The sequence below is a fragment of the Nissabacter archeti genome, from assembly GCF_018257325.1.
GTDB lineage: Bacteria > Pseudomonadota > Gammaproteobacteria > Enterobacterales > Enterobacteriaceae > Chimaeribacter > Chimaeribacter arupi.
Map to the genome: position 1 here is coordinate 228085 of NZ_JAERKB010000009.1, position 40899 is coordinate 268983.

A 40899-nucleotide genomic window follows, 5' to 3' on the forward strand; every position below is an offset into this window, starting at 1 on the left:
CCGCAACGGCCTGCTGTGGGATAAAAACCTCAACGTCGACGGCCTGAAAACCGGCCACACCGAAAGCGCCGGGTTTAACATCATCGCCTCCGCGACCGAAGGCCAGCGCCGCCTGATCGCCGTGGTAATGGGCGGCAAAAGCCCGAAAGGGCGTGAGGAGCAGGCGCGCAAACTGCTGACCTGGGGCTTCCGTGAGTTCGCCACCCTGCCGGTGTTCAAAGCGGGGCAGAACATCGCCAGCGAAAAGGTCTGGTACGGTGACACCGACAAAGTGAAACTGGGCAGCGCCGACGCAGTGTTCCTCAGCGTCCCGGCCGGTGACAGCGACAAGATCAAAGCGCAATATGTGCTGAACAGCCCGCAACTGGAAGCACCGCTGCAAAAAGGGCAGGCCGTCGGCAAGATCAACATTGTCGATCAGGGCAAAGTGCTCAAATCGATCCCGCTGGTGGTGCTGGAGCCGGTGAAACAGGGCAGCCTGTTCAGCCGCGCGGTGGATTACGTCAAACTGAAGATCTAGTCCGCCAGACTAAAACGAGCCGGCCGCTGCGCCGGCTTTTTTCTCTCTGCCGTTCCGGTTTTGGCAGCTAAAATAAAGGTAAGACACCGGGGTGCCATTCTGCGGCCCCCCCTAAGCCTGAGGAGGCGCAGTATGAATCAAGGGCCATTGACTGAAGATGAGCTGGAGTGGCTGGACGAGGTGCTGCTGAAGTACGGCAATGATGATTCGGTGCTGGATGTCTCGGAACTGGATGGCCTGCTGACGGCGATCCTCTCCGGGCCGACGGTGATTGAGCCGGCGCAGTGGCTGACGGCACTGTGGGGCGGGGAGGATCAGATCCCGCGCTGGTCATCGGAGCAGGAGATGAACCGCTTTATGGATCTCACCTTCCAGCATATGAACGACATCGACCAGCGGCTCAATGACGCGCCTGACCAGTTTGACCCGATGTTCGGCTACCTCGAGGAAGGGGATGAGGAGCAGGTGATTGTGGACGAATGGTGCTTCGGCTACCTGCGCGGCGTGGCGCTGGGTGACTGGCCGCCGCTGCCGGAGAGCCTGGAACCGGCGCTGGGGGCGATTGCCCTGCACGGGCAGGAGGAGAACGCACCGCTGCTGGAGCAGATGACGCCGGAAGCTTACGTGCAGAGCCTGGCGGACATCGGCGACGCAGCCCTGCAACTGCACGCCTACTGGCGCGAACAGCGCGCGCCGCAGTTACATTAAGCGCCGTTTACCCGGCACCCCACGCCGCCTTCCCAGGCGGCGTTTTTATTTCTGCCGTTCACGCAGCCAGTGCTGGGCGGCATCGAAGAAGTGCTGGGCGAGCGGGGTGGCGCGGCCGGTTTCGGCGACCACCAGCGCGGCGTGGCGGCTCATCGGTGCAATCGCCAGCGGGCGGTGGTTTAGTGCCGGGGTCATGGCGTCAATCAAATGGCCGTGCGGCACCAGCCCGCAGCCCAGCCCGACATACACCCCCTGCATCAGCTGGAAAATCGAGCTGCTGTCGAGGATCGGGCGCAGCACCAGCCCGGCCAGGCTGAACTGGTTGTCCAGGTAGCGGCGGAAATAGCGGCTCGGGTCGGAGAGGCAGAGCGGCAGCACCGCGGCCTCCGCCAGCGTCAGCGGCGCGTCACCGTTGAGTTGCGGGAAATGGTCCGGGTGGTAGAGCACGTCCACGCCGCTGTCTTCCAGCGGCTGCATCTGGAAACGCAGCTCGTTCAGCGTCGTCATCTCAAAGAACCCGATGCCCACGTCCACCGCATGGCTGTTCAGCGCGTCCAGCAGCTGATCGGCACTCAGCTCGGCCACCCGGTAGTCAAGACGCGGGTTGTCCGCCTGCACACCCTTCAGCATTTCAGCCAGCGACAGGCTGCATTGCGGCATCACGCCGATGCGCAGTGTACCGGTCAGCCCATGCTTCAGGGAGTCCACCTCCAGCTTCAGCCCCTGATAGACCGCGACAATCTCGCGCGCCCAGTTCAGCACCCGCTGCCCTTCGGCAGTGAACCCCTCGAAGTTGTTTCCCCGGTTGATCAGGTTCAGGCCCAGCTCTTTTTCCAGGTTTTTTAACCGCATGGAGAGCGTCGGCTGGCTGACGAAACTGGCTTCGGCGGCGCGGCCGAAATGGCGCTCCCGCTCCAGGTTGCAGAGGTAGATAAGTTGTTTGATGTCCATAAATAGGGCAGGTGATCCGCTCAGCGATGTGATAAAGGCCAGTATACCACTCCCGCTGCCGGGTAATCCGCTGTGAAAGGGCTGCCGGGGCCGCCCATTCAGCGGATTGGTGACGATCAGGGCGCGGCGTCGCCGGTGACGGTGACCGGGGCCAGGTGCACCTCCACCGCGGCGGCCGCCAGCCGGGCAGCCAGCGGCGGCGGCGGGGCGCTGTCGGTAAACAGGGCGCTTATCTCACTGACCTGCGCCAGTTCCACGGCAGCCGAGGCGCGGAACTTGGTGTGATCCGCCGCCACCAGCACATTGCGGCTGTGGGCCATCATCGCCCGCGCCATCGCCGCCTCGTTGACGTCAAACTCCAGCAGCGTGCCGTCCGCCTCCAGTGCGCCGGTGCTGGTGAGGGTGTAATCCGCGCGGAACCCGGCGACAAACTGGATGGCGCTCGGCCCGATGATGCCGCCGTTGTGGGCGCGCAGCGTGCCGCCCGGCACCAGCACCTCAAAATCTTTCTGCTTATAGAGGATCTGCGCCACCCGCAGGCTGTTGGTGATGATGCGCAACTGGCTGTGGGAGAGCAACGCCCTGGCGATATGCTCAACGGTGGTGCCGATGGTCATAAACAGCGTGCAGCGGTCGGGCAACTGCGCGGCCAGCGCCTCGGCAATCGCCCGTTTTTCCTCGGTGCAGGCCAGCTCGCGCTGTTCGAAGGCGGTATTCACCAGGCTGGAGGCGCGCCCGGCACCGCCGTGGTGGCGGGTGATAAACCCTTCCTGGCTCAGCTTGCGGATGTCGCGGCGCACCGTCTGGGTGGACACCGCCAGCAACTGGGCCAGCGCCTCAATGCTCATGTAGCCCCGTTCGGCAATCAGCGCGATCAGCTGGTCATGCCGGGGGTTGCCCGTCAAATCCGTCACACTCATGGCGGCTCCTTATCCTTATCTCCGTGTCCGGTTCCGGGCCAGTTTATACATAATGTGACAAAAATGCGCTGAGTTGATCACAGTCCGCGATGCCGGCGCGTCCGCCCGGTTGGGTGCATTTGAGCGCCGCCGCCGCACTGGCCCAGCGCACCGCCTCTGCCGGGGTCGCCCGGCGGGCAATGGCCCACGCCAGCGCGCCGTGGAACACATCCCCGGCACCGGTGGTGTCTTTCACTTCCACCTCAAACGCCGGCTGGTGGCGGCAGTGCGCCCCTTCCAGCCACAGACAGCCCTCACGGCCGAGCGTGACGTAAACGGTGCCCGGCGTCATCGTGGCCGCCCGGCGCAGCGCGGCCTCCGGCGGCAGATCCCCGGCCAGCCGTTGCAGGGCGGGCCAGGAGAAGGCCGCGTGGTCTGCCAGTGCCAGCAGCGGGGCGATCGGCTGCGGCGTGAGGTCGGCGTCCAGCACGGTCGGGATGCCTGCCGCCCGCGCCTGCGTCATCGCCTGTTGCGCCCCTTCCGGCCAGCGCACATCGGCCAGCACCGCGTCATAACGCCGGAAATCGATCTCCGCCAGCCACGCGGCGTCCGCGGCCAGCGCCCGGCCGGGAAAATTGATGATCATCCGCTCGCCGTGGCGGTCCACCACAATCGCCGACTGGCCGGAGGCCGCGCCCGCTACCCGGCGGCAGTACCGGACTGACACGCCCTCTGCCGCCAGCCCGGCACACAGTGATGCCCCGCAGGCATCCTGCCCGACCCGGCCGATAAAATCGACCTGCGCCCCCAGCCGCGCGGCCGCCACTGCCGCGGTGGCCGCCGGGCCGCCGCCCGCTTCCTGGTAATCCCCGGCCACATATTTGCCGCCGCCCAGGGGCAGCGCATCCAGATAGTACAACCGGTCTTCTACGGTAATCCCCACACAGGCCAATGTGGTCATGGCGCTCTCCTTAACAATCCTGTTGGTCATGGGTGTCCATTTTATCGGCGGAAATTGTTGGAAAAGTGATTGGTGTCTGATTTTTTACTCAAAACAACAAATATGATCAAAAAAGAACACGAAATGACAGTTCAGATGTCATTTTGTCTTAGAGGTGACCAACAGGGAGAACGCAGTATGGCGAAAGTGGCATTTATCGGACTGGGGCAGATGGGCGCGCCGATGGCGCGGAACCTGTTGCGCCACGGGCACGGGTTACAGGTGTATGACCTCAACCCGCAGGCGGTGGCCTCGCTGGCGGCCGACGGGGCGCAGGCCGCCGCCAGCCCGGCAGACGCGGCGCGCGGCATGGAGGTGGTGATCACCATGCTGCCGGACGGGCAACGGGTGCGGGAGGTGTTGCTGGGGGCGCAGGGCGTGGCAGGCACCCTGGCGCCCGGTGCGCTGGTGGTGGAGATGTCCACCATTCACCCGCTGGAAAGCGACGCCCTGGCGCAGGCGATGGCAGAGCGGGGCTTCAGCTTTATGGATGCGCCGGTCGGGCGCACCTCGGAACACGCGGTGGCGGGCACGCTGCTAATCCTGGCGGGCGGGACGCCGGAGCAGGTGAGCCGCGCCGCGCCGTTGCTGCGCTGCATGGGGGACACGCTGGTGGAGGCGGGCGGGCCGGGGCGCGGTATCCGCATCAAGATCGTCAACAACTACATGAGCATCGCGCTCAATGCGCTCTCGGCTGAGGCGGCGGTGCTGTGCGAGGCGCTCGGCCTGCCGCTCGCGACTGCACTGGAGGTGATGGGCAAGACCTCCGCCGGGCGCGGGCATTTCACCACCAGCTGGCCGGAAAAGGTGCTGAAAGGTGACCTCAGCCCGGCCTTTATGATCGATCTGGCCCATAAGGATCTGGGGCTGGCGCTGGACATCGGCGGCCAGTTGCGCGTGCCGCTGCCGCTGGGCGCCGCCGCGCGGGAGCTGTACAGCCAGGCCCGGGCGCAAGGGCGCGGGCGGCAGGACTGGAGCGCCTTGCTGGAACAGGTACGGGCCGCCGCAGGGCGGGATCATCACGGCGTCTGACACGCACGACATCTGACACATCACGATATCTGATACATCACGACAGAGGAGTGAACTATGCCCTATATCGCGGGAGATACCCTGATTCGCCATGCCTGGCAGCAGGGTTATGCCATCGGCGCGTTCAGCGCCCATAACGCCGAAACCGTGCTGGCGATCCTGGAGGCGGCCGAAGCGGAGCAGTCCCCGGTGATGATCCAAATCGGCCAGAAGGTGATTAACACGCTGGGGATGCGGCCGATGAAAGCGCTGGTGGATGCCTGGCTCGATCGCGTCACCGTGCCGGTCTGCGTGCACCTCGACCACAGCCGCAGCTTTGAGCAGACCATGGAGGCGGTGCGCTGTGGCTTCCAGTCGGTGATGTTTGACGGCTCGCACCTGCCGTTTGACGAAAACGTGCGCATTACCCACGCGGTGGCGGAGGTCGCCCACGCGCTGCACATCGGCTGCGAAGGGGAGATCGGCAAAATCGGCGGCGTGGAGGATGAGATCGACGTGGCGGAAGAGGATGCGCTGATCACCGGCTGCGACGAGGCGCTGGCCTTTGTACAGGCCACCGGGGTGGATTATCTGGCGGTTTCCATCGGCACCGCCCACGGGTTGTACAAAAAAACGCCCCGGCTGGCGTTTGACCGGCTGGCTGAGATCCGCGAAGTCGTGCAGCGGCCGGTGGTGCTGCATGGCGGCTCCGGCGTGCCGGACGATCAGGTGCGCCGTGCCATCCGCCTCGGGGTCGCCAAGGTCAATGTGGATACCGAGTTGCGCCAGGCGTTTACCGAAGGCATGGCAGCGGTGCTGGCCGATGACCCGCAGGAGTACGCGCTGGCGGTGTCGCTGGGCGGCGGGCGTGAGGCGATGCGGCGCAAAGTGCAGGAGAAGATCCGGCTGTTCGGCAGTCAGGGGCAGGCGGGCCATTTTACAGGAGAGTGAGATGACGCAGGTAACAGAAACCCCGTTTGGGGAACACCAGGGGCAGGCGGTCAGCCTGTTTACCCTGACCAATGCACAGGGCATCAGGTTAGCAGTCACTAACTACGGTTGCATCGTGACCCAGCTGTGGCTGCCTGACCGGCACGGCAGGCTGGCGGACGTGGTGCTGGGCTTTGACACGCTGGCGGAGTACCAGGCCGGCCACCCGTTTTTCGGGGCGATCGCCGGGCGCTGTGCCAACCGCATCGGCGGTGGCCGGTTCCGCCTCGGCGATGAGGCCATGACGCTCGCCTGCAACGAGGCGGCCACCGGCCAGCACCTGCACGGCGGGGTGCGCGGCTTTGATAAATATGTCTGGCAGGCAGAGGCCGGCGCGGACGGCGTGCGCTTCCACCGCGTCTCGCCGGACGGCGAAGAGGGGTACCCCGGCACGCTGTCGGTGACGCACCGCCTGCGCCTCACCGAGGACAACGTGCTGCATTTCGAGTATGAGGCGGTGACGGACCGGGCGACGCCGGTCAACCTCACCAACCACAGCTACTACAATCTGTCAGCGCAGGCGTCAGACATACGCGGGCACCAGTTGCAGATAGCGGCCGATCTCTACACCCCGGTTGACCCGGAAACGATGCTGCCGACCGGCGAAATCCACGCGGTGGCGGGCACGCCGCTTGATTTCCGCCAACCGGTGGCGCTGGGTATCGCGATGGCGCAGCAACCGGCCATCGACATCAACTACGTGTTGCGGGCGCAGGCCGCAGGCCACGGCCTGCACCCGGCGGCCACGCTGGCCGACCCGGACTCCGGGCGCGAAATGCGGGTGTTCACCGACCAGCCCGGCCTGCAATGCTATAACGGCGCGAAACTCAGCAACCGGCCGTGGAGAGGCAAGGGCGGCGTGCACTACGGCGCGTTTGCCGGGCTGTGCCTGGAGACGCAGGCCTTCCCGGACAGCGTCAACCAGCCGCATTTTCCCGGCGTTGTCCTGCAACCGGGCGGCACCTATCGCCACCACACGGCGCACCATTTCAGCCTGATCGGGGAGGAGTAAGCGATGAACGATAACACTGCCCGGCCGCTGACCCTCGGCGTCCTCGCCCTGGGGCGCGCCACCTTTGATGTGCCCTATGCGCAAGAGATGCTGGCGCAGGCATGGCAGACGCTGCGCGGCCTCGGCTACCGGCTGGCGGGGGAGCCGGTGCTCTGCCTGGAGGCGGACGCCGTGCACGCCGCCACCGCCGCACTGCGTGAGGCGCAGCCCGACCTGCTGGTGATTTTACAGGTGACCTTTACCGACGCGGCGCTGACCACTGAACTGCTGCGGGCGTGGTCAATCCCCACGCTGCTATGGTCATTCCCGGAAGCGCGTACCGGCGGCCGGTTGCGGCTGAACGCCTTTTGCGGCGTGAACCTCGCCTGCCACGCCCTGAGCCGCCACGGCCTGAGCGTGCAGACGCTGCACGCCGCGCCGGACAGCGCCCACGCCGCCACGGAGCTGCGCCTGCTGGCGCAGGCCGCCGGGATTGTCGGCAAACTGCGGCAGGCGAAGGTGCTGGTGGTGGGCGACCACCCGCAGGGTTTTGATGCCTGCAACTATGACCGTGACCAACTGGTGCACCGTTTCGGCACCCACAGTGAGCGTATACCGGTGCATGAGCTGATCGCGCAGGCGGCGGCACTGCCGGAGAGCGTCACCGAGGTGCCGTGGCAGCGGCGCAGCCGCGATTTCAGCAACCTCAGCGAGATGCCGGAAACCCCGACCCGCAAAACGCTGAAAGTTTACGCCGCGCTGCAACAGCAGGCGAAAACCCACGGCTATGACGGCATCGCCGTGCGCTGCTGGCCCGATTTCTTCACCGAGTATGGTTGTGCCGCCTGCGGCGCGCTGGCGCTGATGAATGAAGACCAGATCCCGTGCGGCTGCGAGGCGGACATGTTCGGCGTGATCTCCTCGCTGCTGTTGCAGTGGGCATCCGGCCAGGGGGCATTCAACACCGATCTGGTGGACATCGACCCGGATCAGGACAGTGTGGTGTTCTGGCACTGCGGGCAGGCCCCGATTGAGATGGCCGACCGCGATGCCCCGGTGCGTGCCGCGCTGCACTCCAACCGCAAACTGCCGCTGCTGTCGGAATTTGCCCTGAAACCGGGGCGTATCACCCTCTGCCGCATTTCGCAGGGGCAGGGCAAGCTGCGGCTGATGCTGGCGGGCGGCGAGATGCTGAAAGCGCCGCTGGCCTTCTCCGGCACCGCCGGGGTGGCGCGGCTGGATGTGCACGCCGACCTCTACCGGCAGCGGCTGCTGGCGGCCGGGATGGAGCACCATACCTCGCTGGCCTACGGCGACCACCGCCCACTGCTGCGCAAAGTCGCGCAACTGCTGGATCTGGAATTGCTTGAGCTGGCCTGATGCCGGCTCGCACACAGGGAGCATATCACCATGACAAGCACTACCCCCCAGGGCGGCCTCCGGTTCAGCCCAACCCAGGATGGCTTTACCCTGCACCTGGACGGCCGCCTGTTACTGCAACACAGCGCGCAATACCCCTGCCTGAGCGTCGGGCAGGGCGAGGCGGACATCGAGATGTTCCGCGGCAATTTCAGCATCAAAGACAAGCTGCAGGAGAAACTGGCGCTGACTGACTGCGCCATCACCGACACGGCGCACGGGCTGTGCGTGACCCTGTCACGCGGGGCGGTCGCGTCCGCCACGCTGACCCTCGCACAGGATGACGCAGGCCGCCTGCGGCTGTCGATCGCCAACAGCAGCCCGCGCCATAACCGGCTGTGGCTGAACCTGGCGGCGGAGCCGGACGAGCGTGTTTACGGCTGTGGCGAGCAGTTCTCCTACTTCAACCTGCGCGGCCGCCCGTTCCCGCTCTGGACCAGTGAACAGGGCGTCGGGCGCAACAAAAAAACGCTGGTCACCTGGCAGGCGGACTGCCAGGAAAACGCCGGCGGCGACTACTACTGGACGTTCTTCCCGCAGCCGACTTTTGTCTCCAGCCGCCGCTATTTCTGCCATATCAGCAACAGCAGCTACATGTGTTTTGACTTCTCCGCGCCCCATCACCATGAGCTGGCGATCTGGGAGCCGCAGGCCGAGCTCTGCTTTGACACCGCCCCGAGCCAGCTGGCACTGGTCAGCAAACTCTCGGCGATGCTCGGCCGCCAGCCGGAACTGCCGGACTGGGTGTATGACGGCATCATCCTCGGCATTCAGGGCGGCACCGACATCTGCCAGCAGAAGCTGGATCGCGCCCGTGAGATGGGCGTCAGCGTGGCGGGCATCTGGGCGCAGGACTGGGAAGGGCGGCGCATCACCTCATTCGGCAAACGGCTGATGTGGAACTGGCGCTGGGACGAGGAACTCTACCCGCAGCTTGACCGACGCATCCCGCAGTGGAAACAGGAGGGCGTGCGTTTCCTCGGCTACATCAACCCCTATGTGGCGGTGGAGAAAGAGCTGTATGCCGAGGCGGCGGCCCACGGCTACCTGACGCGTGACGCCGACGGCCGCGATTATCAGGTGGAGTTCGGCGAGTTCTACGCAGGCGTGGTGGACCTCACCAACCCCGCGGCGTATGGCTGGTACAAAGAGGTGATCAAACGCAACCTGATCGGCTTCGGCCTCGACGGCTGGATGGCCGATTTCGGCGAATACCTGCCGACCGACACCTTCCTGCACAACGGCGTCAGCGCGGAAATTATGCATAACCGCTGGCCGGCGCTCTGGGCGCAGTGCAACTACGAGGCGCTGGCCGAAACCGGCAAACTGGGCGAGGTGCTGTTCTTTATGCGCGCCGGCTACACCGGCAGCCAGAAATATTCGCTGATGATGTGGGCCGGGGATCAGAACGTGGACTGGAGCCTGGATGACGGGCTGGCGTCGGTTATCCCGGCGGCGCTGTCGCTGGCGATGACCGGCCACGGCCTGCACCACAGTGACCTCGGCGGCTACACCACGCTGTTCGGCATGAAACGCAGCAAAGAGCTGCTGCTGCGCTGGTGTGATTTCGCCGCCTTCACCCCGATGATGCGCAGCCACGAGGGCAACCGCCCGGACGACAACTGGCAGTTCGACAGTGACGACGACACCCTGCGCCACCTGGCGCGCATGACCGGCATCTTCCGCCGCCTGAAACCCTACCTGAAACAGGCGGTGGCCGAGAACAGCCGCGAGGGCATCCCGGTGATGCGCCCGCTGCTGCTGCACTACGAGGATGACCCGCAGACGCACGATCTCGCCTACCAGTACCTGCTGGGGCGGGATCTGCTGGTGGCACCGGTGCACCAGCCCGATTGCCGGGACTGGACGCTCTATTTGCCGCGCGACCACTGGGTCAACCTCTGGACCGGCGAGCCGGACAGCGGCGGCCATGAGGTGACCGTCGCCGCGCCGCTGGGGCAACCGCCGGTGTTCTACCGCCGTGACAGTGCGTGGGCGGCGCTGTTCGCCTCCCTGCGTAACGCCTGACCGGCACCCGCTTATTCCATGTGCGCACCGCCAGGCGGTGCGCCTCTCAGGAGATTAACCATGACCCTCTCCGTCGACGCACCGCCGCGCGCTGTGCTCTCTACGTTGCCGCTGCGCGAAAAAGTCGCCTATGGCCTCGGCGATGTCGGTTCCAACCTGCTGCTGGATATCGGCACGCTCTACCTGCTCAAGTTCTACACCGATGTGCTCGGCCTGCCGGGCGCGTGGGGCGGCCTGATTTTTCTGGTGGCGAAATTCTTTACCGCCTTCACCGACATGGGCACCGGCGTGATGCTGGATGCCCGCCGCCACGTCGGGCCGCGCGGCAAGTTCCGGCCGTTTATCCTGTTTGCCGCCTTCCCGGTGGCACTGCTGGCGGTGTTCAACTTCATCGGCACCCCGTTCTCACCGGGCGTCAAGGCGCTGGTGGCGACCGTGCTGTTTATGCTTTACGGCCTGTTCTTCAGCATGATGAACTGCGCCTATGGCGCAATGGTGCCGGCGATGACCAAAAACCCCGACGACCGCGCGCAGCTTGCTGCCTGGCGACAGGGCGGGGCCACGCTCGGGCTGCTGCTCTGCACCGTGGGCTTTGTGCCGATCCTCGACCGCTTTGCGCAGAACCCGCAGCAGGGGTATCTGGTGGCGTCCAGCCTGTTTGCGCTGCTGGGCCTCGGCTGCATGTGGCTCTGTTACCGCGGCGTCACCGAGCGCCACCTCAGCACCGCGCCCACCGGCGCACGGCCGGGGCTGCTCGCCTCGTTCCGCGCCATCGCCGGCAACCGGCCGCTGTTTATCCTCTGCCTCGCCAACCTCTGCACGCTGGCGGCGTTTAACGTCAAGCTGGCGATCCAGATCTACTACACCCAGTACGTGCTGCATGACCTCTCGCTGATGGCCTGGATGGGCTTCTTCAGCATGGGCTGTATTTTCCTCGGCGTGTTCCTGGTGCCGGCGATGGTGCGCCGCTTCGGCAAAAAGCCGGTGTACCTCGGCGGGCTGCTGATCTGGGCGGCGGGCGACCTGCTGAACTACACGGCCGGCAGCAGTTCGCTGCTGTTTGTGCTGTTCTCCTGCCTGGCCTTTTTCGGCTCGGCGTTTGTCAACAGCCTCAACTGGGCGCTGGTGTCAGACACCGTGGAGTTCGGCGAATGGCGCACCGGCGTGCGCGCTGAGGGCACGGTGTACACCGGCTTCACCTTCTTCCGCAAGGTGTCGCAGGCGCTGGCCGGATTCTTCCCCGGCCTGATGCTGACGCAGATTGGCTACGTGCCGAACGTGGTGCAGTCCGCCGCCACACAGGAGGGGCTGCGCCAGCTGATTTTTGTCTGGCCCTGCGTGCTGGCGCTGGCCACGGCCGCCATTATGGGGCTGTTTTACAGCCTGAATGAGAAGACCTACGTGAAGATCGTCAGTGAACTGGAGGCGCGCCGGCACCCCGCCGGGAACGCCTGATCCACACACACCACGACCGCCGGCCGTTCAGGTGAGGAGAAAAACATCATGATGCACCATTCCACAACCCTGGCGGCCGCACAGCCCGCCGGGCGCGAGCAGGCGCAACCGTTGCTGACGCTGCGCGAGAAGCTGGCCTACGGGCTGGGTGACGTCGGCAACGGCTTTATGTTTGACCTGGGGCAGATCTATCTGCTGAAGTTCTACACCGACACCCTGGGCCTGCCGCCCGCCGCGGCCGGTGGGGTGTTTTTCTTCACCAAGCTGTTTGACGCGCTGGCGGATTTCAGCGTCGGCACCTGGGTAGACCGGCGGCGCAACATCGGCCCACGCGGCAAATTCCGGCCGTTTATCCTGTTCGGGGCGATCCCGCTCGGGCTGGCGACGCTGGCGAGTTTCTGGCAGCCGGGCTTCAGCCCGGACGGCACGCTGCTGTGGGCCTATTTCAGCTATATGCTGTTCGGGCTGATTTACAGCATCGTGAATATCCCTTACGGCTCGATGATCGCGGCGATGACGCAAGACCCGGTGGAGCGCGCCCAACTGGCCGCCTGGCGGCAGGGCGGCTCAAACCTGGCGCTGCTTATCACCACGGTCTGTTTTGTGCCGCTGCTGGCCTGGGTGCCCACCAGCCAACAGGGCGCGCTGTGGGTGGTGGGGGGCTTTGCGCTGGTGGGCGTGCTGTTGCAGCTGTTCTGCTATGCCAACATCCATGAGCGCATCGGCCAGCCGGTGGCCGTGCACCGTGCACCGCCGTTTCCGCTGATGGCCGGGGTGCGTGCCATCGGCCGCAACGGGCCGCTGCTGCTGCTCTGCCTGGTGAATTTGCTGACCTTTTCCGCCTTTAACGTGAAACTGGTGGCACAGGTTTACTACTGCCAGTATGTGCTGCGTGACATCGGCATCCTGCCCTATATGGGCTTTTTCAGCATGGGCTGCGTGTTCCTGGGCGTGGCCTGTGTGCCGTGGCTCAGCAAGCACCACGGCAAAAAAGTGACCTTTGTGCTGGGCTGCGCCATCTGGGCACTGGGCGATCTCTGCAACTATTTCTGGCCCACGCCCGGTGCGCTGCCGTTTATCCTGTTCTCCTGCCTGGCGTTTTTCGGCAGCGCGCTGGTGAACAGCCTCTACTGGGCCTTCGCCTCCGACGCCGTGGAGTATGGCGAGTGGAAAACCGGGCTGCGTACCGAAGGCATGGTGTACTCGTTTTTCACCTTCAGCCGCAAGCTGTCGCAGGCGATTGCCGGTTCCCTGCCGGGTGTGGTGCTGGCGTGGGTCGGCTACCGGCCCAACAGTATCCAGACGCCCACCGCCGAGCACGGCATCACGCTGCTGATGTTTATCTACCCCGGCCTGCTGGCACTGCTGACGCTGGTGCTCTGGTGGTGCCTCTACCGGCTGGATGAGGTGCGCTACGAGGCGATCCTGCTGGCGTTGCAGCAACGCAAACAGCCACCCAGCGCCAACGATTATCGCGCCTGACGGCAGCGTTTTCCCCTGTTATCCTGCCTTAAGCCGGATAAGCCGCTGAATTCACCCCTTCAGCGGCAAACTCAGACTGATCTGGTTGAGGCGGCCTGCGCGGCTGCCTAAGGTTGCAGCCTGATTTTGGCATCATTTTTGTTCATTTTTCTCAATGAGGGCAGGACATGGGTAAATTTTCATCACGCTGGCTGGTTGCGCTGGCACTGGGCGGTACCTTACTCAGCGGCGCGGCGCAAGCCGACTGGGCCGGTACGCTGAAAAGCGCCAGTGACGCGCTGAACAGCAATAACAGCAACACTGCCGCCGGCGGCAGCAACACCGCGGCCACCGGCAGCGGCGGGTTGTCGCTTGGCACCCTGACCGGGCTGCTCAACGGCGGCGACAACGGCCTGAAAGCCGAAAGCGCCACCAACGCCGCCGGCGTGCTGGAGTACTGCGTCAAAAACAACGTGCTCTCCACCACCAATGCCGCCAGTGTGAAAGATCAATTGCTGAGCAAGCTCGGCATCCAGAGCGCGTCCGGCGCGCAGAGTGAAGATTACCAGGACGGCCTCGGCGGCATCCTGCACACCGGGCAGGGCAACGACCTGAACCTGAGCAACATCGGCGTCGGCACTGCCCAGCTGAAGCAGAAGCTGAAAACCAAAGCCTGCGACGTGGTACTGAAACAGTCGAAAAAACTGCTGTAACCGCCCGGCAGAACAACGCCGCTGCAATAAAAACAGGGAGTGCCGCAAGGTGCTCCTTTTTTGTCAGCGGGGAACGCGTTTGCCTCGCCGTATTATCCCGTCATTTCTCTGGCGAATTGCGCCGCTCTCCCGGAAAACGCCCGCTATTGCGGTCGCAACAGGCGATCACACCGCAATAATGTGGCTGACCAGCGCCCCATCAGCAAAGCGATAGAGCATCAGCGAGGGGGGATCGTCAGCCGGGGGCACGGTGTCTGATCCAAACCACACCGGGTTAGCGGGGCAGATGGAGCCGCAGATATAAGCGGGGATCCCTGCCAGATTGCCCGCCATTGGCCGGTGGACATGCCCGGTAGCGATAGCGATGGGCCGCCGCGGATGCCGCCTTAACAGCGCCCCCAGTTTCTCCGCGTCACGGCACATGATCTGATCCAGGGTAGGAATGCCGCTATGGAATACATGATGGTGCAGAAATAGTATTGAGGGTGTCACGCCGCCGGTGTGCAGGGTATGTTCCAGCCACCGAAGATGTTCAGACACACTGCCTGCCGGCGATCCCGGGAGCGTTGAGTCAAGCCCGATAAGGCGTATCCCGCTGAGCTCCGCCACAAAATGCAGCGCATCATCTGCTGTGGCCGGAGACCCGACATGGCGCGTATTCCTGTGCTATCGTCAGCATTACCGGGCAGAACAAAGGTTGGCCAGGTTCTGTTATGCACGCAAGCCGATACTTTTTCGTAGCCTTCTGACCAATTGTTATCAATCACGTCGCCGGTAAGTACCAGGGCATCTGGCTTAATGAAATCCAGCCAGGAGAGGGCACGCGCGAGCCGGGAGAGATTGTCATTATCAGGTGCTGCATGAATGTCTGATACCTGGGCAATGATCATGAAAGCCTCCTGTTTTAGTGAGACGGCCTGAATGCCTGGATTTGCGGCCAACGTTTTCCGCACCTACCCAATGATATGCAGAAGTGGTGGGGCATAAAAATCATTTCCGAGTGGAGCCGCAGGGCCGGGCAATATTTACCCTCTACTTTTTCCTTACATACTCAACGATATGCAGAGGTGGCGGGGGCGTAAAAATCATTGCCGAGTGGAGACGAAGGGCCGGGCGAACGGGCAGGATACCCAAAAATCCCCACCTACCATTTCCTTACATACCCAAAGATAGGCAGCCTGGTAGGGGCGTAAAAATCATTGCCGAGTGGAGACGCAGGGCCGGGCGAGCACACATGGATGTGTGCGAGAGTCGCAGCCACGCTGGGAGCGTGTCTGCGGCGGTCCGATTAGCCCGGAGGCGGAGTGAGGGTACACGCGAGAGCGTGCAATGATTCAGCCAACCCACCGAACGTGCGCGGGTGCAGGGCGAGCGCACCGGCGCGCCCTGCTCGGTTGAGGCGCAGCGGGCCAGGTAGACAACCACACATAAACAACCGAAACCTTCCTCAACTCACATGAGCAACCGAAACCTTCCCCAACTCACATGAGCAACTAAAACCTTCCACTTAACCTCAACAGCAAATACTGGAATATAATGACAGCAACGTATTAATAACAATGAAGCCAGGCTTAATTTAATTATTAATAGAAATCTCTTTCCGGCGGTTATTACCGGGAAATAACCGCGCAGGAAAATAAATATTCACCCTTGTCGGGGCAGCGTGCTGATTTGTGATAATACTCGCACCGCGCCGGGGGCTTTTCACGTAGCCTGCGTCGTCCTGAATAATTTCAAGAGGCTACCGGTGGAAAATGTCCTGCGGGGCCTGTGTGCCGGAGAGGGCACCCCTATGGGAAAGTTAAAAATAAAGGAAATCTCATTACGCACCGGTTTGTCTTTCAGCACCGTATCACGGGTGCTGGCAGGTAAATCCAATACCAGCCAACAGGCGCGGGATAAAATACTCGCTTGCGCACGGGAAATAGGCGTGGCGGAAACGCTCTCCAACCGGTTGCTGATTAATCATATTATGCTGTTTGCGCCCAACCGGGCTTTTTATGCCCGGCGCGATCACTTTTATTACGAGGTGATCCAGGGCGTGCAGGAGGCGATTGCCCCGCACGATGTCCAGCTCCACAGTTGCGCACTGGAGGAGCAGCACGCGGACGTCCCGCTGTTTCTGGAAAAGATCACGGCATCGGGCGCGCAGGCGATCATCCTGCTCGGCATTGATGACCCGGTGGTGCACAAGCTGGCGGCCAGTGTCGGCCGGCCCTGCGTGCTGATTAACAGCCTTGACCACGAGATGGCGCTCGACAGCGTCTCGCCTGACCACCGGGCGATCGGCTTTCGCGGGGCGCATTACCTGCTGGAGCAGGGGCATCACCGCATTCTCTCGCTGCTCTGCCTGCGCCGTGAAACCCTGATGGCCCAGCTGGAGGGCATCAAGAGCGCTTTCCGCCATCACCACTGCCCGTTCGATGAGGAGCATCACTTGCTGGTGACGCAGAATTTCTGTGAAAAAGAGGCACAGGAGGCGGTGCGCGGCTATTTTGCCGCCTGCCCGCCGTCGCAGCGGCCCAGTGTGCTGCTGTGCGGCGGCAGCCAATTGGTAAACGGGGCGATGGCTGCCCTGAAGGCGTTGGGGTTGCGGGTGCCGCAGGATGTCTCGCTGCTCGGCAGCGGGGTATCGCACCCGCCGCTCACGGCGCTGGCCCCGTGGCTGACCACATTGCACGTGCCGTGCCGGGCGCTGGGGGTGGAGGCGGTAAACCTGCTGCAAAACCGCCTGACGCACCCGGACGCCCCGGTATTTAACCTGATGTTGCAGGGCAAACTGGGGCGGCACTACTCCGTGGCGCACCCCAGCCCGTTTCACGTCCCTGGGCTGGGGTGAGGGCGGAAAAGCGTTACTCGTACACCTTGTCTTTGTACTCGCAGAGATCCTCAATAATGCAGGAGCCGCAGCGCGGTTTACGGGCAATGCAGGTGTAACGGCCGTGCAGCAGCAGCCAGTGGTGCGCGTTCACCCGGAAGGCGGCCGGCACCACTTTCAGCAGTTTCTCTTCAACCTGATCAACGTTTTTGCCCGGCGCGAAATTCGTCCGGTTGCTGACGCGGAAGATATGGGTGTCAACGGCGATGGTCGGCCAGCCGAACGCGGTGTTCAGCACCACATTCGCGGTTTTACGCCCGACGCCCGGCAGCGCCTCCAGCGCGGCGCGGTCTTCCGGCACCTCGCCGCCGTGCCTTTCCAGCAACTGGCGGCAGGTCTTGATGACGTTCTCCGCCTTGCTGTTGTACAAGCCGATGGTTTTGATGTACTCCTTCAGGCCGTCCACACCGAGATCCAGAATCGCCTGCGGGGTATTCGCCACCGGGTAGAGTTTCGCGGTGGCCTTGTTGACGCCGACATCCGTGGCCTGCGCCGACAGCAGCACGGCAATCAGCAGCTCAAACGGGGTGCTGTACGCCAGCTCAGTGGTCGGGTGCGGGTTGTTGTCCCGCAACCGGCTCAGAATAGTCGTCCGTTTCTCCTGATTCATAACGCTTTTTCAGGCTCCCCCGGCTGGGCAACCGGCGTGGTGACGATCACCGCCGTGTTGCGCGCTTTCATCTTCTGGTCAATCAGGTATTTGATCGCCAGCAGCATCGCCAGGCCGATAAACGCCCCCGGCGGCAGCATCGCCAGCAGGAACGGCGAATCCAGGTGCGCCACTTCGATGCGCAGCACTTTCGCCCAGCTGCCGAGCAGCTGGTCTGCGCCGTCAAACAGCGTGCCGTTGCCCAGGATCTCGCGCATTGACCCGAGCACAAACATCGTCAGGGTACCGCCGAGGCCGGTCATCAGCCCGTCCAGCGCGGCGTAGCGCACCGGCGCTTTGGCGGCGTACGCCTCCGGGCGGCCAATCACGATGCAGTTGGTCACAATAAGCGGGATAAAAATCCCCAGTGACTGGTACAGGCCGAACGCGTAGGCGTTGATCAGCATCTGCACGCAGCTCACCACCGACGCGATGATCATCACGTAAATCGGGATGCGGATTTCGCTGGGGATCCAGCGGCGCATCATCGAGATCGAACTGTTGGTGCAGAACAACACCAGCGTGGTCGCCAGCCCCAGCCCGAGGGCGTTGGTGGCGGTTGAGGTCACGGCCAGCAGCGGGCACATGCCCAGCAACTGCACCAGCGCGGAGTTGTTTCTCCACAACCCGTCAAGGGTTACGCGTTTGGCTTCACTCATCAGAGGCTCCACAAGCAGGTAAAGAGGCAAGGCGCGGCGGCAACGTTTCCATATACAACGTGGTGCGGCGCACCGCATTCACCACCGCACGCGGGGTAATGGTCGCGCCGGTAAACTGGTCAAACATGCCGCCATCTTTCTTCACCGCCCAGCGGCGGTCGTCCGGCCCGTTAATTGTCTGTTGGGCGAAGTGCTTGATCCAGTCTGAGATCCGCACTTCAATTTTATCACCCAGCCCCGGCGTCTCATGGTGCTCCAGCACGCGGGTGCCGTACACCTTGCCGTGGAAGTCGGCCGCGACCAGGATCTGGATCGCCCCGGAGTAGCCGTCCGGCGCGGTGGTTTCCACCGCGGCCGCCACCGGCTCACCGCCTTTGCGCGCCAGGTAGAGGCGGTGCGGGGCGGCGCTGCCGAGCGCCGGGTCAGTGACCAGGTAACACTCGTTCTGCATCGCGTTGTCATAGACGCTGGCCGGGATCACCTGATCAAACAGCGCTTTCTGCTGCCGGGCCGCCTGATCGCTGATGGTGGGCTTGGTCAGGGTATAGACCACGGCAGTCAGGCCGGTGGTCAGGGCGGCGAACAGCGCCAGGGTCGTGCCGTGGCGTCGCATGGTATCAAACATCATAACTCCTCAGCGATGCCCGTAGACACGGGGTTGGGTGTAGTGGTCAATCAACGGCACGGTAATGTTGGCCAGCAGCACGGCAAAGGCCACGCCGTCCGGGTAGCCGCCATAGACACGGATCAGCCACACCAGCAGGCCAATCAGTGCGCCGAAAATCAGGCGGCCGCGCGGCGTGGTGGAGGCCGTTACCGGGTCGGTGGCGATAAAGAACGCGCCGAGCATCGTCGCACCGGAGAAGAGGTGGATCAGCGGCGAGGCGTTGAGCGCCGGGTTCACCAGCCACGCCAGCCCGCTGCAAAACGCCAGCATCAGCAGGAAGCTCACCGGGATATGCCAGTGGATCAGCCGGCGGCTGAGCAGCAGCAGGCCGCCCGCCAGGAAACCGAGGTTAATCCACTGCCAGCCCAGCCCGGCCAGGAAGCCGCTGTAGATCGGCTGGGCCAGCAACTGGGTATACTCATGCCCGGCACGCAGCCCGGTTTTGAAGCCGTCCAGCGGCGTGGCCTGGGTAACGCCGTCCACATTCATCTGTAACTGGTAGGCAGTGAGGCCCTCACTGCTGTGGCCGCTGAAGATGCTGAGCAGCGTGTCGTGCCAGCCCAGCGCGTGCGCCTGCAGGGTGTCCGGCGGCAGCCAGGTGGTCATCTGCACCGGGAAGGAGATCAGCAGCACCACGTACCCCACCATCGCCGGGTTGAACGGGTTCTGGCCGAGGCCGCCATACAGCCCCTTGGCGATCACGATGGCGAAGAAGGTGCCGAGCACAATCATCCACCACGGTGCCAGCGGCGGCAGGCTGATGCCGAGCAGCAGCGCGGTGAGCAGGGCGGAGTTATCACCCAGTTTTGCTTTCACGGACTGGCGGCGCAGCGCCACGATCGCCCCTTCAGCAATCAGCGCCGTGACCATGGCCAGCGCCACCTGCACCAGGTTGCCGGGGCCGAAAAAGTACCACTGCGCCGCCATGCCGGGGATGCAGGCCAGCATCACCCACAGCATGATGCTGCTGGTACGTTGCCGGTTATGGGTAAAAGGTGAACTTGCGATTCTGAAAGCCATTTATTCCTCGTTCGACATCGTTTCTTCGGCGGCCTTGCGCGCCTTAATCCGGGCAATCGCCGCAGCGACCGCCTCCTTGCGCGGGTCACTTTCTTGTTTTTCCGCCGCGCGGCCGGTGGGCTGTGTGCCGGCCTCCTGGCGCAACGGTTCAGGTGCGTGTTTGTTTAACGCACTGTTTTCGGTTACCGGGTTGTCTGACGCCTCCGCGGAGGCCGGTTCCGCTTGCGCGGCATCAACCGGTTCTGCCTGCGCGGCGCGTTTTGCCTTGGCACGGGCGACAGCGGCGGCCACCGCGGCTTTGCGTTTGTCGTCGGCGCTCAGCTCAGCTGAAGCGGCTTCTGCGGGTTCTGCCTCTGCCGGTGCAGCGTCAGCCGGTTCTGCCTGCGCGGCGCGTTTTGCCTTGGCACGGGCGACAGCGGCGGCCACCGCAGCTTTGCGTTTGTCGTCGTCGGTGGGCGTGGTCTGGCCGTCGGCATCCACCACCTCGGCGGTGCCGAAATCGGCATTTGCCTCGACCGCTTTTTTCGCTTTGGCACGGGCCACGGCCGCCGCGACTGCGGCTTTACGGGCATCATCCGCGCCGGTGTCCGGCGTGGCAGCCGCCGGGGCGGCGTCCGCTTCAGCGGCTTTACGGGCTTTAACGCGGGCGAGGGCGGCCGCGACGGCAGCTTTGCGCGGGTCGGCGTCATGGTGCTGTTCATCTTCAGACTGCGACGTCTGATCCACCGGGATCTCCGCCTCTATGGCGGCCCGGCGGGCGCGGCGCTCGGCACGTTCCGCCTCACGCACGGCCTCATCCAGCGGTTGCGCGGCTTTCTTCGCCGCGACCCGTGCCACTGCGGCCTGCACGTCATCATTCTGGCTGTCGTCGAGCCGCACGGCGGCCTGTTTATGACGTGCTTCACGGGCCAGTTTCTCCCGTTCCATCCGCGCCTGTTTGGCTTCGAAACGCGCTTTGGCGTCAGCCGCGCGCGCCGCTTCCTGATCCAGCTCGCGGATTTCCGCCTTCTCCTGCCGGTAGTACTGCACCAGCGGAATGTTGCTCGGGCAGACGTAGGCGCAGGCACCGCACTCAATGCAGTCAAACAGGTTGTAGTTGCGCGCCTTCTCATGCTCCTGGCCGCGGCTGAACCAGTAAAGCTGTTGCGGCAACAGACCGGCCGGGCAGGCATCAGCACACTGGCTGCACCGGATACAGGCCTCTTCCTCCTGCGGCTTGCCCATTTCGCTCTGCGACGGGGCCAGCAGACAGTTGGTGATTTTCACCGTCGGCACGTCGAGGTGCGGCAGGGTGAAGCCCATCAGCGGCCCGCCCATGATCACCAGTTGCTGATCGTGCGGGCGGAAACCGGCATCGTTCAGTAACAGCGACACCGGCGTGCCGATGCGCGCCCAGACGTTGCCGGGCTGGCCGACCGATTCACCGGTCAGCGTCACCACGCGCTCAATCAGCGGCTCACCGTGGACGATGGCACGGGTAATGGCGTACAGCGTGCCGACGTTCTGCATCAGCACACCGATCGACGAGGAGTGTTTGCCGTGCGGCACCTCCTGCCCGGTGAGGATGCGCGTCAGCTGTTTGGCACCGCCGGACGGGTATTTGGTCGGGATCACGCGCAGCTCAAGTTTCACGCCCGGCGTGGTGTCCTCTTTCAGCGCCCGCTTCAGCGCGGCAATCGCTTCCGGCTTGTTGTCCTCAATGCCGATGATCACCCGCTCCGGGCGCAGGATATGGCAGAGGATGCGGGTGCCGGTAATGATCGCCGGGGCGTGCTCCTGCATCAGCCGGTCATCGGCGGTGATGTAAGGTTCACATTCGGCAGCGTTGACGATCAGCGTTTTCACGCCGTGCCGGCCGCCCTGCAATTTGGTGGCGGTGGGGAAGCCCGCGCCGCCGAGACCGGCGACGCCCGCCTGGTGGATGCGTGCGATCAGGTCGTTGGCGCTCTGCTGGTGGTAATCCGCCACCGGCGACAGTTCACACCAGCGGTCTTCGCCGTCGGCATCCAGCACCACGCACAGCTCTTTCAGGCCGGAGGGGTGGGCGGTGATGCGCGGCTCAATGGCGCGCACGGTGCCGGAGGTCGGCGCGTGTACCGGCAATGTGCGCCCGCGCCCGGCGGTGAGCGGCTGGCCTTTCAGCACCGGGTCACCGGCACGCACCAACAGCTCACCCTCAGGGCCGAGGTGCTGTTGCAGCGGGATGATAAAGGTGTCGCTGAGCGGCGCAGTACGCAGCGGCGCGTGGCTTGACTGGGTTTTCATCTCCGGCGGATGGATACCGCCGGCGAAATCCCAGATCCTGTGTTTATTCAGGGCGTTGAGCAGGTTAAACATGCTGGCCCTCCGTAACGACGCGCACCGGGATGGTATTCAAATCCCATTTCCAGTTGGCGGTGGTGGTTTTTACCGGGATCATTTCAATACAGTCAGTTGGGCAGGGCGCGACGCAGAGGTCGCAGCCGGTACAGAGATCGGCCACCACGGTGTGAACGGCACGGGTCGCGCCGACGATCGCATCCACCGGGCAGGCCTGGATGCATTTGGTGCAGCCGATGCAGTTGCTCTCATCCACAAAGGCGACTTTGCGCACCGGATGCGTGACAGTGTCACCACCATCCAGCGGCTGTTGCTCGACGTTCAGCAGCTCTGCGATCTTCACCATTACCTGCTCGCCGCCGGGCGCACATTTATTGATTTTTTCGCCGTTGGCCACCGCCTCGGCATAGGGGCGGCAGCCGGGGTAACCGCACTGCCCGCACTGGCTCTGCGGCAGCAGGGCATCCACCTGCTCGGCCACCGGGTCTTCGTCCACTTTGAAACGGCGCGAGGCGTAACCCAGCACCAGCCCGAAAATCAACGCCAGCGGCGTCAGCGCCGCAATGGCAATCCATAACGCGCTCATCAGAATTTCACCAGACCGGTAAAGCCCATAAAGGCCAGCGACATCAGGCCGGCGGTGACCAGCGCAATCGACGACCCGCGGAACGGCGCAGGCACATCGGCCACTGCCAGGCGTTCACGGATGGCAGCGAACAGCACCATCACCAGCGAGAAACCGGCCGCGGCGGAAAAACCATACACGGCGGATTGCAGGAAGTTGTGCGATTCATTGATGTTCAGCAACGCCACGCCCAGCACCGCGCAGTTGGTGGTGATAAGCGGCAGGAAGATCCCCAGCAGGCGGTAGAGTGACGGGCTGGTTTTGCGTACCACCATTTCGGTGAACTGCACCACCACCGCGATCACCAGAATAAAGGAGAGCGTGCGCAGGTAAATCAGGTCGAGCGGCAACAGGATAAAGCTGTTGATCGCCCAGGCGCTGATGGAGGCCAGCGTCATCACGAAGGTGGTGGCGAGCCCCATGCCGATGGCGGTTTCCAGTTTTTTGGAGACCCCCATGAACGGGCACAGCCCAAGGAATTTCACCAGTACAAAGTTGTTTACCAGCACAGTGCCGACAAACAAGAGCAGGTATTCGGTCATTGCAATGCCTGAAAGTCTGAAGTCAAAAGAACCGCTGCCTGCCGCAGGGCCGCATCGGCGCGGGCAGGTGGCGGGGTTAGCCAATAAACGTCTGTTTTACCCGGCGGGAGCGGGAGAAATAGGGCACCAGCAGGGCCGCCGCCAGCAGCGGGGCCAGCAGGCTGCGCACCGCAAAATCATCCGGCACCGGCGCAAACGCAAAGCTTTTAATCGCCAGCAGCACCGTCACCAGCAGCCAGAAAATATAGAGCCGCGGCACGATGCGTTTACGCTGGGTGAATTGCCACAGTACCCAGGCGCTGAACAGCCACATCGCCAGCGCCGTCACCAGTGACAGATACCACGGCAACGCCATGCCGGTGGTGCCGAGGAGCCGGGCGCGCGAGTCACTGTGGGAGAGCGCCATCCCGTAGAGCGAAAGCGTCAGCGTGTTGCCCAGCAGCGTCATGATCAGATAGGCCAGCGGGGCCAGCAACCATCCGCCAATGCGCGGGGACTGTTGATTTAGCGACATAAAAAACCTTTGTGCAGGATGAAACAACGCGGGAGGCCCGCATTCAGCCGGCACATACTACCAGAGTGAAATTCCCCGGCTTATCAAGAATGTGTTGTAAAAGCCGATCGGCTTTAAGAAAAAAACAGGCGGATTGGGAAAGACCGGGGGGCAAAGGCCGGGCGGGAAACAGGCCGCGCTCAGCCGGGCCGCGCACGGGGCCGGCATCTTCACCCCTGCTGTTTCCGGATGCCGCCCGGCCGCCGGTATGCGGTGATTTTTCGGCAATCCGCTATGCTGGCATGTAGGGTTGATAACGTGGGAGTCAATAGCGATGTATGAGAAATATTTTACCCAGGAGGAGCTGACCCAACTGCCGCTCTCACAGGCTGATGAGGCACGCGATACCGAGTGGCGGGCATTGGTAAAAGAGGCGGAGTGGCTGCTGGAGAACCGCACCCTGCCGCAGGAACCGGCGGCGCGGCAACTGGCGCTGCGCTGGATGCTGGCGCTGGAGCGTGACACTGCCTGTAACCCCGATTTCCTTAACCGGCTCAACCAGATGCACGAGCAGGAACCGGAGGTGCGTGCGGCCATCGGCATGACGCCGGAGATCGAAGCCTTTATTACCCGCGCCTTTGCGGAGAATAAAATGCAGCTCCTGCGCCGTTACCTGAATGATGACGAATACGCCTTTCTCTATGAGAACTACCCGAAGCAGATGTCCGCCTGGCCGCCGCTTATCGCGGATATGCGCCGGGCGATGGAGCAGGGCATCGCCCCGGAGTCGGCCGACGCGCGCCCGCTGGCCCAGCGCTGGATGGCGCTGTTTTGTGCCTATGCAGGCAATGACCCGCAAACCCATGCCAAAATCCGCCTGGCGATGGAGGAGCAGCCGGAACTCTCCCAGGGCACCTGGCTGGATGAGCCGTTACTGCAGTGGTTGCGGCAGGCGGTGGCCCACCTGAACCGGCACGCCTGACGCCGCATTCGCCCCCGCGCCGGGCCAACCTGGTGCGGGAATATCCTTTCCGGCGGCGGTTTTTGCGCCACGCTTGCCCGCCTTTCTTCTGTTTTCCGGCTAACAATTGTCATATCCCGCCTGCCTGCCGCATAACTGATGATCCCCCTTAATCATTCAGGTGTACCGTATTACCCCATATTGTTCACTGCTTTTAATCTGATAAAAAAACCTGGCCGTTATTTTCCCGGCCAATACCGGCAGCCCGCCGCGCCTATTTCCCACCCCCCCGTAAAAGAATGAGAAATAAAGGGCGCTAATGCCCTGTTTTTACCTTCCTCCCTGCCCGTTAATGGGCGCATCAATGAGAACCGCGAGGCTTTTTTATTTCGCTGTCACACCTCATTCACCCTCATGCCGCAGCTCATAGAGGTCAATGAGAGAAAATGAAACAGGTGAACTTTATCACTTACCCCGCTGATGTTATGCCTTTAATGAATCGCAGGGAGTGGGATGACATTGAAATAAAGGATGTATTAATTAACGGAGGTTTTACCATGAACGAAAATATCCGAGATAACCCGCAAGCCCGGCCGGAAAAAACAGAGCAAGCGGGAGAGGCAGTGACGGTGGCGGCAGGTGCCGCGCCGGGCCTTCAGCAGGATGCCGATGCACGGCCGGCAGCCCTGCGTTTCCTGAGCAGCCACTTTCTTTACCTGTATGCACTGTGCGTCACGTTGCTGACGTTTCTGTTTTTGTTCATGGCCTGTTTCTCGCCGTCCGTCAATATTGACCAGCGCGAAAACATGATTAATACCGTGACCGGTTTTCTTTTGGGGGTCGCGCTGTCGGCCATTATCCAATATTTCTTTGGATCAAGCCTGAGCAGCAAACTCAAGGAGGAATCAGGGGGGATACAATACAGGGGGCAGGGAAAATAACCCCTTTTATACAGGGATCATCCCGGCTGTAAAAATAACAGGTTTTGTGCGCTCATGCCGCGTCAGGGAATGCGGGAGGGGGCAGGGCGCACGCCCTTTTATTTCATAACGTGCTGTTGGTCATTAATGCGTAACGAGATGCTTTTATTTCTGCGGCTAACTCCGCCAGGCCGCATTTACTCCACATTAAGAAGAGGTACATTATGTTCTATTTCCGAGCCAACCAAGTGAAATTGACCAGTAATGGGTCAACCCGGACCCTGTTTAACTGGCGCAAAGATCTGTCGGACGTGAAATTAATCAGCTTTGTGACCACCAGCCAATCTATTTTACCCGACATTGACACCTGGCTGGACAGTAATGATCCGGCCCAGAAAACCGCGCTGCTGGCCCGCGCGGTGCAGAGCGTCAGCTCCTCGCAGATCCTGACTACCGTGGAAAATGTGAAGGACAACGCCCGCCTGACCTTCGGCACCACCGGTTACAACCTGTTCCAGAGTGACAAAATTCCGGAAGACGTCAACTGGTGCCTGATGGCGATCAAAAGCAATAAGGACACCCGTGAACTGGGGTCGGTGTTTTCATCGATCGCTGACCATGCGGAGTTCCATAACTTCGCCACGTCGCTCGGCTCGCTGGTGGCCACTGCCGCCAACCCGGCCTTCCGGGCCGGGGTGGAGATCACCAAGTTTGTCACGGAGGTGATGTCCCAGCGGTTGCAGGATGAGGACGACGAGCAACTGGGCCTGCTCTACCTCTCCCTGAATCGCAAACAACACTACCCCTACGGTGAGCGCAAAGAGAATGCCGTCACTGACCTGACCGGGAACATGCTGGTGGATTACTCGATCTTTGGGGTGGAAGAGGGGGCGGCCCAGCAGAGCGCCCAGAACGCCGCCCCGCAGAACGGCAGTGAACCGGCACCGTCAGAACTGGCAAAACAGACCGTTGAGGCGGGGCTGGCGGCTGCGGCGGCGGCGGCCCGGCAGACCTTGGCGGAGAAAGCCTCTGCGGCGGCCACCGTACCGGACCAACCGGCTGACGTGCTGGCAAAACGGGCAAAAGCCTTCCTGAAAGAGCGCGAAAGCGGCGTGCTGGATCAGGCACGGCAGATCATGGCCGGGATCGCGGGCGCGGCGGCGTCTGCGGCCGGTGACGCCGCCGGCCAGGCACTGACTGACCTCACCACCCAACTGGGCGCGGCGGCCCTCAAGGCGATTACCGGCAACGCGCCGCCGGTGGGCACCCCGGTGCAGGGCATCGCACCGGTGTCGGCGATCCCTGACCAGCCCGCTGACGTGCTGGCAGGGGGCACCGGCACCAGCCAGGCCGCCACCCAGCCCACTGGCGGCAGCGGTACGGAGCCGCAGGACGGCACCACCAGCGGTGACCCCGGCGCGTCCGGCGCACCGGGCGCACCGATCGCCAACGTCACCCAGAAAACGGTGGTTGAGGCGGGCAGCGCCCCGGTGGGGGATGTCCTGCCTGCCGGCACCGAGCCTGCGCCCGGCGTGCCCCCGAGCGGCAAGGAAGTGATCGGTGACACCCCACCGGATCGCGTCCCGCCTGCGGGCCAGGATCCGGCCACAGGCGGGGCACCGGCCCCTGACAGCGCCGCCCAGCCTGCGGCCGCCCCGGCCGACCAGCCGGCGGCTGACGCGGGCAGCAGCGCCATCCCGGACCAGCCGGCGGATGTGCTGGCCGCCGGTACCGGCACCGATAACGCCGCCACCCAGCCGAGCGGCGGCAGCGGCACCGAGCCGCAGGACGGCACCAGCAGCGGTGACCCGCGCACAAACATGCCCCTTGGTAACATCACGGAGAAACAGATGATCGAAATTAAGGCCGCGGCAGCCCCGTCGGGAGATGTGCAGCCGGTTGGGAAAGAGGTGCCTGATCCGGGCGGTAAAGAAGTGATTGCCGAAACCCCGCCCGAACACTTACCGCCTGCCGGTCAGGATCAGCCTGCGGCTGCCCCGGCTGCCGCACCGGCCGGCCAGCCGGCGGCGGATGCGGGCAGCAGTGCCATCCCGGACCAGCCGGCAGATGCGCTGGCTGCCGGTACCGGTACCGATAACGCCGCGACCCAGCCGAGCGGCGGCAGCGGCACCGAGCCGCAGGACGGCACCACCAGCGGCGATACCGGCGGGGCGATTTCCGCCAGTACACCCACCAGCGGGGAAACTCAGGCGGTCACTGAGGCGGCGGCATCCGCTGCACCGGTAGACGGGGTGCAGACGGCGCAGCAGGATGGCCCGACTGAAGCAGGGGAGTACTCCCCGGACGCGGTGGCCAGCGGTAAAGAGGTGATCGCCGAAACCCCGGCCGACGCGGTGCCTGCGGCCGGCCAGGATCAGGCTGCCCCGGCAGGGGGTGAGGCAGCGCCTGCGGCCCCCCAGCCCGCCGCCGCAGACAGCAGCGCGGCAGCGGCCCAACCCGCCGATGCGGCTACCGGGAGCGCTGCCACCCAGCCCACCGGCGGCAGCGGCACCGAGCCGCAGGATGGCACGGCCAGCGGCGATTCAGCCGGCGGCCAGGACACCGCCGGGAGCGCGGCTATCCCGGACCAACCGGCCGAGGCGCTGGCCGCGGGGCAAACGGTGACACCGGCCGCCGGGATTATTGTGCAGTCAGAGGACGGCAGCACGGTTGACGGCAGCCAGCCCGCCGCAGAGGCGGCAGCGGCAGAACCGGTAATCAATGGGAGCAGTGCCCAGCCGGCAGCGGCACCCGCTGTACCGGAGTCGGCAACGCAGGCGGCAACGGAGACGGCAGCGGCGGAACCGGCCGGCAGCGACGGTGACGCAGACGACATCGGTTTCCAGGAAATCGTTGTTGGTTCCGCGCCCGATGCCGCCGCGCCCGCCGGAGGGCAGCCCGCTGAGGCAGGTCAGGCAGTGGATCCGGGCAGCGATCCGGCGGCTGGGGATGCGCAAAAAACGCAGAAATAGTGGTGAGCAGAAATGACAAGAGTGGGCCGGGGCCCACTCTTTTTTTACTGATTTTTTGTATCCCTGTTTGCTGTCTCAGCCGCTGACCTCCGCGGCCGGGCAGGCTTATTTGGCGCAGATCTTGTAGTAGACCTCATTCCAGCGCAGCGCGTCCTTGAAGGCCGGCAGCGTGGTCTGGTTGTCAATCACCAGCAGTTCGATATTGTGCATCTCTGCGTACAGGCGCATATGCTCCAGGTTCAGCGCCTGGCTGAACACCGTGTGGTGTGCGCCGCCGCCGAGGATCCAGGCTTCCGCCGCGGTCGGCAGGTCCGGCTGGGCTTTCCAGATGGCGCGCGCCACCGGCAGTTTCGGCAGCGGGTGCGGCTGCTCCACGGTATCGACCACGTTGACCAGCAGGCGGAAACGGTCACCCATGTCGATCACGCTGGCGTTCAGCGCCGGGCCGGCCGGGGTGGAGAAGATCAGGCGCGCCGGGTCCGCTTTGCCGCCGATGCCGAGGTACTGGGCATCGAGGGTCGGTTTCTGCTCTTTGGCGATGCTCGGGCAGACTTCCAGCATGTGCGAGCCGACCACCAGATCGTTGCCGCTCTGGAAGTTGTAGGTGTAATCCTCCATAAAGGAGGTGCCGCCTTCCAGCCCGCTGGCCATCACTTTCATGATGCGCAGCAGCGCGGCGGTTTTCCAGTCACCTTCGCCGCCGAAGCCGTAACCTTTCTGCATCAGGCGCTGTACCGCCAGGCCCGGCAACTGCTGCATCCCCCACAGGTTTTCGAAGTTGGTGGTAAAGGCACGGAAGTTGCCCTGTTCCAGGAAGCGGGTCATGCCCAGCTCAATGCGCGCCGCGTCCAGCAGGTTTTCCCGTTTGTCGCCGGTGGATTTCACCGCGTCGGTGAGCGTGTAGCTCGCCTCATACTCCTCGATCAGCGTATCGACATCGCCTTTGCTGACTTCATTGATCACACTGACCAAATCGCCGATGCCGTAGGCGCTGACGCTGTAGCCGAACTGGATCTGTGCGCCGACTTTGTCCCCTTCGGTCACGGCCACTTCACGCATGTTGTCGCCGAAGCGCGCCACTTTCAGCTGCTGGCTCTCCTGGCGGGCGGCGGCCACGCGCATCCACTGGGCGATGCGGCGGTGGGATTCGCCGTCCTGCCAGTGCCCGGCGATCACGCTGTGCTGCTGGCGCATCCGCGCGCCGATGAAACCGAACTCACGGCCGCCGTGCGCGGTCTGGTTCAGGTTCATAAAGTCCATGTCCATGGTTTCCCACGGTACCTGGGCGTTGAACTGGGTATGGAACTGCAACAGCGGCTTGTTGAGGATGCTCAGCCCGGCGATCCACATCTTGGCCGGGGAGAAAGTGTGCAGCCAGGTGATGATGCCGATACAGTCGTTCTGGTAGTTGGCGTCGCGGCAGATGGCGGTGATCTCATCCGGCGAGGTGCCGAGCGGTTTAAGCACCAGTTTCACCGGCAGGCCGGCCTCTTTGTTCAGGCTGTTGACCACCTGCTCGGCGTTCTCCTTGACCTGGCGCAGGGTTTCCGGCCCATACAGGTGCTGGGTGCCGATCACAAACCATACTTCTTGCTGTTTAAATGCGTCCATTTGCAACTCCTGACAAAAAAGGGGGGCGGGTGACGGGCACCCGCCGGAAAAATTAGGCAAGGGGTTCCGCCACCGGGGCGGCAGGCTGGGCCGGGGCGTGGGCGAAACGCGGCTCGGCGGCGGCGCACCACTGCTGGTAACGCTCATACAGGCGCTGGAACTCCGCGACCCGCACCGGGTCGGGTTGCAGCGTGCGTTCGATGGCGCAGGCCATCTGCTGCTGGGCGTCCGGCACGCTGGCGTACTCGCCGGCGGCTACCGCGGCAAAGATCGCCGCACCCAGCGCACAGCATTGGTCAGAGGCGACAATCTGTAGCGGGCGGTTCATCACATCGGCGCACACCTGCATGATCACCGGGGATTTGCGGGCGATGCCGCCCAGCGTCAGCACGTTTTCCACCGGGATGCCCTGCTGCTCGAAGCACTCCATGATGGCGCGCGCGCCGAAGGCCGTGGCCGCGATAAAGCCGCCGAACAGTGCCGGGGCCTCGGTGCCGAGGTTCAGGTCAGTGATCACACCTTTCAGGCGCTGGTTGGCATTCGGGGTGCGGCGGCCGTTGAACCAGTCCAGCACCAGCGGCAGCGTCTCCAGCGACGGGTCCTCCGCCCAGGCACGGGTCAGGGACGGCAGCAGATCCGCTTCAATCTGTTTCAGCTGCGGGGCCAGCGCCGGGTTGGCGGCGGCGGCCTGTTTCAGCGGCCAGCTCAGCAGGCGGCTGAACCAGGCGTACATGTCGCCGAAGGCGGATTGCCCGGCCTCCATGCCGATCATCTCCGGCACCACGCTGCCGTCCACCTGGCCGCAAATCCCGGCGATGGCGCGGTCGTTGACGCGCTCTGCATCCGCCAGCAGGATGTCGCAGGTGGAGGTGCCGATCACCTTCACCAGCGTATAGGGTTGCGCCCCGGCGCCCACGGCGCCCATGTGGCAGTCAAACGCGCCGCCGGAGAGCACCACGCTCTGCGGCAGGCCGAGGCGTTCTGCCCATTCGGCGCTCAGGGTGCCGACCGGCACCTCCGCGGTAAAGGTGTCGGTGAACAGCGGGTAGGGCAGGTTCTCCACCAGGCACGGGTCGAGCGCTTCAAAGAAGTCACGCGGCGGCAGGCCATCCCACGACGGGTGCCACAGCATTTTGTGGCCGGCACTGCAACGCCCGCGCAGCAGGTCGCCCGGCGCGGTTTTCCCGGCCAGCAGCGCCGGTACCCAGTCGCACAGCTCCACCCAGGAGGCGGCGGCGTCACGCACGGCGGCATCCTGGCGGGAAACATGCAGGATCTTGGCCCAGAACCACTCAGAGGAGTAGACGCCGCCGATGTAACGGGTGTAATCCGGGAAGCGGCCGCTGCGGCACAGGCGGTTGATCTCTTCGGCTTCTTCAATCGCCGTGTGGTCTTTCCACAACACGAACATGGCGTTCGGGTTGTCAGCAAATTCAGGGCGCAGCGCCAGCACGCGGCCTTCGGCATCCACCGGGGCGGGCGTCGAGCCGGTGGAATCCACGCCGATGCCGACCACCGCCGCGCGTTGTTCTGCACTTAAGCGGTTGACCACGTTGCGAAGAGCCTGCTCCATCGCCTCGATATAGTCGAGCGGGTGGTGGCGGAACTGGTTGTGCGCCGGGCGGCAGTAGCGGCCCTCCTGCCAGCGTGGGTAGTACACGACATCCGTCTCGAGTTCAGTGCCCCGTTGGCAATCCACTGCCAGCGCGCGTACCGAATCGCTGCCGAAATCAAGGCCGATAGCAATGGCACCTTGCGTCATTCTGGGTACTCCTTTGGTTCTCAGGGTAAGTGCTGACTACCATAGGAGCGTGGGGGTGCGCAGGGTGAGGAGCCGCTTGCTGCAAGTATGCACTTTCCTGCTTCTTTGAATGTTTCTGTGATGTCAGTCAAAAGTTAATGGTTGGCTAAATTTGCTATATCTATGCACTTTCCTGCTGTAATCCCCAGATGTGATAGCGCTCTACATTTTGCGTCTTGATTCCCGTTAAAACTTACCCCGTCTTACAGAGGGTGTGCGGCCGCAATGCGCCTGAACCGGGCACTCACGGCAAGCCCACCCCGTTTTACCTCTACTGATAGCGTTTTCACACCGCCCGTTGCACCGGGTGAACAACACCAATAAGACCGGAGAGCATCATGCATAAATTCACTAAGGGACTCGCTGCCGTCGCGCTGGCTGCGGTTATGTCACATTCAGCTATCGCCGAAACCATGAAACTCGGTTTCCTGGTCAAGCAGCCCGAGGAGCCGTGGTTCCAGACGGAGTGGAAGTTCGCTGATAAAGCGGGCAAAGATCTCGGCTTTGATGTGATCAAGATTGCGGTGCCGGACGGCGAGAAAACGCTGAACGCCATTGACAGCCTGGCCGCCAGCGGCGCGAAAGGGTTTGTCATCTGCACGCCGGACCCGAAACTTGGCTCGGCCATCATGGCGAAGGCGCGCAGCTATGACCTGAAAGTGATCGCGGTGGATGACCAGTTCGTGACTGCCAAAGGCAAACCGATGGAAACCGTGCCGCTGGTGATGATGGCCGCCACCAAGATTGGCGAACGCCAGGGGCAGGAGCTGTATAAAGAGATGCAGAAGCGCGGCTGGAACGCGGCTGAAACCGGCGTGATGGCCATCACCGCCGACGAGCTGGACACCGCCCGCCGCCGCACCACCGGCTCAATGGACGCGCTGAAAGCCGCCGGGTTCCCGGAAAAACAGATCTACAAAATCCCGACCAAATCCAATGACATCCCCGGCGCGTTTGATGCCGCCAACTCGCTGCTGGTGCAGCACCCGGAAGTGAAAAACTGGCTGATCATCGGCATGAATGACAACACCGTGCTGGGCGGCGTGCGCGCCACCGAAGGCCAGGGCTTCAAAGCGCCGAACGTGATCGGCATCGGCATCAACGGCGTGGACGCGGTCAGCGAACTCTCCAAAGCGCAGGCCACCGGCTTCTACGGCTCACTGCTGCCAAGCCCGGACATCCACGGCTACAAGAGCATCCAGATGCTGCATGACTGGGTAGAAAAAGGCGCTGAACCGGCCAAATTCACCGAAGTCACCGACGTGGTGCTGATCACCCGTGACAACTTCAAACCGGAATTGCAGAAGAAAGGGCTGATGTGATCCTGCGGCGGCCGTCACGGCCGCCGTTTCCCGCACCCGAACCTGTTCCTGTTACCCATGAGGTCAATGCCATGACAACGCAGTCGCCCTACCTGGAGTTTTGCGCCATCGGCAAGCAATTTCCGGGCGTGAAAGCGCTGGACGACATCAGCTTCCACTGCCGCGCCGGTGAGATCCACGCCCTGATGGGCGAAAACGGCGCCGGTAAATCCACGCTGCTGAAGATCCTCAGCGGCAACTACACCCCGACCAGCGGCGAAATCCGCCTGAAAGGGCAACCGGTCGCCTTCAGCTCCACCACCGACGCGCTGAACGCCGGGGTCGCCATCATCTACCAGGAACTGCACCTGGTGCCGGAGATGACGGTGGCGGAGAACATCTACCTCGGCCAGTTGCCGCAAAAGCGCGGGCTGGTGAACAAAAAGCTGCTGCGTTATGAGGCGGAGTTGCAGCTGAAACACCTGGGGCTGGAGATTGACCCGGACACCCCGCTGAAATACCTCTCCATCGGCCAGTGGCAGATGGTGGAGATCGCCAAGGCGCTGGCGCGCAACGCCAAAGTGATCGCCTTTGACGAACCGACCAGCTCGCTCTCCGCCCGCGAGATTGAGCAGCTGTTCCGCGTGATCCGTGAATTGCGCGCCGAAGGGCGGGTGATTTTGTATGTGTCGCACCGCATGGAGGAGATCTTTGCGCTGAGCGACGCCATCACCGTGTTCAAAGACGGGCGCTATGTGCGCACCTTTGACGACATGGCGCAGGTGGACAACGAAAAACTGGTGCAGGCGATGGTGGGGCGTGACCTCGGTGACGTCTACGGTTACTCGCCGCGCCCGCACGGCGCGGTGCGCCTGAAAGTCGATAACGTGAAAGCGCCCGGCGTCCGGACGCCCATCTCGCTCGAGGTGCGCGCCGGGGAGATTGTCGGCCTATTCGGGCTGGTGGGGGCCGGGCGCAGTGAGCTGATGAAAGGGCTGTTTGGCGGCACGCGCATCACCGGCGGCCAGCTTTCGCTCGACGGCCAACCGCTCACCATCCGCTCGCCGATTGACGCCATCCGCGCCGGGATCATGCTCTGCCCGGAAGACCGCAAAGCGGACGGCATCATCCCGGTGCATTCGGTGCGTGAAAACATCAACATCAGCGCCCGGCGCAAAACCCTGACCGCCGGTTGCCTGATCAACAACGGCTGGGAGAGTGCCAACGCGGACAAGCATATCCGTGGGCTGAACATCAAAACGCCGACCGCCCACCAGCTGATCATGAACCTCTCCGGCGGCAACCAGCAAAAGGCGATTTTAGGCCGCTGGCTGTCGGAAGAGATGAAAGTGATCATGCTCGATGAGCCGACGCGCGGCATTGATGTCGGGGCCAAACATGAGATTTACCACGTGATCTATGAGCTGGCGAAGCAGGGCATTGCCGTGCTGTTCGCCTCCAGCGATCTGCCGGAGGTGCTGGGCCTGGCCGACCGGATCCTGGTGATGCGGGAAGGCGCGCTCTCCGGCGAGCTGACCCACGACGAGGCCACCGAAGAGAAAGCGCTCAGCCTGGCGATGCTGCGCACCCCTGATATTGCCCCCGATGCCGCTGCGGCGGTTGCCTGATTGAGGAATGCATGATGTCCAGTGTTACCACGCCTGCTATGAAAACAAAAAGTCTCAAGCCGGAAAATGGCCCGGTAAAAGCCCGTGGCCTTGGCCTCTCCCGCGTCTGGGACAGCTACGGCATGTTGGTGGTGTTTGCCGTGCTGTTTATTGCCTGTGCGGTGTTTGTGCCGAACTTTGCCTCGTTCATCAACATGAAAGGGCTGGGGCTGGCGATTTCGATGTCCGGGATGGTGGCGTGCGGGATGCTGTTCTGCCTCGCCTCCGGGGACTTTGACCTCTCCGTCGCCTCCGTCATCGCCTGCGCCGGGGTCACCGCGGCAGTGGTGATTAACCTGACGGAAAACCTCTGGATCGGCGTTGCCGCCGGGATGGGGCTGGGCCTGATCTCCGGGCTGGTCAACGGCTTTGTCATCGCCAAACTGAAGATCAATGCGCTGATCACCACGCTCGCCACCATGCAGATTGTGCGCGGGCTGGCCTACATCATCTCTGACGGCAAAGCGGTCGGCATTGAGGATGAGCGCTTCTTCGCGCTGGGCTACACCAACTGGTTCGGCCTGCCGGCACCGATCTGGATAACCGTCGGCTGTTTGATCCTGTTCGGGTTCCTGCTGAATAAAACCACCTTTGGCCGCAACACGCTGGCGATCGGCGGCAACGAGGAAGCCGCCAGGCTGGCCGGGGTACCGGTGGTGCGCACCAAAATCATCATCTTTATCCTCTCCGGGCTGGTATCCGCCGCGGCAGGCATCATCCTCGCCTCGCGCATGACCAGCGGCCAGCCGATGACCTCTATCGGTTATGAGCTGATCGTGATCTCCGCCTGCGTGCTGGGCGGCGTGTCGCTGAAGGGCGGCATCGGCAAAATCTCCTACGTGATTGCCGGTATCCTGATCCTCGGCACGGTGGAAAACGCCATGAACCTGCTGAATATTTCGCCGTTCTCGCAGTATGTGGTGCGCGGCGCCATCCTGCTGGCAGCGGTGATTTTTGACCGCTACAAACAAGCGGCCAAGCGCACGGTTTGATGCTGCAAAGGTGAACAAACCCGCATCTTGTTCACAATTTCATAACCTTATCGGGCGGCAGGCTTGTCGCCCGGTAGACTTGTCTGCACTCTGCTAAGTTAACGCGTTGATGTTGGAGGCTCAGATGTATCACCGCATGATCCAGGAACCGCAACCAAACCCGCTGCTGCCGGGGTATAACTTCAATGCTTATTTAGTCGCCGGGCTGACGCCGATCATGGCCGAAGGCCCGCTTGATTTCTTTGTTGACCGGCCGGGCGGCATGAAAGGTTACATCCTTAACCTGACCATCAAAGGGCAGGGCAAAGTGTTTGACGGCGAACAGACCTTCTATTGCAACCCCGGTGACCTGCTGCTGTTCCCGCCGAAAGCCTCACACCATTATGGCCGTTCCGCCAACAGCGACTGCTGGTACCACCGCTGGGTCTATTTCCGCCCGCGCGCCTACTGGGCCGACTGGCTGGAGTGGCGCAGCAAAACCAATGACGTCGGGCGGCTCACGCTGCCGGACAACACCCTGCTGCTGGAGTTCGACCGGCTGTTTGCCAACATTGAGCAGACCCAGCGCTCCGGCCGCCGCTTCTCCGAGGAGCTGGGCATGAACCTGCTGGAGCGCCTGCTGCTGCGGGCGATGGAAGAGGATCCGCAAAGCCCGCAGAAAATCCTCGACCCGCGGGTGATTGAAGCCTGCCAGTTCATCACCGGCAACCTGGCGGGGGAGTTGCGGATTGATGAGGTGGCGCGCCACGTCTGTTTGTCACCGTCACGGCTGGCGCACCTGTTCCGCGAGCAGGTCGGCATCAATATCCTGCGCTGGCGGGAAGACCAGCGGGTGATCCGCGCCAAGCTGCTGTTGCAGACCACCCAGGAGTCGATCGCCACCATCGGCCGCGTGGTGGGCTACGACGACCAGCTCTACTTCTCCCGCGTGTTCCGCAAGCGGGTCGGCGTCAGCCCCAGTGATTTCCGCCGCCGCAGCACCGAGATTAACTACCCGGCACGCCCCTACCGGGAACGCCCGTGGCCGGAACAGGAGGTCGCCGGTTACCGCTATTAACCGTTGCTGATGTTAAAATCAGTTAACAATTAATTTACTCTTGTTCTGCCGCCTGTCATGGTGTCAAATCGTGACAGGTTACTGTTCAAGAGGATGTGAAATGGCTGAAAAAATTCGTGTCGGGCTGGTGGGTTACGGCTATGCCAGTAAAACCTTCCATGCGCCATTGCTGGCGGGAACGCCGGGCCTGGAGCTGGCGGCGGTCTCCAGCAGTGACGCCGGGAAGGTCGCGGCGGACTGGCCTTCGCTGAAGGTGGTAAAAGACCCGCAGGCCCTGTTTGATGACCCCACTATCGATCTGGTGGTGATCCCCACCCCAAATGAAACCCACTTCCCGCTGGCGCAGGCGGCACTGACCGCCGGTAAACATGTGGTGGTGGACAAACCCTTTACCGTGACGCTGGCGCAGGCGCGCGAGCTGGAGAAACTGGCGGGCCTTACCGGCAAGGTGCTGTCGGTGTTCCATAACCGCCGCTGGGACAGCGACTTCCTGACGCTGAAATCGCTGATCGGCGAAGGCAGCCTCGGCGACATCGTCTATTTTGAATCCCACTTTGACCGCTACCGCCCGGAAGTCCGCAACCGCTGGCGCGAAGGCGGCGGCCCCGGCAGCGGCATCTGGTTTGATCTCGGCCCGCACCTGATTGACCAGGCGCTGCAACTGTTCGGCATGCCGGACAGCCTCTACGTTGACCTCGGTATGCTGCGCCCCAACGCCCGCGCCGTGGACTACTTCCACGCCATCCTCAGCTACCGTAACCTGCGCGTGGTGCTGCACAGCACCGTGTACGCCGCGGCCGAAACCCCGCGCTTCACCGTGCAGGGCACCGCGGGCAGCTACGTGAAATTTGGCCTCGACCCGCAGGAAGATCGCCTGAAAGCGGGTGAGCGCCTGCCGCAGGAGGATTGGGGCTATGACATGCGTGACGGCGTGCTGACGCTGGCGCATGACGGCATCATGGCGGAAAAGTCCGTGCTGACGCTGCCGGGCAACTACCCGGCCTACTATGCGCAGGTGCGTGACGCCATCAATGGGCAGGGCAATAACCCGGTCACCGCCGCGGACGCGATCCGGGTGATGGAGCTGATTGAGCTGGGGCTGGAGTCGGCCGGCCAGAAACGCGCCTTGCCGGTCAGGGCGTAATCATGATGCAGGTGCCGGTACGCCGGTGCCTGTTTTTTTTGGGGCTGTGTGCGTTAAAGCGCGTTAATTTACGATGGAAGGGAATGTGTCATGTCCTGGTTGCAACGTCTGCGGGTAGACACCTTTTTGCTGGTTCTGGTGGCGGTAGTGATCATCGCCTCCCTGTTCCCGTGTGAAGGCAACACCAAACTCTTTTTTGAATACCTGACCACCGCAGCGATTGCGCTGCTGTTCTTTATGCACGGCGCGAAGCTGTCACGCGAGGCGATTATCGCCGGGATGGGCCACTGGCGGCTGCACCTGGTGGTGTTCCTCAGCACCTTTGCCCTGTTCCCGCTGCTGGGGCTGGCGATGAAAGCGCTGGTGCCGGCGGGCATCCTGACGCCGACCGTTTACCTCGGCTTCCTGTACCTCTGTGCGCTGCCTGCCACCGTGCAGTCGGCCATTGCCTTTACCTCGGTGGCGGGCGGGAACGTCGCGGCGGCGATTTGCAGCGCCTCTGCCTCCAGCATCCTCGGCGTGTTCCTGTCGCCGCTGCTGGTCGGCGCGCTGATGCAGACCCAGGACGGCGGCAACAGCCCGGACATCCTGCACGCCATTGAGTCGATCATCCTGCAACTGATGGTGCCGTTTGTGGTGGGCCACCTGTCGCGCCCGTTGATCGCCAACTGGGTGCAGCGCCACAAAAAGCTGGTGAACATCACTGACCGCTCCTCGATCCTGCTGGTGGTCTACACCGCGTTCAGTGCGGCGGTGGTGGAAGGGATCTGGCAGCAGATTGACGGCTGGTCACTGCTGTCGATTCTGGTGATGTCGCTGGTGCTGCTGGCGATTGTGCTGGTGATCAACACCTGGGCCGCGCGGCTGCTGAAGTTCAGCACGGCCGATGAGATAACCATTGTGTTCTGCGGCTCCAAGAAAAGCCTGGCGAACGGCATCCCGATGGCCAACGTGCTGTTCCCGGTGGCGGCGGTCGGCGCGATGGTGCTGCCGCTGATGATTTTCCACCAGGTGCAGCTGATGGTCTGTTCGGTGCTGGCCGCCCGCTATGCGCGCCGTACCGCGGCAGAGCAGGCTGCCGCCGCCCCGGCACCGGCGGTGAAAAGCCCGGCGCGCCGTTAACCCCTTTCTCCCGGCGGGGGCCTTTCCCGCCATGTTCATGCCAGAAAGAGGCTGAACCAGACCCTCCTTTGTGGTTGGGCCGGGCTGGCGATGCCGGGCAACCGGAGCCGGGGGAGAGGCCAGCGCGGCTATCCTCCGGCCGGCGGCTAAATATCGAGGTCCACCCACAGGGCGGCATGGTCAGACCCGGCGTTGATCGGCTCTTTGATCTCCGGGTAGGCCTCCCATTTCACCGGGCGGACGCCGGGCCACATGCCTTTGCGCAGCACGCCGCCCGCTTTCACCTTATCCCACAGTGCCGGTGACAGCAGGATATAGTCGAGCTTATTATCCGCGTTGCAGTTGCCCCAGGTGCCGGGATAGCCGCCCTGATCGAACGCCGGGTGGGTGAAGGCGTCACGCAGATCCGTCTCTTTCAGCAACGGGGCCAGCGGGTCACTCTCCGGCGTGTCGTTGAAATCCCCGACAATCGCGATCAGCGGGTGGCCTTCGCCGATCCGCTGCTGGTAAATCGCCTTGATCCGCTCTGCCTGCCGGCGTCGGCGGGCATCTGAACTGCCTTTGCTGCCGTAACCTTTACTTTTCAGGTGGTTGACCAGCACCCACAGCGTTTCGCCGGAGGCCAGCGGGATGCTGTATTCCGGGCAGTCACGCGAGAAGACCAGCGCCTCGCCGTCGCGGTCATCCACGTGGCTGCGCATCTCGCCGATCGGGTAGTCCGGGCCGGTCATCAGCCCGACATCAATGCCGCGTGTGTCGTTGCCGTCGATCACCATCACATGGCGGAACGGCTCACCGCCCATCGCCCTCACGATCTCCTGGTTAAACGCTGCCAGCGACGGGCGGCTCTCCGCCTCAATCACCGCCAGGATGTCGGTTTGCAGGTCAATCATCACTTTGGCGGTGACGCGCATCGCAATTTCATCCACCGGCTCCTCGATAAGCTCCAGCGAGCCGACCCAGTCCGCACGCCCCCCGGCCGTGATCTCCAGGCCCCCGGCCCGCGGGCGTTTCAGCAACGCGCCGTGGTTGCGCCGCAGAATCACAAACGGGCCGGTGTCTGAACGCTCCAGCCCCAGATCCTTCATCAGCGACACCATTTTTTTCTTCATCGCGTCGGTGTAGGTGATCTCGCCCAGCAGCTCATTCAGGGCGGCGAATTTCTCCAGCACCGGCTTGCCTTTGCTCCAGCCGGTCTGGTCCATGACCGCGGCGCGGTCGAACAGGTTTTCCACGTTATACGATGCAAGACGCATAGCCTTCTCCTGTGTTGCGCTGCTTTCAGCGTAGTCAGGGCAGGCGGTTTTACCAGCAGGGGGAGGCGGAATCAGAAAAGGGCGGGCAGGGGCGCAG

36 protein-coding genes (1 of these 36 only partly in view) are annotated in these 40899 nt (G+C 63.2%); 20 read left to right on the plus strand and 16 right to left on the minus strand.

Translation table 11 applies throughout. The features are described from left to right. Both dacD and JK232_RS14840 read left to right on the plus strand, forming a co-directional pair. A protein-coding gene (gene dacD, locus JK232_RS14835; RefSeq protein ID WP_072933043.1) for a serine-type D-Ala-D-Ala carboxypeptidase DacD crosses the window boundary here: on the plus strand, positions 1-520 show its 3' portion. It extends 674 nt beyond the left edge of the window; 520 of the gene's 1194 nt are visible here — the last part of the coding sequence; its start codon lies beyond the left edge, outside the window; its stop codon occupies positions 518-520. Positions 521-652: 132 nt separating this feature from the next. Further along, positions 653-1228, plus strand: a complete 576-nt coding sequence (locus JK232_RS14840; protein WP_072933045.1) for a YecA/YgfB family protein — start codon at positions 653-655, stop codon at positions 1226-1228. A 45-nt stretch (positions 1229-1273) separates the two neighbouring features. Here the strand turns inward: JK232_RS14840 and JK232_RS14845 are convergent, their stop codons facing one another. From JK232_RS14845 to JK232_RS14855, 3 genes are all read right to left on the minus strand, one after another. Then, positions 1274-2179: a LysR family transcriptional regulator gene (locus JK232_RS14845; RefSeq protein WP_072933047.1), complete on the minus strand. Its 906-nt coding sequence runs from the start codon at positions 2177-2179 to the stop codon at positions 1274-1276. Between the two features lie 116 nt (positions 2180-2295). Further along, on the minus strand, positions 2296-3099 hold the full coding sequence (locus JK232_RS14850; RefSeq protein WP_212589342.1) for a DeoR/GlpR family DNA-binding transcription regulator: 804 nt from the start codon (positions 3097-3099) through the stop codon (positions 2296-2298). A 43-nt stretch (positions 3100-3142) separates the two neighbouring features. Next, the gene (locus JK232_RS14855; protein ID WP_212589343.1) at positions 3143-4039 is read right to left on the minus strand and encodes a PfkB family carbohydrate kinase; all 897 of its coding nucleotides are present in this window, start codon (positions 4037-4039) and stop codon (positions 3143-3145) included. A gap of 177 nt (positions 4040-4216) precedes the next feature. On the opposite strand from JK232_RS14855, the gene yihU reads away from it, so the two are divergent. From yihU to JK232_RS14895, 8 genes are all read left to right on the plus strand, one after another. Further along, on the plus strand, positions 4217-5110 hold the full coding sequence (yihU, locus tag JK232_RS14860) for a sulfolactaldehyde 3-reductase (RefSeq protein WP_101828664.1): 894 nt from the start codon (positions 4217-4219) through the stop codon (positions 5108-5110). Between the two features lie 57 nt (positions 5111-5167). Next, positions 5168-6040 carry a class II fructose-bisphosphate aldolase gene (locus tag JK232_RS14865; protein ID WP_101833703.1) on the plus strand — a complete coding sequence of 291 codons (873 nt, stop codon included), beginning with the start codon at positions 5168-5170 and terminating at the stop codon, positions 6038-6040. 1 nt (position 6041) lies between these two features. Further along, positions 6042-7091 (plus strand): aldose epimerase family protein, encoded by a 1050-nt coding sequence (locus JK232_RS14870; RefSeq protein WP_212589344.1) that lies wholly within the window; start codon positions 6042-6044, stop codon positions 7089-7091. A gap of 3 nt (positions 7092-7094) precedes the next feature. Beyond that, the gene (locus JK232_RS14875) at positions 7095-8450 is read left to right on the plus strand and encodes an L-fucose/L-arabinose isomerase family protein (protein WP_101828666.1); all 1356 of its coding nucleotides are present in this window, start codon (positions 7095-7097) and stop codon (positions 8448-8450) included. Between the two features lie 30 nt (positions 8451-8480). Next, positions 8481-10517, plus strand: a complete 2037-nt coding sequence (locus JK232_RS14880; protein WP_101828667.1) for an alpha-glucosidase — start codon at positions 8481-8483, stop codon at positions 10515-10517. A 60-nt stretch (positions 10518-10577) separates the two neighbouring features. Continuing rightward, complete coding sequence (locus JK232_RS14885; RefSeq protein ID WP_101833699.1) at positions 10578-11972, plus strand: MFS transporter; 1395 nt, start codon at positions 10578-10580, stop codon at positions 11970-11972. A gap of 48 nt (positions 11973-12020) precedes the next feature. Then, the gene (locus JK232_RS14890) at positions 12021-13454 is read left to right on the plus strand and encodes a glycoside-pentoside-hexuronide (GPH):cation symporter (protein WP_241522414.1); all 1434 of its coding nucleotides are present in this window, start codon (positions 12021-12023) and stop codon (positions 13452-13454) included. Positions 13455-13621: 167 nt separating this feature from the next. After that, positions 13622-14146 (plus strand): YjjA family protein, encoded by a 525-nt coding sequence (locus JK232_RS14895; protein WP_072933066.1) that lies wholly within the window; start codon positions 13622-13624, stop codon positions 14144-14146. Positions 14147-14311: 165 nt separating this feature from the next. Here the strand turns inward: JK232_RS14895 and JK232_RS23025 are convergent, their stop codons facing one another. Then, complete coding sequence (locus JK232_RS23025) at positions 14312-14569, minus strand: metallophosphoesterase family protein (protein ID WP_338086318.1); 258 nt, start codon at positions 14567-14569, stop codon at positions 14312-14314. A gap of 65 nt (positions 14570-14634) precedes the next feature. Continuing rightward, positions 14635-15036, minus strand: coding sequence for a metallophosphoesterase family protein (locus JK232_RS23030; RefSeq protein ID WP_338086319.1), 402 nt, complete (start codon positions 15034-15036; stop codon positions 14635-14637). A 902-nt stretch (positions 15037-15938) separates the two neighbouring features. Here JK232_RS23030 and JK232_RS14905 point away from each other — a divergent pair. Next, entirely contained in the window at positions 15939-16985 is a 1047-nt protein-coding gene (locus JK232_RS14905) for a LacI family DNA-binding transcriptional regulator (protein ID WP_072933070.1), read from the plus strand. A gap of 13 nt (positions 16986-16998) precedes the next feature. On the opposite strand, the gene nth is transcribed toward JK232_RS14905, so the two are convergent. The 8 genes from nth to JK232_RS14945 form a co-directional block, all read right to left on the minus strand. After that, the gene (nth, locus tag JK232_RS14910; RefSeq protein WP_072933072.1) at positions 16999-17634 is read right to left on the minus strand and encodes an endonuclease III; all 636 of its coding nucleotides are present in this window, start codon (positions 17632-17634) and stop codon (positions 16999-17001) included. After that, positions 17631-18332, minus strand: a complete 702-nt coding sequence (locus JK232_RS14915) for an electron transport complex subunit E (RefSeq protein WP_212589345.1) — start codon at positions 18330-18332, stop codon at positions 17631-17633. The genes nth and JK232_RS14915 overlap by 4 nt, the downstream gene beginning before the upstream one ends. Continuing rightward, the gene (rsxG, locus tag JK232_RS14920) at positions 18325-18957 is read right to left on the minus strand and encodes an electron transport complex subunit RsxG (RefSeq protein ID WP_072933076.1); all 633 of its coding nucleotides are present in this window, start codon (positions 18955-18957) and stop codon (positions 18325-18327) included. The genes JK232_RS14915 and rsxG overlap by 8 nt, the downstream gene beginning before the upstream one ends. Positions 18958-18966: 9 nt before the next feature. Further along, on the minus strand, positions 18967-20019 hold the full coding sequence (rsxD, locus tag JK232_RS14925) for an electron transport complex subunit RsxD (protein WP_101828671.1): 1053 nt from the start codon (positions 20017-20019) through the stop codon (positions 18967-18969). Next, on the minus strand, positions 20020-22356 hold the full coding sequence (rsxC, locus tag JK232_RS14930; RefSeq protein ID WP_212589346.1) for an electron transport complex subunit RsxC: 2337 nt from the start codon (positions 22354-22356) through the stop codon (positions 20020-20022). After that, a complete protein-coding gene (rsxB, locus tag JK232_RS14935) occupies positions 22349-22924 on the minus strand; it encodes an electron transport complex subunit RsxB (protein ID WP_072933082.1) in 576 nt (191 codons plus the stop codon). Before rsxB ends, rsxC begins: the two co-directional genes overlap by 8 nt. After that, positions 22924-23505 (minus strand): electron transport complex subunit RsxA, encoded by a 582-nt coding sequence (gene rsxA / locus JK232_RS14940; RefSeq protein ID WP_072933084.1) that lies wholly within the window; start codon positions 23503-23505, stop codon positions 22924-22926. The genes rsxB and rsxA overlap by 1 nt, the downstream gene beginning before the upstream one ends. 76 nt (positions 23506-23581) lie before the next feature. Beyond that, entirely contained in the window at positions 23582-24019 is a 438-nt protein-coding gene (locus JK232_RS14945) for a DUF2569 domain-containing protein (RefSeq protein ID WP_072933086.1), read from the minus strand. A 313-nt stretch (positions 24020-24332) separates the two neighbouring features. Between JK232_RS14945 and JK232_RS14950 the strand changes: the two genes are divergently transcribed. The 3 genes from JK232_RS14950 to JK232_RS14960 all read left to right on the plus strand — a co-directional run bounded on the left by JK232_RS14950 (position 24333) and on the right by JK232_RS14960 (position 28851). Next, complete coding sequence (locus tag JK232_RS14950) at positions 24333-24980, plus strand: TipAS antibiotic-recognition domain-containing protein (RefSeq protein ID WP_101833693.1); 648 nt, start codon at positions 24333-24335, stop codon at positions 24978-24980. A 425-nt stretch (positions 24981-25405) separates the two neighbouring features. Continuing rightward, positions 25406-25900 carry a hypothetical protein gene (locus JK232_RS14955; protein WP_212589347.1) on the plus strand — a complete coding sequence of 165 codons (495 nt, stop codon included), beginning with the start codon at positions 25406-25408 and terminating at the stop codon, positions 25898-25900. 203 nt (positions 25901-26103) lie between these two features. Then, positions 26104-28851: a hypothetical protein gene (locus JK232_RS14960; protein WP_212589348.1), complete on the plus strand. Its 2748-nt coding sequence runs from the start codon at positions 26104-26106 to the stop codon at positions 28849-28851. Between the two features lie 105 nt (positions 28852-28956). Here JK232_RS14960 and araA read toward each other — a convergent pair whose 3' ends face one another. After that, positions 28957-30462, minus strand: a complete 1506-nt coding sequence (araA, locus tag JK232_RS14965; protein WP_072933549.1) for an L-arabinose isomerase — start codon at positions 30460-30462, stop codon at positions 28957-28959. Positions 30463-30514: 52 nt separating this feature from the next. Further along, the gene (locus JK232_RS14970) at positions 30515-32224 is read right to left on the minus strand and encodes a ribulokinase (protein ID WP_072933551.1); all 1710 of its coding nucleotides are present in this window, start codon (positions 32222-32224) and stop codon (positions 30515-30517) included. A 377-nt stretch (positions 32225-32601) separates the two neighbouring features. On the opposite strand from JK232_RS14970, the gene JK232_RS14975 reads away from it, so the two are divergent. The 6 genes from JK232_RS14975 (at position 32602) to JK232_RS15000 (ending at position 39546) form a co-directional block, all read left to right on the plus strand. Next, a complete protein-coding gene (locus JK232_RS14975; RefSeq protein ID WP_072933553.1) occupies positions 32602-33585 on the plus strand; it encodes an arabinose ABC transporter substrate-binding protein in 984 nt (327 codons plus the stop codon). 71 nt (positions 33586-33656) lie between these two features. Continuing rightward, on the plus strand, positions 33657-35192 hold the full coding sequence (gene araG, locus JK232_RS14980; protein ID WP_072933555.1) for an L-arabinose ABC transporter ATP-binding protein AraG: 1536 nt from the start codon (positions 33657-33659) through the stop codon (positions 35190-35192). A 14-nt stretch (positions 35193-35206) separates the two neighbouring features. Next, positions 35207-36223: an L-arabinose ABC transporter permease AraH gene (gene araH, locus JK232_RS14985; RefSeq protein WP_072933556.1), complete on the plus strand. Its 1017-nt coding sequence runs from the start codon at positions 35207-35209 to the stop codon at positions 36221-36223. 124 nt (positions 36224-36347) lie between these two features. Beyond that, positions 36348-37280 carry an arabinose operon transcriptional regulator AraC gene (gene araC / locus JK232_RS14990; protein ID WP_072933558.1) on the plus strand — a complete coding sequence of 311 codons (933 nt, stop codon included), beginning with the start codon at positions 36348-36350 and terminating at the stop codon, positions 37278-37280. Positions 37281-37380: 100 nt separating this feature from the next. Then, positions 37381-38424, plus strand: a complete 1044-nt coding sequence (locus JK232_RS14995) for an oxidoreductase (protein ID WP_072933559.1) — start codon at positions 37381-37383, stop codon at positions 38422-38424. Between the two features lie 90 nt (positions 38425-38514). Next, positions 38515-39546, plus strand: coding sequence for a bile acid:sodium symporter family protein (locus JK232_RS15000; RefSeq protein ID WP_072933560.1), 1032 nt, complete (start codon positions 38515-38517; stop codon positions 39544-39546). A 146-nt stretch (positions 39547-39692) separates the two neighbouring features. Here the strand turns inward: JK232_RS15000 and JK232_RS15005 are convergent, their stop codons facing one another. Further along, positions 39693-40802, minus strand: a complete 1110-nt coding sequence (locus JK232_RS15005) for an endonuclease/exonuclease/phosphatase family protein (RefSeq protein ID WP_072933562.1) — start codon at positions 40800-40802, stop codon at positions 39693-39695. Between the last annotated feature and the right edge of the window lie 97 nt (positions 40803-40899).

Coding starts and splice junctions, on each gene's coding strand:
- JK232_RS14870 (WP_212589344.1), top strand. CDS start 6,042: ATGACGCAGGTAACAGAAACCCCGTTTGGGGAACACCAGGGGCAGGCG.
- rsxD (WP_101828671.1), bottom strand. CDS start 20,019: ATGGCTTTCAGAATCGCAAGTTCACCTTTTACCCATAACCGGCAACGT.
- JK232_RS14915 (WP_212589345.1), bottom strand. CDS start 18,332: ATGAGTGAAGCCAAACGCGTAACCCTTGACGGGTTGTGGAGAAACAAC.
- JK232_RS14840 (WP_072933045.1), top strand. CDS start 653: ATGAATCAAGGGCCATTGACTGAAGATGAGCTGGAGTGGCTGGACGAG.
- JK232_RS14950 (WP_101833693.1), top strand. CDS start 24,333: ATGTATGAGAAATATTTTACCCAGGAGGAGCTGACCCAACTGCCGCTC.
- JK232_RS14905 (WP_072933070.1), top strand. CDS start 15,939: ATGGGAAAGTTAAAAATAAAGGAAATCTCATTACGCACCGGTTTGTCT.
- nth (WP_072933072.1), bottom strand. CDS start 17,634: ATGAATCAGGAGAAACGGACGACTATTCTGAGCCGGTTGCGGGACAAC.
- JK232_RS14995 (WP_072933559.1), top strand. CDS start 37,381: ATGGCTGAAAAAATTCGTGTCGGGCTGGTGGGTTACGGCTATGCCAGT.
- JK232_RS14880 (WP_101828667.1), top strand. CDS start 8,481: ATGACAAGCACTACCCCCCAGGGCGGCCTCCGGTTCAGCCCAACCCAG.
- JK232_RS14885 (WP_101833699.1), top strand. CDS start 10,578: ATGACCCTCTCCGTCGACGCACCGCCGCGCGCTGTGCTCTCTACGTTG.
- JK232_RS14850 (WP_212589342.1), bottom strand. CDS start 3,099: ATGAGTGTGACGGATTTGACGGGCAACCCCCGGCATGACCAGCTGATC.
- JK232_RS23025 (WP_338086318.1), bottom strand. CDS start 14,569: ATGTGCCGTGACGCGGAGAAACTGGGGGCGCTGTTAAGGCGGCATCCG.
- JK232_RS15005 (WP_072933562.1), bottom strand. CDS start 40,802: ATGCGTCTTGCATCGTATAACGTGGAAAACCTGTTCGACCGCGCCGCG.
- JK232_RS15000 (WP_072933560.1), top strand. CDS start 38,515: ATGTCCTGGTTGCAACGTCTGCGGGTAGACACCTTTTTGCTGGTTCTG.
- JK232_RS14975 (WP_072933553.1), top strand. CDS start 32,602: ATGCATAAATTCACTAAGGGACTCGCTGCCGTCGCGCTGGCTGCGGTT.
- araG (WP_072933555.1), top strand. CDS start 33,657: ATGACAACGCAGTCGCCCTACCTGGAGTTTTGCGCCATCGGCAAGCAA.
- JK232_RS14955 (WP_212589347.1), top strand. CDS start 25,406: ATGAAACAGGTGAACTTTATCACTTACCCCGCTGATGTTATGCCTTTA.
- JK232_RS14875 (WP_101828666.1), top strand. CDS start 7,095: ATGAACGATAACACTGCCCGGCCGCTGACCCTCGGCGTCCTCGCCCTG.
- JK232_RS14855 (WP_212589343.1), bottom strand. CDS start 4,039: ATGACCACATTGGCCTGTGTGGGGATTACCGTAGAAGACCGGTTGTAC.
- JK232_RS14895 (WP_072933066.1), top strand. CDS start 13,622: ATGGGTAAATTTTCATCACGCTGGCTGGTTGCGCTGGCACTGGGCGGT.
- JK232_RS14845 (WP_072933047.1), bottom strand. CDS start 2,179: ATGGACATCAAACAACTTATCTACCTCTGCAACCTGGAGCGGGAGCGC.
- rsxC (WP_212589346.1), bottom strand. CDS start 22,356: ATGTTTAACCTGCTCAACGCCCTGAATAAACACAGGATCTGGGATTTC.
- rsxG (WP_072933076.1), bottom strand. CDS start 18,957: ATGTTTGATACCATGCGACGCCACGGCACGACCCTGGCGCTGTTCGCC.
- JK232_RS14945 (WP_072933086.1), bottom strand. CDS start 24,019: ATGTCGCTAAATCAACAGTCCCCGCGCATTGGCGGATGGTTGCTGGCC.
- araH (WP_072933556.1), top strand. CDS start 35,207: ATGTCCAGTGTTACCACGCCTGCTATGAAAACAAAAAGTCTCAAGCCG.
- JK232_RS14960 (WP_212589348.1), top strand. CDS start 26,104: ATGTTCTATTTCCGAGCCAACCAAGTGAAATTGACCAGTAATGGGTCA.
- JK232_RS14970 (WP_072933551.1), bottom strand. CDS start 32,224: ATGACGCAAGGTGCCATTGCTATCGGCCTTGATTTCGGCAGCGATTCG.
- rsxA (WP_072933084.1), bottom strand. CDS start 23,505: ATGACCGAATACCTGCTCTTGTTTGTCGGCACTGTGCTGGTAAACAAC.
- JK232_RS14890 (WP_241522414.1), top strand. CDS start 12,021: ATGATGCACCATTCCACAACCCTGGCGGCCGCACAGCCCGCCGGGCGC.
- JK232_RS14865 (WP_101833703.1), top strand. CDS start 5,168: ATGCCCTATATCGCGGGAGATACCCTGATTCGCCATGCCTGGCAGCAG.
- JK232_RS23030 (WP_338086319.1), bottom strand. CDS start 15,036: ATGATCATTGCCCAGGTATCAGACATTCATGCAGCACCTGATAATGAC.
- rsxB (WP_072933082.1), bottom strand. CDS start 22,924: ATGAGCGCGTTATGGATTGCCATTGCGGCGCTGACGCCGCTGGCGTTG.
- araC (WP_072933558.1), top strand. CDS start 36,348: ATGTATCACCGCATGATCCAGGAACCGCAACCAAACCCGCTGCTGCCG.
- yihU (WP_101828664.1), top strand. CDS start 4,217: ATGGCGAAAGTGGCATTTATCGGACTGGGGCAGATGGGCGCGCCGATG.
- araA (WP_072933549.1), bottom strand. CDS start 30,462: ATGGACGCATTTAAACAGCAAGAAGTATGGTTTGTGATCGGCACCCAG.